The sequence below is a fragment of the Actinomadura sp. 3N508 genome, assembly GCF_044326375.1.
Lineage (GTDB): Bacteria > Actinomycetota > Actinomycetes > Streptosporangiales > Streptosporangiaceae > Spirillospora.
On record NZ_JBIRAX010000015.1, the window covers coordinates 1 to 57,671 of the forward strand.

At 67.3% G+C, this 57,671-nt stretch carries 51 protein-coding genes (1 of these 51 running past the window's edge); 16 read left to right on the top strand and 35 right to left on the bottom strand.

Annotated features, from left to right (window positions below; all coding sequences use genetic code 11):
* On the top strand, positions 1 to 800 hold an 800-nt coding region (locus tag ACH34S_RS37375; protein WP_395957635.1), incomplete at its 5' end, for a hypothetical protein.
* A 257-nt stretch (positions 801 to 1,057) separates the two neighbouring features.
* The gene (locus ACH34S_RS37380; RefSeq protein WP_395957738.1) at positions 1,058 to 1,588 is read left to right on the top strand and encodes a transposase; all 531 of its coding nucleotides are present in this window, start codon (positions 1,058 to 1,060) and stop codon (positions 1,586 to 1,588) included.
* 910 nt (positions 1,589 to 2,498) lie between these two features.
* Here the strand turns inward: ACH34S_RS37380 and ACH34S_RS37385 are convergent.
* The 17 genes from ACH34S_RS37385 to ACH34S_RS37465 form a co-directional block, all read right to left on the bottom strand.
* Positions 2,499 to 3,011: a tyrosine-type recombinase/integrase gene (locus tag ACH34S_RS37385; protein ID WP_395957739.1), complete on the bottom strand. Its 513-nt coding sequence runs from the start codon at positions 3,009 to 3,011 to the stop codon at positions 2,499 to 2,501.
* 951 nt (positions 3,012 to 3,962) lie between these two features.
* The gene (locus tag ACH34S_RS37390; protein WP_395957636.1) at positions 3,963 to 4,343 is read right to left on the bottom strand and encodes a transposase; all 381 of its coding nucleotides are present in this window, start codon (positions 4,341 to 4,343) and stop codon (positions 3,963 to 3,965) included.
* 47 nt (positions 4,344 to 4,390) lie between these two features.
* A complete protein-coding gene (locus tag ACH34S_RS37395) occupies positions 4,391 to 5,848 on the bottom strand; it encodes a peptide MFS transporter (RefSeq protein ID WP_395957637.1) in 1,458 nt (485 codons plus the stop codon).
* Positions 5,845 to 7,101: a cytochrome P450 gene (locus ACH34S_RS37400; protein ID WP_395957638.1), complete on the bottom strand. Its 1,257-nt coding sequence runs from the start codon at positions 7,099 to 7,101 to the stop codon at positions 5,845 to 5,847. The genes ACH34S_RS37395 and ACH34S_RS37400 overlap by 4 nt, the downstream gene beginning before the upstream one ends.
* A gap of 1 nt (position 7,102) precedes the next feature.
* Positions 7,103 to 7,444 carry an antibiotic biosynthesis monooxygenase family protein gene (locus ACH34S_RS37405; RefSeq protein WP_395957639.1) on the bottom strand — a complete coding sequence of 114 codons (342 nt, stop codon included), beginning with the start codon at positions 7,442 to 7,444 and terminating at the stop codon, positions 7,103 to 7,105.
* Positions 7,441 to 7,767, bottom strand: coding sequence for an antibiotic biosynthesis monooxygenase family protein (locus ACH34S_RS37410; protein WP_395957640.1), 327 nt, complete (start codon positions 7,765 to 7,767; stop codon positions 7,441 to 7,443). The genes ACH34S_RS37405 and ACH34S_RS37410 overlap by 4 nt, the downstream gene beginning before the upstream one ends.
* Positions 7,768 to 7,769: 2 nt before the next feature.
* A complete protein-coding gene (locus ACH34S_RS37415) occupies positions 7,770 to 8,519 on the bottom strand; it encodes an SDR family NAD(P)-dependent oxidoreductase (RefSeq protein WP_395957641.1) in 750 nt (249 codons plus the stop codon).
* Positions 8,520 to 8,551: 32 nt separating this feature from the next.
* The gene (locus ACH34S_RS37420) at positions 8,552 to 9,748 is read right to left on the bottom strand and encodes an SDR family oxidoreductase (protein WP_395957642.1); all 1,197 of its coding nucleotides are present in this window, start codon (positions 9,746 to 9,748) and stop codon (positions 8,552 to 8,554) included.
* On the bottom strand, positions 9,748 to 10,011 hold the full coding sequence (locus ACH34S_RS37425; protein ID WP_395957643.1) for an acyl carrier protein: 264 nt from the start codon (positions 10,009 to 10,011) through the stop codon (positions 9,748 to 9,750). The genes ACH34S_RS37420 and ACH34S_RS37425 overlap by 1 nt, the downstream gene beginning before the upstream one ends.
* A 24-nt stretch (positions 10,012 to 10,035) precedes the next feature.
* The gene (locus ACH34S_RS37430; RefSeq protein WP_395957740.1) at positions 10,036 to 11,283 is read right to left on the bottom strand and encodes a ketosynthase chain-length factor; all 1,248 of its coding nucleotides are present in this window, start codon (positions 11,281 to 11,283) and stop codon (positions 10,036 to 10,038) included.
* Between the two features lie 11 nt (positions 11,284 to 11,294).
* The gene (locus ACH34S_RS37435; protein WP_395957644.1) at positions 11,295 to 12,569 is read right to left on the bottom strand and encodes a beta-ketoacyl-[acyl-carrier-protein] synthase family protein; all 1,275 of its coding nucleotides are present in this window, start codon (positions 12,567 to 12,569) and stop codon (positions 11,295 to 11,297) included.
* On the bottom strand, positions 12,566 to 12,994 hold the full coding sequence (locus ACH34S_RS37440) for a cupin domain-containing protein (RefSeq protein WP_395957645.1): 429 nt from the start codon (positions 12,992 to 12,994) through the stop codon (positions 12,566 to 12,568). Before ACH34S_RS37440 ends, ACH34S_RS37435 begins: the two co-directional genes overlap by 4 nt.
* Positions 12,991 to 13,362 (bottom strand): TcmI family type II polyketide cyclase, encoded by a 372-nt coding sequence (locus ACH34S_RS37445; RefSeq protein WP_395957646.1) that lies wholly within the window; start codon positions 13,360 to 13,362, stop codon positions 12,991 to 12,993. Before ACH34S_RS37445 ends, ACH34S_RS37440 begins: the two co-directional genes overlap by 4 nt.
* A gap of 114 nt (positions 13,363 to 13,476) precedes the next feature.
* The gene (locus ACH34S_RS37450; protein WP_395957647.1) at positions 13,477 to 15,426 is read right to left on the bottom strand and encodes a BTAD domain-containing putative transcriptional regulator; all 1,950 of its coding nucleotides are present in this window, start codon (positions 15,424 to 15,426) and stop codon (positions 13,477 to 13,479) included.
* Between the two features lie 332 nt (positions 15,427 to 15,758).
* Positions 15,759 to 17,630 carry an asparagine synthase (glutamine-hydrolyzing) gene (asnB, locus tag ACH34S_RS37455; RefSeq protein ID WP_395957648.1) on the bottom strand — a complete coding sequence of 624 codons (1,872 nt, stop codon included), beginning with the start codon at positions 17,628 to 17,630 and terminating at the stop codon, positions 15,759 to 15,761.
* Complete coding sequence (locus tag ACH34S_RS37460; protein ID WP_395957649.1) at positions 17,627 to 18,154, bottom strand: hypothetical protein; 528 nt, start codon at positions 18,152 to 18,154, stop codon at positions 17,627 to 17,629. Before ACH34S_RS37460 ends, asnB begins: the two co-directional genes overlap by 4 nt.
* Positions 18,154 to 18,600, bottom strand: coding sequence for a DUF1772 domain-containing protein (locus ACH34S_RS37465; RefSeq protein ID WP_395957650.1), 447 nt, complete (start codon positions 18,598 to 18,600; stop codon positions 18,154 to 18,156). The genes ACH34S_RS37460 and ACH34S_RS37465 overlap by 1 nt, the downstream gene beginning before the upstream one ends.
* 213 nt (positions 18,601 to 18,813) lie before the next feature.
* Between ACH34S_RS37465 and ACH34S_RS37470 the strand changes: the two genes are divergently transcribed.
* Positions 18,814 to 20,409 carry an FAD-dependent monooxygenase gene (locus ACH34S_RS37470; RefSeq protein ID WP_395957651.1) on the top strand — a complete coding sequence of 532 codons (1,596 nt, stop codon included), beginning with the start codon at positions 18,814 to 18,816 and terminating at the stop codon, positions 20,407 to 20,409.
* Positions 20,410 to 20,476: 67 nt separating this feature from the next.
* On the opposite strand, the gene ACH34S_RS37475 is transcribed toward ACH34S_RS37470, so the two are convergent.
* From ACH34S_RS37475 to ACH34S_RS37505, 7 genes are all read right to left on the bottom strand, one after another.
* Positions 20,477 to 22,090 carry an FAD-dependent oxidoreductase gene (locus ACH34S_RS37475; protein WP_395957652.1) on the bottom strand — a complete coding sequence of 538 codons (1,614 nt, stop codon included), beginning with the start codon at positions 22,088 to 22,090 and terminating at the stop codon, positions 20,477 to 20,479.
* On the bottom strand, positions 22,087 to 23,121 hold the full coding sequence (locus ACH34S_RS37480; protein WP_395957653.1) for a methyltransferase: 1,035 nt from the start codon (positions 23,119 to 23,121) through the stop codon (positions 22,087 to 22,089). The genes ACH34S_RS37475 and ACH34S_RS37480 overlap by 4 nt, the downstream gene beginning before the upstream one ends.
* Positions 23,122 to 23,215: 94 nt before the next feature.
* Positions 23,216 to 24,808 carry an FAD-dependent monooxygenase gene (locus ACH34S_RS37485; RefSeq protein ID WP_395957654.1) on the bottom strand — a complete coding sequence of 531 codons (1,593 nt, stop codon included), beginning with the start codon at positions 24,806 to 24,808 and terminating at the stop codon, positions 23,216 to 23,218.
* Complete coding sequence (locus tag ACH34S_RS37490) at positions 24,714 to 26,414, bottom strand: FAD-dependent monooxygenase (RefSeq protein WP_395957655.1); 1,701 nt, start codon at positions 26,412 to 26,414, stop codon at positions 24,714 to 24,716. Before ACH34S_RS37490 ends, ACH34S_RS37485 begins: the two co-directional genes overlap by 95 nt.
* Before the next feature lie 12 nt (positions 26,415 to 26,426).
* The gene (locus tag ACH34S_RS37495) at positions 26,427 to 27,386 is read right to left on the bottom strand and encodes a GNAT family N-acetyltransferase (protein ID WP_395957656.1); all 960 of its coding nucleotides are present in this window, start codon (positions 27,384 to 27,386) and stop codon (positions 26,427 to 26,429) included.
* The gene (locus ACH34S_RS37500; protein WP_395957657.1) at positions 27,386 to 28,816 is read right to left on the bottom strand and encodes an FAD-binding oxidoreductase; all 1,431 of its coding nucleotides are present in this window, start codon (positions 28,814 to 28,816) and stop codon (positions 27,386 to 27,388) included. Before ACH34S_RS37500 ends, ACH34S_RS37495 begins: the two co-directional genes overlap by 1 nt.
* Complete coding sequence (locus tag ACH34S_RS37505; RefSeq protein WP_395957658.1) at positions 28,803 to 29,180, bottom strand: hypothetical protein; 378 nt, start codon at positions 29,178 to 29,180, stop codon at positions 28,803 to 28,805. The genes ACH34S_RS37500 and ACH34S_RS37505 overlap by 14 nt, the downstream gene beginning before the upstream one ends.
* A 209-nt stretch (positions 29,181 to 29,389) precedes the next feature.
* Here ACH34S_RS37505 and ACH34S_RS37510 point away from each other — a divergent pair, with 209 nt between their 5' ends.
* On the top strand, positions 29,390 to 29,635 hold the full coding sequence (locus ACH34S_RS37510) for a DUF6059 family protein (RefSeq protein ID WP_395957659.1): 246 nt from the start codon (positions 29,390 to 29,392) through the stop codon (positions 29,633 to 29,635).
* 52 nt (positions 29,636 to 29,687) lie between these two features.
* Here ACH34S_RS37510 and ACH34S_RS37515 read toward each other — a convergent pair whose 3' ends face one another.
* Positions 29,688 to 30,524 (bottom strand): NAD(P)H-binding protein, encoded by an 837-nt coding sequence (locus ACH34S_RS37515; protein ID WP_395957660.1) that lies wholly within the window; start codon positions 30,522 to 30,524, stop codon positions 29,688 to 29,690.
* 45 nt (positions 30,525 to 30,569) lie between these two features.
* Positions 30,570 to 31,538, bottom strand: a complete 969-nt coding sequence (locus tag ACH34S_RS37520; RefSeq protein ID WP_395957661.1) for a zinc-binding alcohol dehydrogenase family protein — start codon at positions 31,536 to 31,538, stop codon at positions 30,570 to 30,572.
* Between the two features lie 212 nt (positions 31,539 to 31,750).
* On the opposite strand from ACH34S_RS37520, the gene ACH34S_RS37525 reads away from it, so the two are divergent.
* The 6 genes from ACH34S_RS37525 to ACH34S_RS37550 all read left to right on the top strand — a co-directional run bounded on the left by ACH34S_RS37525 (position 31,751) and on the right by ACH34S_RS37550 (position 38,748).
* The gene (locus ACH34S_RS37525; RefSeq protein ID WP_395957662.1) at positions 31,751 to 33,274 is read left to right on the top strand and encodes an MFS transporter; all 1,524 of its coding nucleotides are present in this window, start codon (positions 31,751 to 31,753) and stop codon (positions 33,272 to 33,274) included.
* A 168-nt stretch (positions 33,275 to 33,442) separates the two neighbouring features.
* The gene (locus ACH34S_RS37530; protein ID WP_395957663.1) at positions 33,443 to 34,264 is read left to right on the top strand and encodes an SAM-dependent methyltransferase; all 822 of its coding nucleotides are present in this window, start codon (positions 33,443 to 33,445) and stop codon (positions 34,262 to 34,264) included.
* 36 nt (positions 34,265 to 34,300) lie between these two features.
* The gene (locus ACH34S_RS37535; protein ID WP_395957664.1) at positions 34,301 to 35,170 is read left to right on the top strand and encodes an LLM class flavin-dependent oxidoreductase; all 870 of its coding nucleotides are present in this window, start codon (positions 34,301 to 34,303) and stop codon (positions 35,168 to 35,170) included.
* Between the two features lie 2 nt (positions 35,171 to 35,172).
* The gene (locus ACH34S_RS37540; protein ID WP_395957741.1) at positions 35,173 to 36,036 is read left to right on the top strand and encodes an ester cyclase; all 864 of its coding nucleotides are present in this window, start codon (positions 35,173 to 35,175) and stop codon (positions 36,034 to 36,036) included.
* 19 nt (positions 36,037 to 36,055) lie between these two features.
* A complete protein-coding gene (locus ACH34S_RS37545; protein ID WP_395957665.1) occupies positions 36,056 to 37,318 on the top strand; it encodes a cytochrome P450 in 1,263 nt (420 codons plus the stop codon).
* 161 nt (positions 37,319 to 37,479) lie between these two features.
* Positions 37,480 to 38,748, top strand: a complete 1,269-nt coding sequence (locus ACH34S_RS37550; RefSeq protein ID WP_395957666.1) for an MFS transporter — start codon at positions 37,480 to 37,482, stop codon at positions 38,746 to 38,748.
* Here ACH34S_RS37550 and ACH34S_RS37555 read toward each other — a convergent pair.
* Positions 38,727 to 39,437: a TetR/AcrR family transcriptional regulator C-terminal domain-containing protein gene (locus tag ACH34S_RS37555; protein WP_395957742.1), complete on the bottom strand. Its 711-nt coding sequence runs from the start codon at positions 39,435 to 39,437 to the stop codon at positions 38,727 to 38,729. The two genes, ACH34S_RS37550 and ACH34S_RS37555, sit on opposite strands and share 22 nt — an antisense overlap.
* 343 nt (positions 39,438 to 39,780) lie before the next feature.
* Between ACH34S_RS37555 and ACH34S_RS37560 the strand changes: the two genes are divergently transcribed.
* The 3 genes from ACH34S_RS37560 to ACH34S_RS37570 all read left to right on the top strand — a co-directional run bounded on the left by ACH34S_RS37560 (position 39,781) and on the right by ACH34S_RS37570 (position 43,842).
* Positions 39,781 to 41,688, top strand: coding sequence for an ABC transporter ATP-binding protein (locus ACH34S_RS37560; RefSeq protein WP_395957667.1), 1,908 nt, complete (start codon positions 39,781 to 39,783; stop codon positions 41,686 to 41,688).
* Between the two features lie 498 nt (positions 41,689 to 42,186).
* A complete protein-coding gene (locus ACH34S_RS37565) occupies positions 42,187 to 42,738 on the top strand; it encodes a DUF4365 domain-containing protein (protein WP_395957743.1) in 552 nt (183 codons plus the stop codon).
* A gap of 18 nt (positions 42,739 to 42,756) precedes the next feature.
* Positions 42,757 to 43,842 carry a hypothetical protein gene (locus ACH34S_RS37570; protein WP_395957668.1) on the top strand — a complete coding sequence of 362 codons (1,086 nt, stop codon included), beginning with the start codon at positions 42,757 to 42,759 and terminating at the stop codon, positions 43,840 to 43,842.
* Between the two features lie 225 nt (positions 43,843 to 44,067).
* On the opposite strand, the gene ACH34S_RS37575 is transcribed toward ACH34S_RS37570, so the two are convergent.
* A complete protein-coding gene (locus ACH34S_RS37575) occupies positions 44,068 to 44,592 on the bottom strand; it encodes a DUF2637 domain-containing protein (protein WP_395957669.1) in 525 nt (174 codons plus the stop codon).
* A gap of 301 nt (positions 44,593 to 44,893) precedes the next feature.
* On the opposite strand from ACH34S_RS37575, the gene ACH34S_RS37580 reads away from it, so the two are divergent.
* Complete coding sequence (locus tag ACH34S_RS37580; RefSeq protein WP_395957670.1) at positions 44,894 to 45,127, top strand: hypothetical protein; 234 nt, start codon at positions 44,894 to 44,896, stop codon at positions 45,125 to 45,127.
* Positions 45,128 to 45,218: 91 nt separating this feature from the next.
* Here ACH34S_RS37580 and ACH34S_RS37585 read toward each other — a convergent pair whose 3' ends face one another.
* Together ACH34S_RS37585 and ACH34S_RS37590 are read right to left on the bottom strand one after the other, a co-directional pair.
* Positions 45,219 to 46,280, bottom strand: coding sequence for a restriction endonuclease (locus tag ACH34S_RS37585; RefSeq protein ID WP_395957671.1), 1,062 nt, complete (start codon positions 46,278 to 46,280; stop codon positions 45,219 to 45,221).
* 487 nt (positions 46,281 to 46,767) lie between these two features.
* Entirely contained in the window at positions 46,768 to 47,454 is a 687-nt protein-coding gene (locus ACH34S_RS37590; RefSeq protein ID WP_395957672.1) for a TetR/AcrR family transcriptional regulator, read from the bottom strand.
* A gap of 79 nt (positions 47,455 to 47,533) precedes the next feature.
* Here ACH34S_RS37590 and ACH34S_RS37595 point away from each other — a divergent pair, with 79 nt between their 5' ends.
* Together ACH34S_RS37595 and ACH34S_RS37600 are read left to right on the top strand one after the other, a co-directional pair.
* On the top strand, positions 47,534 to 48,493 hold the full coding sequence (locus ACH34S_RS37595; RefSeq protein WP_395957673.1) for an MBL fold metallo-hydrolase: 960 nt from the start codon (positions 47,534 to 47,536) through the stop codon (positions 48,491 to 48,493).
* A gap of 10 nt (positions 48,494 to 48,503) precedes the next feature.
* Positions 48,504 to 49,037: a carboxymuconolactone decarboxylase family protein gene (locus tag ACH34S_RS37600; RefSeq protein ID WP_395957674.1), complete on the top strand. Its 534-nt coding sequence runs from the start codon at positions 48,504 to 48,506 to the stop codon at positions 49,035 to 49,037.
* A gap of 201 nt (positions 49,038 to 49,238) precedes the next feature.
* On the opposite strand, the gene ACH34S_RS37605 is transcribed toward ACH34S_RS37600, so the two are convergent.
* The 5 genes from ACH34S_RS37605 to ACH34S_RS37625 form a co-directional block, all read right to left on the bottom strand.
* The gene (locus ACH34S_RS37605; protein WP_395957675.1) at positions 49,239 to 49,535 is read right to left on the bottom strand and encodes a hypothetical protein; all 297 of its coding nucleotides are present in this window, start codon (positions 49,533 to 49,535) and stop codon (positions 49,239 to 49,241) included.
* 1,504 nt (positions 49,536 to 51,039) lie between these two features.
* Positions 51,040 to 52,902 carry a CocE/NonD family hydrolase gene (locus tag ACH34S_RS37610; protein WP_395957676.1) on the bottom strand — a complete coding sequence of 621 codons (1,863 nt, stop codon included), beginning with the start codon at positions 52,900 to 52,902 and terminating at the stop codon, positions 51,040 to 51,042.
* 199 nt (positions 52,903 to 53,101) lie between these two features.
* The gene (locus ACH34S_RS37615; protein ID WP_395957677.1) at positions 53,102 to 55,111 is read right to left on the bottom strand and encodes a WD40 repeat domain-containing serine/threonine protein kinase; all 2,010 of its coding nucleotides are present in this window, start codon (positions 55,109 to 55,111) and stop codon (positions 53,102 to 53,104) included.
* 701 nt (positions 55,112 to 55,812) lie between these two features.
* Positions 55,813 to 56,490, bottom strand: coding sequence for a response regulator (locus tag ACH34S_RS37620; RefSeq protein WP_395957678.1), 678 nt, complete (start codon positions 56,488 to 56,490; stop codon positions 55,813 to 55,815).
* 58 nt (positions 56,491 to 56,548) lie between these two features.
* Positions 56,549 to 57,671 carry the 3' portion of a sensor histidine kinase gene (locus tag ACH34S_RS37625; RefSeq protein ID WP_395957679.1) on the bottom strand. It continues 38 nt past the right edge of the window, so only the last 1,123 of its 1,161 coding nucleotides appear in the window; its start codon lies beyond the right edge, outside the window; the stop codon is at positions 56,549 to 56,551.

Below are 57,671 nucleotides of genomic sequence, written 5' to 3' on the forward strand. Positions count from 1 at the left end.
CCACCGACGGCCAGATCGTAGTCGACCAGCGCTTCTCGGAGTTCGCGCAGGCGAGTGGCCGCACCCTCACCATCAGCGGATACAAAATCACCATCGACGGCCGTCAGCTCTCACATGATCTGCAGGTATACGGCATGTACGGAAACATGCCGATCATGTCGAACACCACCACCCACGAGCTGACATTGATCCCACAAACCCAAAACGGGTACCTCCTCCAACCGGGCGCCTACATAGCCGACTTCTACTTCGGCCTCACCACCGACGGCCAGATCGTAGTCGACCAGCGCTTCTCGGAGTTCGCGCAGGCGAGTGGCCGCACCCTCACCATCAGCGGATACAAAATCACCATCGACGGCCGTCAGCTCTCACATGATCTGCAGGTATACGGCATGTACGGAAACATGCCGATCATGTCGAACACCACCACCCACGAGCTGACATTGATCCCACAAACCCAAAACGGGTACCTCCTCCAACCGGGCGCCTACATAGCCGACTTCTACTTCGGCCTCACCACCGACGGCCAGATCATAGTCGACCAGCACTTCTCACAATTCGCACAAGCAAACGACCGCACCCTCACCATCAGCGGATACAAAATCACCATCGATGGCCGTGGCCTAGATCGTGATCTCATGCCAACAGCCATGTACAGCGATATGGGGGTGTTGGCCCGGGATCGCCCACACGAAGTGACGCTGATTCCTGCTGCCGGACACACGCTGAAAGAGAATGTGGAGCCTTACACCGAGTTTTACGTCGCCGTTGACATCAAGGGGAACGTGCGCCCTGGGTGAGGGACTTGGTGTGATGATGCGGCAGCTGTATATTGTGATTCTGGGATATCGCCGCTGGTCGGTGGGGCAGCTGGAGTTGATCAAGATCGGGTGGGATTCCGGACATGGGGAGGGCCGTCGTGATCGTTGCTTTGTGTGACGAAAACAGTAACCCAGACGGCCGTCGGGGCACGGTAGCGCGCGAGCGCCTGGCGGGGTTTCTGGATGCGGTGATGGCCCGGCTCTAGGGTTGGTTCCGCAGGTGGGAGCCGCGGCGGCTGGTCCGTGATTTCGTGTTGGGCCTGCTGATGGGGCTGGAAGACGCCAATTGCTGGACCATCGCCGAAGCGCTGGGACATCGCGGTTCGCACCGGCTGCACCATCTGCTGTCTAAGGCCAAGTGGGACGAGCAGCGAGTCCTGGACGAGGCGGCGGTGTGGGCGGTCGACCACCTCGCTGAGGCCTGGCACGAGGCCGGGGACAATGTGCTGATCGTGGACGAGACCGGCGATGCCAAGTCCTCCACCGACCGTGTCGGAGCGGCCCGCCAATACTTCGGGAGCCTGGGCGGGATCGCGTTGCGCCGGGTCATAGTGAGCCTCACCTACGCCACCGCGCGAGGCCACACCATCATCGGCAGCAGGTTGGACCTGCCCAAGGACTGGGCGTCCGATGAGGTACGGCGCGAGCTGGCCAGGGCGCCGGAGGAGATCGAGTTCGCGGCCACCCACAACTGGCCGCCCAAATGCTCGCCCACGCCTGCGGCCGCGGGATCCAGGCCCCGTTCGTGGCCGGTGACAAGGTCCTGATGACCCTCGCACTGGGTCTCGGGGGAGCGATAGCTGCCAGCCAACTGTAACGTGAAGGTCCCAACGACCCTACTGATTCCGGCGCGTAAACACGGTGATATGAATTGCCCCCTCGGGACGCGCCAAATCAATTCTGGCCATATCGACACGAATCGCCGGCGCGGACGTTGGTGCATACAACGAATCGTCACGTCATTCCGCACCAGGGCGATCCACTCCATTATCGGGCTACGGGCGACATTGGCCCATCTTGACATCACTGCAGGGCGAGGTACTGCATTGTCGAGCAGTTCCTGTGGGACGATTTCTTCAATTTAGCCATTCCCTTCCCCGCAGCGTGTCGGGCACAGAACTACTTCTCGACGACAGGGAGCCCGGTCAGGCCTGTTCCCATGTTATGCATGCCCTTCTGAGGGTTCGAACCTACGCGGCGCATCGTGTTCGCTCGTTGTTTGCTCGTATGTCGCGGAACGCTCTGGTACCCAGCGGTACGAAGCGACAGCGCTGGCCGCTGGTGGCTATACAGAACAGGACGGACTGACGGGCTTTAGCACCTGGAATAACGCGTCGACAGGGCTGGTAGCCGACTTCTAATCCGACGGTCGCGGGTTCGAATCCTGCCGGGCGCGCCACCCCTGACCAGCCCAAACACCACACCCCGGACGAGCCAGCCCGGACGCCTGGGGCCGAACTGAGTCCCAGACACTTCCACCCACAATAGACAGACCACGGACTTCGACCACGACAACGGCTGTGCGACCACGGCTGGGCAGAACTCATTGCGCATCGACCCATCACGCGGCCGATACGGACGGTTATCTGGTTAGCCCTTCAGGTCGAAGAACAAGGACGGGGAGCCTGAGGCTCACGATCACCGGACGATGGCGGCACTCCGCCCGCTCGCCCGGTTTCAGCAGCGTTGTGGCCGTCCGAGTTGACGTGCGGGATGCGTCATCGGCCCCTGAGCCGGGGGCACGTCGAACTTGGGGCGTTTCCTGCGGCCGGTGTCTCTTCGGCGGACCCGGCTGGTGCCGGGCACCAGCCGACCCGCCTTCAGTACGTGCCTAGCGGCTTTCTCCGCCGCGCGATGGGCGACCTCGGGCAGCACGGAGGTGTAGGTGTCGGCGGTCAGCGCGATGCTGGAATGGCCCAGCATGTCCTGCACCACCTTCAACTCCACCCCCGCCGCCCGCGCCAGGGTCGCCGCCCCATGCCGGAGGTCATGCAACCGGATCGGCGGCAGCCCGTGCTCGGCGATCAGATCGCGGAACAGGCGAGTCAGCCGGTCGGGGTTCAGTGGATCACCGTTGAGGCCGGTGAACACATAGCCACTGTCACGGTGGCTCGACACTGCCCTTTCACGCTGCTGCCGCTCACGGTGATCACGCAGTGCGGCGGCGGTGGTGCGGTCCAGCGCGATGATGCGGGCGCTGGTGGCGGTCTTGGGCGGACACGCCGTGAGATAGCCCCTGGTGCTGCTGGATCTGCAGGCAGATCACCGCCGCCCGCTGGTCCAGGTCCACGTCGCACCACCGCAGCCCGGCGGCCTCCCCCGCGCCGTAGCCCTCGTAGGGCGATCAGGTGGAACATCGCGTACAACCGATGATCCCGGATCGCATGCAGGAAGTCGGCGGTCTGCGCGGCCGTCCACACCGCGACCGCAGGCCTCTCCCCCGTCCGCTGCCAGAGCTCCGCCCGCGCCTCGGTCCACACCACCGCACGCGGGCGCCGTGCCACCGGCAACTCCACCCGCGACGCCGGATTGTCACCGATCAGCCCCTGACGGATCGCCGCGTTCAACGCCGTGCGCAGCGTCGCCCGGATCCGATTCAACGCCGCCGCCGACAACGGCGCACCCTGCGCATCGTGCCGACGAACGATGCCCGCGAACATCGCCTGCACATGCGCGACCGACAGCTCCGCCAGTACGATCTGCCCCAGGTACGGGACTAGGTAGCGGCGGGCATGGCTAGAGTAGTTCTTGATCGTGGACGCCACCCTGGCACGAGTGGCCAGCCACTCACCCACCGTGAGCAGACCGCCGCCGCCCGCCCCGCACGCCCTGCCGAGCTGCGCCAGCGCCTCCTCAGCCGCCTTCCGCGTGGCGAGACCACCACGCCGGATCCGCCGCCGGCCCCCATCGGACCCGCCCGGCAACTCCAGCCAGACATACCAGCTCCCATGCCGACGCCCGGCCCGCAGCTTCGGACATTGCGCGCCCAACGCTTCCCTGACTGCGGGTCCACACGGCCACAACGGCGGTACACCCCACCAGAACCCTTGATGAACACCATGCCCGCCATCTACACGGCCGATGAGGAGGGCGACCACCGAACCCAGCAGACACAAACCTGCAGGCCAGGGACACATCACTTCAACAAACCCGGTGGACTCCAGCTCGGGCCCGCCCCGCCCGGTGGTGACGCGGATGCCCTGGCGCGGGGCTGGCCGGGATCTTCCGTGCCCGTACCGCCACATTTATGATCGTGGAGAACGAGGCGAACACCGAGGCCACCGTGGATTCGGCCAGCTCGTCGTGGAGTTGCGCGGTCGGCACCTTCACCCCGAACTCGCCCGGCTGATGCCGCCACGCGCACCCACTGGTCAGCACGTACACGATCGCGGTGAACACCGCCCGATCCTCCACCGGCGCGGTCCCGCCACCCTGCCGACGCGGTGTGAACTCGGGGATCAACGGCTCGACGATCGCCCACAACTCATCCGGCACCAGCCGGAGCGCATGATTCGACGACACGATCCTCAATCATGCCGCACCACCACCAAACCCATATGAGACACGCTCTAAGTCAGCAGTCTTTGTAGACGTCCAGAAAAAGCCCCCACCAAGATGCCAACCCCCATTACAAAGGCGCCGAGGAGGAGGAAGTAATGGGACAGCGACATGATTTTGGTCAGCCGGAACAGCTGACCTCCGGCAACGACGCCGACCGCACCGAACAGGCCGTTGACCGCCAGAAAACGACCGACGTAGCCCGCAGGAGCGGCCGCCGCCGCCAGTGCCAACCCCGCCGGCGCGAGCGCGATCTCTCCGCACGAGTACAGCGCGTAGACCGCGACGAGCCAGAGCGGAACGACAGGACCGGTTTCGGCCGAAGAGGCCGCAACGGACATGAGCAGGAAGCCGGTGCTGGCGACGACCAGCGCGCCGGAGAACTTCATTGAGACGTTCACCCGGTCCCCGGAGATCTGCCACAACCGCGCCAGCAGCGGCGCCGCCAGCAGAACAAAGAGCGGATGCAGCGACTGGAACCAGCTCGCCGGGGTCTCGAAGCCGAACACGGCCCGGTCGGTGTGGCGTTCGGCGAAGATTCCCAGCACCGAACCGCTCTGGGAGAAGAGCATCCAGAATACCGAGGACGCGAGCATCAGGACCACGAAGCCCCGCAACCGAAGCTTTCCGCCCGAAGCGCGTCCCAGGCGGCGCAGATAGACGAACGGCAGCGCCAGCGTCGCCAGGCCGAGAACGGCCAGCACGGCCGGGAGACCGACCAGCCCGCTGCTGACGGCTCCGATCAGCACAGCCGCAGGCGTCAGGACCAGAAGACCCGCTCGGCGCGCGACTCGAGCCAGTTCCGGCCGACTGATCGGATGTTGGGGCCGGGCTCCGATTTCTCCGAACTTGCCGAGAGCGAGTGCGAACTGGACGGCCCCCGCCGCCATCCCGAGGGAAGCGCAGACGAACCCCAACGGCCAGGCCACCTTCTCGGCGGCAGCGCCGATGACGGCCGGAGCGATCAGGGCACTGACCTGAATGCAAACGTAGAAGAGTGAGAAGGCAGCTTCGCGCCGCCGCGCTCCCTCTCCCCCGACCTCGGCGACCAGGGCCGCCAACGCGGGCTTGACGAGGCCGGTACCGGCCACCACCAGTGCGAGGCCTCCCAGTAGCGTCCACTCCGACGGAACGGCGACCACGGTGTATCCGGCGATGATCAACGCACCGCCGAGCAGGATGGCTCTGCGCATCCCCAACACCCTGTCGGTCAGCCACCCACCGGGCAGGCCAGCCATGAATGCCAACGACATGTAGGCGGCGAACACGGCCGTAGCCGTCGGCGGCGCCATTCCCAGGCCGCCGTCCTCGCCTCCGGCCGTCAGATAAAGGATGAGGACGGCGGCCATGCCGTAGAACCCGAACCGCTCCCAGAGGTCGACGGCCAGCAACGTCCCGAAGCCATGGCGCCGTGACGATTTGGCCGGTGCCGCTCCGGGAGCAGTCGGGATTCCATGCGTGGCACTCACTGGAGGAACACCGGCAACTCTTCGAGCCCGCGCATCATCAGGCTTTCCCGCCAGCCGAGCTCGGACGGGTCCACTGTCAGCCTCAGGCGCGGATAGCGCGTGAACAGGCGGGAAAGCACCACTGCGCCTTCCAGTCTGGCCAACGGCGCCCCGAGGCAGTGGTGGATGCCATGGCCGAAAGCCAGCGAGGCGCTGCCATCCCTGGTGATGTCCAGCTCGTCGGGATCGTCATAGCGTTCCGGGTCCCTGGCCGCCGCGGCCAGCGAGATCGTCACGAATTCGCCCGAGGGGATGACCACACCCCCTACCTCGACAGGTTCGGTGGTGAAGCGCCAAGTGGTGTGGCTGACCGGTCCGTCGTACCGAAGGAACTCCTGCACCGCCGACGGCCACAGTCCCGGGTCGGCGACCAGCTGTTCGCGGGTCTCCGGCCTCTGGAGCAGGGCCAGCACGCCGTTGCCGATCAGGTTGACGGTGGTCTCATGCCCGGCCACCAGGAGGAGGAAGGCCATGGAGACCAGTTCGTCCGGCGTCAGCCGGTCGCCGGACTCGTCGGAGACCCCGATCAGATCCGAGAGCATGTCGTCTTCGGGCGAGGCTCGTTTGGCCTCGAGCAGGTCGTGCAGATACCCGACCATCTCGGCGCTGGCGTCCAGGACCTCCTGGGTGCCCGCGCCGGAAACCATGAGGTTGGACCATCTGCGGAACTTCGCGCGGTCGTCCGGCGGCACGCCGAGCAACCAGCAGATCACGGTGAACGGCACCGGGAACGCCAGCGCCTCCATGAGATCGGTCTGCTCCTCTCCCTCCAAACGGTCGAGGAGATCGTCGGTGAGGGATTCGACCCTGGGGCGCAGCGATTCCACGCGACGCGCGGTGAAGGCTCCGCCGACCAGACGGCGCAACCGGGTGTGGTCAGGTTGGTCGCTGTCGAGCATGTGGACGCTGAGTACCTGAGGGAACTGGCTCCGTTCACCCGACTCCCGCAGGAACTCCTCCCGCTTGTCCGGGTCGACGAAGTTTCGCGGGATCAGATCCCTGCCGACTCGCATGTCCTTGCTGAGCCGGGCGTCGGAGAGCAGTTCCTTGGCGTCCTCATAGCGGGTGACCAGCCACGTGCGCAGTCCGTTCGGTGTCATCACGGGCACGGCGGGCGAGGAGCGTCGTAGGTCGGCGAGAGTCTCGTAGGGCTGTTGGTAGAAGGCGCGCGTGAACAGGTCGAGCGGCCTGGGCGGCGCGTCGGCGTCGCGCATGTCAGTTTCCCTTCGCGTCGGGCTCGCGCCGTTCCTCGTCGTAACGGGCGAGCTCCGTGAAGATCTCGAACGACCGGTCACGTTCGCCGTCCCGAAACGGGCGTAGCGGCGCGGTCTGGCCCTTGTGCGTCGCCCCGCCCTCCCAGGCGATGAACGACTCCCAGTCGGTCCATCGGCTCACCACGACGTAGCTGCGTGGATCCGCCTTGCTGGTCAGCAGCCGGTTGTCGACCAACCCGGGTGTGCCCCGCATACGGCGGCTCGCCTCGTGGTAGGCGGCGATCACCCTGCCCTCGTCGTCGCTGAGGTGGTACAGCACGACCTCGACGGCGGCGGGCGTCACGGGTGCCCGTTCCCCGCGCCGGCGAGCGCGGCGACCACGTGCATGGTCGTCATCGATCCGCCGGTGCGGTAAGGGTGCAGCTTCTGGCGATGCTCAACGTGGCGCTCGCTGGTCTCGAAGGCACGGAACCTCGGCTCGTTCACCCAGTCGCTGACGATGTAGTAGATGCCTTCCTCCTCGGCGCTGCGTGAGAGCCACTGGCCCAGGTTCGCCGGGTGGCTCGTCACCGAGTCCCCGACCTCCTGCCACACGCGTTCGAAGTCGCGCTCAAGGCCAGGCCGGATCTCCATGCGGAGCATCACGCGGAAGACGGGATCGGACATGCTCAGATCCCCCCATCCACATTGATGGTTTCTCCGGTCAAGTAAGCCGAGTGGTCGCTGAGCAGGAACAGCACGGCTCCGGCCAGTTCCTCCACGGTGCCGAGCCGCCCCAATGCGGTCTTCTTCGAGTACGTGGCGCGCAAACCCTCGGCGCGTTCGGCTGGCATGGTGTCGAACGCCTCGGTCTCAATGACTCCCGGCGCCACGACATTGACACGGATCCCCTGGGGTCCGAGCTCCTTGGCCAGCGAACGTGTCATCCCGATCATCCCGGCCTTGGCCGCGGTGTAGTGCGCTCGCAGGGGGATGCCCGCAGCCGCGCCGCGCGAGCCGATGTTGACGACGGAGGAGGCCCGGCCCATCAGCGGCAAGGCCTGCTGAGTGACCCGGTACGCTGCGGTGAGATTGGTGTCGATCACTCGGGCCCACTCGTCCGGTTCCAGCTCGGCGAACGGGATGTGGCTGATGACCCCGGCGTTGTTGACCACTCCGTCCAGCCGTCCGAAGCGGTCCTTGGCCTCGGCCAGGAGCCGGTCGATCTCATCCGTGTCGCCGACGTCGGCACGGATGACGTGGTGGTCGCCGTCGGTTTCCTTCAGTGCGTGCACCAGACTGTCCACCGCCTCTCCGTCCTGCCGGTGACAGGTCAGCACATCGGCGCCGGCGCGAGCGGCGGCCAGCACGATGCCGTGCCCGATGCCGCGGGTTCCGCCGGTGACGAGAATCTTCTTTCCGTAGAGCAGGAAGTCCACTTCGGCTCAACCTTCCGGGTAGTGGTCGGTGGTCACACGCATCCGTCGACGTGGATGTTCTGGCCGGTGATGTAGGCCGCGTGGTCGCTGATCAGGAAGAGAACGGCATCGGCGATGTCCTCGACGGTGCCGAGTCGGCCCAGAGCCGTGAACGAGGCGAAGGTCTCGCGCTGCTTCTCGGCGATCTCGGCGGGGAGGGAGTCCAGGGCCTCGGTTGCGGTCCGGCCGGGCGACAGAGTGTTGACCCGGATGCCTTGAGGGCCGAGTTCCCTGGCCAGCGAACGGGTCATGCCGACGAGGCCGGCCTTCGAGGCCGTGTAGTGGACGAGGTTGGGCCAGCCGATGAAGGCCGCCGTCGCACCGATGTTGACGACCGAGGAGCCCTCCTTGAGCAGTGGGAGGGCCCGCCTGGTCACCAGATGCGCGGCCGAGAGCCCGGCCTGGAGAGTCGTGGCCCACTCGGCGGCGTCGATCTCCGTGTAAGGCTTCGGCGCGAACCTGGCGGCGTTGTTGACGACCGCGTCGAGACCACCGAAGTTGGCCTCGCAGGCGGACACCAGCTCGTCGACCTCGTTCTCGACAGATGCATCGGCCTGCTTGACCAGGTGACGGCCAGGTGTTTTGGCCAGTTCACTCTCCAGGGCGGCGACCGACTCGCCCGGCGAGCGATAGCAGGTCGCGACGTCGGCGCCGGCACGGGCCAGTGCCAGCACGATGCCCCGCCCGATGCCTCGGGTTCCTCCCGTCACCAGGACACGACGGGAAGCGAACTGGCGATCCGCTCGCGCCGCCGCCTCAACCTTCGCCTTGATGATCCTCATCTGGATGCGGGTGTTACGGTCCAGCCGGGCCTTCATCGTCGCGTCGTCGACCGGCGCTTCGGGCTTCATCTCGAAGTCCTGTCGCCAGCGCATGCGGACGCCCTCCGCTTCCTGGACATAGGTCCAGTGGAGCTTCATGTAGGTGAAGTTGCCCGGCTCCACGCGATGGGCATGAACGGTGTGGCTGGCCTCGTCCATGGTGCGCTGGGAGACCCAGCTCCACACCGTGCCGGTCGCATCAGGGTGCAGCGAGAGCCGGAAAGTGACGGTGTCCCCCTCGGTCTCGAGGATCTCCGTTTCCGCATACTCGGTGAACAGCTGCGGCCAATCGGCCACGTCGTTGGTCATCGACCAGACCAGGTCCATCGGCGCGTCGATGACGATTGAGTTGTCGGTGTGTTCGCCCATCAGAGTTCCGCCTTCGCGAGTCTGTCGTTCACGTAGTCCACGGCTTCGCGCAAGCAGTGGGAGTGCTCGAGGTCACCGTCCGGGATCTGGATGCCGTAGTCCTGCTCGATGCGATTGGTGAACTCCAGCAAGGCCAGCGAGTCGTAGCCGAGGTCGGCGAACGCCTTGTCCTCGACGCCCTCGCCGTTCATGTCGACGTTCTCGTCGACCCCCGCGACCTCGCGCAGCAAGCGCTTCAGGTCCTCTGCCGTGATCTCGGCCATGTCCAGCCGCCTTTCCTGTCGTGGCTATCTCTCTGCGATCGTCCGGTCGCCCGCTCCGAGGACCAGGGCGGAGGTGAATCCGCCATGTCCGGTGGCGAGGATGAGCGCTGTCCGAGGACGGATCTGCCGGGGGCGGTCGAGGACCAGGTCGATCTCGCACCCTGGCGCGGACCGCCCCAGTCCGGCGGTGTGGGGCACGACACCTCCGGCGAACGCCAGCAGAGCCGTGGCGCTGTCGAGCACCGCTCCGCCTGCATACAGCCGGCCCGTAAGGGTCTTCGGAGCGGTCACCGGAACCGCCCCCGGCCGGAAGACCTCGCTGATGGCCCGCGCCTCGGCCAGGTCTCGCTCCGGAACACCGGAGGCGTCGGCAAAGACGACGTCGATCGCGTCAGGTTCCAGGTTCGCGTCGTCCAGCGCCCGGCGGATCACCGACGCCCGCACCGGCGGCCGATCGACCCCAGGTGCCGGTTCGAAGCCTGCGGCGTAGCCAAGCAATTCGCCGTAGTGACCGACATTCCGTTGACGCGCGGACTCCTCGGTCTCCACGACCAGGAATGCACCACCCTCGCCCGGCACATAACCGGACGCCGCTACGTCGAACGGGAGGTAGGCCTCGGCGGGATCGTCCTTCTCGGAGAGCCCACCGGCCGACATCTGCGCCACCAGTCCGTAGGGGCACAGTGAGGCGTCGGTACCGCCCGCGAGGACGATCCTGGAACCGGTCGATAGAAGGCGGCGGGCCTGGCCGAGTGCGTCCAGACCTCCTGCCTGCTCGCAACACAGCACGCCACAAGGGCCGCGCATACCGTGCCGGATGGAAACCTGGCCCGTCGTCGCGGCGTAGAACCAGGCGATGGACTGGTAGGCGCCCACCCACGACGGCCCCTTCTGGTACAGGCGTTCCATCTCATGTTGGCCGAACTCGGTCCCTCCGGACGAGCTGGCGGTCACGACCGCCAGCTCGTACTCGGGCAACGTCCCGGGGTCGGCCTGGGCGTCGTCCAGCGCCTCCTGGGCGGCCGCCAACGCCAGGTGAGTGAATCGATCGGTCTGCGGCACCAACCGCCCGGGGACGTTGTCGCGGGCATCGAAGCCAGGGACCTCCCCCGCCACCCGAACCGGATAGCCGGATGGGTCGAACCGGGTGATCCGGCCGAGTCCGCTCTTGCCCGCGAGCACGGCGTCCCAGTGCCGCTGTACGCCGATGCCTGTCGGCGCGACCGCTCCGATGCCAGTGATCAGGGCTCGGGCACGCCGGCCCGTCCGCAGTCCTGTGGCGCTCACGCCGCCTCCTTCCCGACTTGGAATTCGCCCAGCACCATCGCGCTCTGGAACCCACCGAAGCCGCTGCCGACGCTCAGCACCCGTCCCATCCGGTGCTCCCGTGCCTCGTTTGGCACATAGTCCAGGTCACATGCCGGATCAGGCACCGCCAGGTTGGCGGTCGGTGGCACGACCTGGTGCCGGAGCGCCAGGGCGCAGGCTGCGACCTCCAGTGAGCCGATGGCCCCAAGGGAGTGCCCGATCATCGACTTGATCGAGCTGACGGGCACCTGGTGGGCCCGCGAGCCCAGACTGCGTTTGAAGGCTGCGGTCTCGTGCCGATCGTTCTGTTGCGTGCCGGAGCCGTGCGCGTTGATGTAGTCGATATCAGCTGGGTCCAGGCGCGCCCGGTCCAGCGCGACCCGGATCGCCTCTGCCATCTCGCGCCCGTCCGGTTTGAGGCCGGTCATGTGATGGGCGTTGCTGCGGCCGGCGAAGCCGAGGATCTCGGCATAGACCGACGCGCCTCGTCGCCGTGCCGCCCCGGCCTCCTCAATCACCATGACCGCCGAACCCTCGCCGAGAACGAATCCGTCGCGCCGGGCGTCGAAAGGCCGGGAAGCATGCTCGGCGTCATCGTTGTTGGGGGTCGTGGCCTTGATCGCGTCAAAGCAGGCCGAGGTGATCGGGGACAACGGCGCGTCAGTTGCGCCGACGATGACGATGTCGGCCGTCCCCTCCTCGATGAGCTGCACACCGTGCCCGACCGCGTCGAGGCCCGAGGTGCAGCCGGTGGAGATCAGCGCCACAGGTCCCTCGGCGCCCGCCTCCCAGGCGACCTCGGCGGCCAAGGTGCTGGGAACCATGTAGCCGTACAGATGAGGTACGCCGTAGGTGTGATCGACCAGCCAGTCTCGCCCGTCGTTGGACAGAACGGCGTACTCCTCCTCCAGCCCCATCGTGCAGCCGACCGCACTGCCGAGGCTCACGCCGACTCGGGAGGGGTCGTGAGCGGACAGGTCGAGCCCACTATCGGCGAGGGCCTCACGGGCGGCGACGACGGCGAACTGCGCAGCGCGGTCCATGCGTCGCCTCTCCTGGGCCGTGAGTCCGGCCGAGGCCGGGTCGAAGTCGCATTCGGCCGCCACGCGGGACCGGAAGCCGGACGCGTTGAAAAGGCTGATCTCGCGCGTGGCGGTGCGGCCGGACGAGAGCACGTCCCAGAAGGCGTCCCGCCCGAGACCACCCGGGGCCACCGCGCCGACGCCGGTGATGACCGAACGCCGACTCACCGTTGCCCACCCACGTCTGGGTTGTCCGCCCCGGGGTTCGTCGGCTGCTCGGTGTCGACGTGACCAAGCTCGGGCCGGGGAGCAAGCGGTGAGAGATGGAAGACCGCCTCCGCGGGCTCGTCGCCGACATTGACCAGCCGGTGACGCACACCGATCGGCACCATCAGCGAATCGCCCCGGGTGAGGGTCACGGGCTCTCCGTCCAGCCGCATCTCCAGCCGGCCTGAAACGACGTGCAGGAACTCCTCGGACCACGGGTGGTAGTGCTCGGTGACCGCTTCCCCAGGCGCGAGCCGCAGCACGCCGCCGAACCCCGAGGTCGAGTTCACCGTCCGCGGGCTGAGGGTGACCCGGATGTCACCGCCACGCTTGGTGTTGGGAGTCACCGACTCCACGGCCACCTTCAACACGCCTGTCTTCGTCACTTGGCGCTCCCCATGCTCGGACCGGTCGGCTCGGTGATCACCGGGCCCTCCTCCGGAGACCACGAGTAGAACGGAATGGCCATCGCGTCCCGTGGTTCTTTCCAGTCAGGGTCGAATGGCAGCATGTATTTGGTCAGCCGGGTATTGATGTCCTTGTAGAGAGGATGGGTGCGGGCGCTATAGAGCCTCGAGCCGATGTCCTGCTCGGCCTCCACGAGGTGGAAATAGAGCCCGTGGAAGGCGAACAGAGTTCGCCGTGACACTCCCACCATGTGCGGCAGGTCGGTGCTGTCGGAATCAGCGAAGGTCTGCGCGACATCGACCGCGTCGGCGCGGTCCATTCTGGCTACGATCAGAGTTCTGTGCATTCCGCCTCCCGGGTCGGTGGTTCGTGATTCCACCTTCGGGCAGGAGGCTCCAAATTGTCTCGAATGCGACTTGAGGATCCTCCTGGGGTTCTTCAGAGCCGCATTCGAGACGGTTCACACTCTGGAGACGAGCTCCCGTTCGTCCAGGCGCCGCGATCTGGAGTCATGCGGGAGTTCTGTGGCGGGTTCGGTGTTGCCGAGGAGGCGCTCCAGTTCCAGTCGCACCAGCGGCGGGACTGTACAGAGCGGCTCGACCAGCGCGGCGGGGTTGGATCCAGGGACCGGATGGAACGCCTCGTTCACCAAGTAGGCATCGACCAACTCCTCAAGCAGCCGTTCAGCGGATCCGGACCTGAAGTTCCGGACCACATCACTCGCACGCCAGCAAGTCCGTTCGTCCCGGACCATCCGCTCAAGCAGGACGCGCGAGGTCCCAGACAACTGGTCGTAGTTCACCGCGAGCGTGCCCAGCAGTGATTGCGTGCCCGCGGGCAGGTCAAGAAGCAGGCTCTGGTCATGGCACAACCGGGCGAGCAGCCGCTCCGCCGACCAGTCCGGCCTAGCCGCCAGCCGCCCGGCCACCGCACGGACCGCCAGCGGGAGCCCCTCACACAGGTCCAGCAACTGCCGGACCGTGTCCATCCGGTCGCTGGCCTGTCTCTCTCCCACCACGTGGGCATAGAGCTCCACCATCTGTTCCAGCGAGAGCCGGGACACCATCACCTTCCGTCCGACTGCCAGCCCCCGCCCGCGGAAGCGGTTGGTGGTGATGACCGCGCACCCACTTCCGCTGGGGAGGAGCGCCGAGATCCGGGAGACCGCCGTGACGTCATCTGCGACGATCAACGCGCGCCGATCGGCCGTCCAGCTGCGGAACATCTGGGCTAAGTCGTCCACGCCGGTGGGGATTCTGGCACGTGGCGCCCCCCAGGACTCGAGCGCCGCGGTCAGCACTCCGGCGAGCCGGGCATCGGCCTGGCCACTCTCGGACATGTCCAAGAACAGCTGGCCGTCGGGGAAGTGAGGGCGCAGACGGTAGGCGGCGCGCACCGCGAGCGCGGTCTTGCCCACTCCGGGTGGACCGTGGAGCTCGATGATGCGTAGCCCGTCGCTCCCGCGTCGGCCGGGTTGCAAGTATGAGGTCAGGATCGCCAGCTCTCCCGACCGTCCTACGAGAGCATCGGTGTCGGCAGGCAGATAGACGGCGCCCTGCGACGCGCGAGTCGGCTCCGCGAGCACCGTCACCCGCCCCTCGCCACCGGATGCAAGCGGGACGCTGCCCTGGTCGGCCAGCACGTCCTGATGCAATCGTTGCAGCGCGGCCGAGGGTTCGATCCCGAGTTCGTTGACGAGCCGTTCCCTCAGCACCCGGAAGACCTCCAAGGCCTCCGGGCGACGGCCGGCGAGCTGGAAAGCCCGCATCAGCTGCCCGGCGAACGCCTCGTGCGTCGGGTTGGCGTCCACTGCGGTGGACAGGTCGTCCACGATGGCCCGGTGGTGCCCGAGCTCGAGTTCGATCTCAAAGCGCTGTTCGAGCACGCTCTGATGTTGCTGCTCAAGCCTGATCGACCAGGCCGAGAGCCGTTCACCCCGGGCGACGTCCACCAGGGGGCCTCCGCGCCAGCAGGCGAGTGCCCTGGCGAAAGTGCTGGAAGCAGCCGCGACGTCTCCGGCCCGGTACTCCTCCCTTCCCTGTTGCGCCAGCTGCTCGAACTGGTAGGCGTCGATGGACAGCCTGTCGGGGAGACGCAGCTCGTATCCCCCGGCCTTCGTCAACAGGACGGGGTAGTCGTTGGGCGCGCGGCTCGCGTCGCGAGCCTCACCGCTTCGCCCGGTCAGCAGGCCGAGGCCGCGCCGGAGTTGGTAGATGTAGGTCTGAAGGGTTGTCTGAGCGCTGACCGGGGGGTGTTCGCCCCACAGTTCGCTATAGAGCTGGTCGATACTCACTGGTGTGTTGACGTTCAGCGCCAGAACCGCCAGAACCTGCCGAAGTTTTGGCGCCCCCGGTGTAATATCGAGGCTCTCACTAACTACACGAAACGACCCGAGCAGAGAAATATTCATGCATCCCCCTTCACGCGACCCTCAGCACGATGGCAAGGTGTCGGCTGCCAGTTACTGCAACCGAGCGCTGAATAGCTCTTGAGAAAGCTGTCGTGTGTGCGATATGAAAGAATTTCGCGTCACCCGAGTCGATGACCCCCGTCTCCCCGTTTTCTTAGACGCCCCACGGATGATCCTGACAGGTGTCCATACACCACCTTTTGGTCGCTTTGACTGATCACAAGCTAGGTGGCGATCACCGTTCGGTGCCACGCTCCAACCCCGGGCCGCTTTGTCCTTTTCTGGCCATCGAAAACAATCCTGGCAGTGAGGCCGGGGGCGTATGACCTTGATCACAGCTCAAGTTGGACCTTGTAGTCGCGTAGCCATGCGTCCAGCTGCAGGACCATCTCCAGGTTGGCCCGCTCTAGGAACGCGAAGGCTCCGCTCGGCGCAGTCGCCTCCGCCAAGGCGGCCTTCACCGCTTCGCCATCGAGCAGCGAAAGGACCGGCGCCCCTTGGTCGGTCATCAGGGCGGCGAATCGTTCTCGCACGAGCTCCCCGTAGGCGACATCCTGAGTAGTCGGGTAGTTACTCTTCGGGCGGTAGAGGACCGATTCAGGCAGGAGGTCTGCGACGGCTTCGCGCAGCAGCCCCTTCTCTCGCCCTCCCTGGCTCTTGACGACGGACGGCACGTTGTACACGTACTCGACGAGGGCTCGATCACAGAACGGCGTGCGCACCTCGACGCCGGCGGCCGAGCTCAGCCGGTCGGCCCTTTCCAGGTGAGCGGGCGCCCACCGGGTGAGCGCGAGATAGGTGACCTCCCGCGACCTGCGTTCGGCGGCGCTTTCCCCTTCGACGAGCGGGACCTCGGTCAACGCCTGGGAGTAGTGCTGTTCGGTGTGGGCCGCGAAGTCCAGGCCTTTTCGGAGACCGCGGTCCAGCAGGGCGCAACCGAGCCCGCCGGCGGACGCGTCGTTGCCGCGCGCAAAGGACACCCATGGAAAGGTCGTCGAGTTGCTGTGCGCCGGGTCGCGGGCCCAGGCGTATCCGCCGAAGAGTTCGTCGGCGGTCTCCCCCGAGAGCACGGCGTTCACGCCCGAGCGCCGTACGGCCTCGAAGAACAGAAACAGGGACGCGTCCATGTCACCGAGCGCCGAAGGGGCATCCTGGCCTCGCAACACCGCCTGGTGCGCTCGGGGATCGGCGAGCGTCGTCGAGTTCAGAAGGATCTCGAGGTGCTCGGTGCCGATGTGCCGCGAAGCAATCTCGGCGAATGGGGCGTCGGGAGTCGCCCTCGCGGCCGGATGTGACTCGAAGTTCTCGGTGTACCCCGCGAAGTTGACCGAGAACGTGCGGAGCCGGGCGGTGGAACCGTTCCCAGCGCGCGCTGCCAGTGCGGTCAGCGCGCTGGAGTCGATGCCGCCGGAGAGCATCGCCCCGACGGGCACGTCCGCACGCAGATGGGCCGACACGGCGTCCATCAATAGTTCACGGACAGTCCGAACCGTTTCCTCCGCCGAGTCGGTATGAGGCCTGGCGGACAGCCGCCAGTAGGGTTCCTGCGTCACGCCGCCAGACCGGACGATGAGCATGTGCCCCGGCAGCACCTCTTCGATGCCGCGGAAGGCGGTCATTCCGGGCATGTGCTCCAGCGCGAGCACTTCCCGGAGTCCGTCGGCGTCGACAGCCGCCCGGACATCCGGATGCGCGAGCAGTGCTTTCGGTTCAGAGCCGAACAGCAGACCGCCGCCGGTCCGGTGGTAGCACAACGGCCGCATGCCGAGCCGGTCACGAACGAGCACCAGTTCCCGTCGGCGTACGTCCCAGACCGCCAATGCGAACATGCCCTCGACCCGCGCAGGGAAGTCCCGGCCCCACTGCAGATAGGCGCGGGCGATCACCTCCGCATCGCTGCCGCCCACGAACCGATGCCCTCTCTCAGTGAGTTCCCTTCGCAGGCGCGAACCGTTGACGACCACACCATCGATCATCGCGACCGCTGTGGCATCGCCGCCTGCCGCCTCGACGACCACCGGCTGGGATCCGTTCGCCTCTCCTTCAGGTCCGAGCCTCCGGTGGGCCAACGCGATGTTCTCGCCAGCCCACTCGCCCGCCCCTTCGGGGCCACGATGCGCCAAGGCGGCCGCCATGGCCCGCAGGTCCCGCGTCGGCACGATCGAGTCCGACTCGAAGTCCACTAGTCCGGTGATGCCGCTCATCGGGAAGTCCTTTCGGCCGAAACATGGGATGGGCAGGAATCGGAGGCGCCGTCGCCCTCCGTGTCGAACCGCACCTCGAGCAGAGACAGGCCGCAACGGTCGACGGCGCCGCGGAAGGCGTCGAGATCGGGATCGCCGGTCACGGTGATGCCCAGCCGACGCTCGGCCGCGTCCTCGTACCGGCGATACAGCTCCAGATAGCCACGTGCCGTCCGGTCGGGGTCGGTCACCGCGACCAGCCGGGCCGTCCGTCGCGCGCCGCGCCAGATGATCTCGGTTCCGGCGCCGTCGGCAAAGTTGTGCCGCCAGCCCCCGCTAGTGGCGATGACTGGGATGTCATCTATCGAGTGAACGCCGACGGGCAGTTCGTAGCGCCGACCGGTGCGGCGTCCGGTGAAGCGCAGAACCGCCAGGCGTTCGGCCATCGGCCCGGGCTCGGGGCCGGTGAGCAGGTCGCGCATCCGCTCGTTGGCGGCCGCGCGTTCCTCGGCGGGCGGCAGCGCCCGCTCGATCCGCGCGCCCATCACAGCACCACGCCCGCAGCGGTCAGGGCGATCGCGGCGAACGCGAAGGCAGTGCGAACCAGGTGCCAGTCGCGCCAGCTGAAACGGGGGTCGTCCCAGTCTGGCCCGACTTCCTCCGGCGCAAGCTTCTTGACCTGATTGTTGATCGGCACGTTCCGGGTCTGCGAAACCACGGCGACGCCGACCATGCAGACGGCGGCGACCGCGAAGACCCACCGGACCGCACCGTTCGAGCCCGCCGCGAGCACGACGTCGATCGCACCCGAGCCAAGCACGATGAACGGCATGACCCGGTCGTAGTGGCGCCCGAGGAGCTTGTGGGTGAAGACATATCGGTCCGGGGGCATCGCAATGAGCGCCGGCATCACACTGATAGCGACCGCGAAGAAGACACCTGCGACAACTCCCGTGCCCACCAGCACGAGGATGCTCAGTAGTTCCGTCAAGACATCCGCCTCCCACCTCGTCGACGCGGGACCCTTCCTGGTCCGGCACGTAGGTCCCTCTTGACCCTGATCGTGGCGCCTCGGACCGTCCTCAAGGGCTGCTAGGAGACTGTGCGCCACCACTGCGGCGACCTCAGCTGTTCCGCCAGCCGTGCTCGAGCGTCCGGGGTGAGGCTGCCCGCGTACCATCGACTCTCTTCTGGAGGTGGCCGCATGGCCGACGAGACCGTCGACGTACTGGTCGTGGGCGGCAGCATGGTGGGATTGGCCAGCGCGCTGTTTCTCGCCCGTCAGGGGGTTCGGACCCTGCTCGTCGAAAAGGCGACGAGTATCTCCGAACACCCGCGGGCCCAGGCCACCAGCCCCCGCACGATGGAGCTGATGCGGGCGCTCGGCCTGGAGGACCGCGTGCGCGCCGAAGAGAACCCGCATGCACGGTACGGCGACATCCTCCAGGTCGAGTCCCTCTCCGGCACCGAGCTCGGCCGGTTCGACGGTCCGTTCCGGCAGGAACGGGCCGCGGTCGCCGCGACAGGGTGGACGCTCATCGGGCAGGACCGGTTCGAGCCGATCCTGCTGGATTCGGCCGTAGGCCTCGGGGCGGGCATCCGCTTCGGAACCGAACTCGTGGAGTTCACACAGGACGACGAGAGCGTGACCGCTATGGTCCGCAGCGTCTCCGATGGTGCCCGGCGCACGGTCCGCGCCTCGTACATGGTCGCCGCCGACGGAGTCCGCTCACCGGTACGCGAGAGCCTCGGCATCGGAACGCGTGGTGAGGGAGTCTTCGGCCGCCAGATGAAGGTGATCTTTCATGCGGACCTCTCGCCGTACGTCGCCGGACGCACCTTCTTTCTCTGCTTTGTCAACAACCCGGGGGTCAAGGGGGTGCTCGGCCAACTGGGAGGTGCGAGTTCCGATCGCTGGGTCCTCGCGCCGAGTCTGGACTCCGACGACGACCACGAGGCGTACGACGCGGATGCCTGCGCAGAGCTGATCCGTGCCGCCGTCGGCGTGCCTGATCTCGTCGTCACGATCGAGTCCAAGACGAGCTGGGAGGTCGGGGCGTGGGTGGCGGACAGGTTCCGAACGGGGCGCGTGCTGCTGGCCGGTGACAGCGCGCACGTCATGCCGCCCACCGGAGGATTCGGCGGCAATATGGGGGTCCAGGACGCGCACAACCTCGCGTGGAAGCTCGCGCTGGTGCTGCGGGGCATCGCCGATCCTGGCCTGTTGGAAAGCTACGAGCAGGAGCGGCGGCCCGTCGCCGAACTCACAGTGGAGCAGGGTGTCATCCGCTACCTGCAGCGCAGCGGCCTGTCCGAGGAGGTGGCCGCGCGACACCTTCCCGAGACCACCGTGCTGTTCGGGCACGTCTACCGGTCGACGGCAATCGTGGGCGAGGAGACAGGATCGGACGGCGATCTCGTCGAGGACCCCACCGTCCCCTCGGGCCGGCCCGGGACACGCGCACCGCACCTGGTGCTGCGCCGCGGTGGCTCGGACGTGCCGGTTCACGATCTTTTGGACGGTGGGTTCTGGTTGCTCGCGGGACCTGAGGGAACGGCTTGGGAGTCAGCAGCGGAGCAGCTCCGGACGGACACCGGGCTTGCAATCGGCTTTAACCGGGTCGGAGCTCTGGAGCCTGCTGAAGAAGTCAAGCACTTCCTCGAGGCGTACAAGATCGACGAGGACGGAGCGGCATTGATCAGGCCTGACGGATTCCTGGCCTGGCGGTCCCTGGGAACGCCCGCCTCTCCTCGAGCAGCATTGGCCACCGCGATGGCTCAGGTGCTCGGTCGGAGCTGAGAGCCGGTCCGCACGCGGAAGGTCCCCTCCCCGCCGGCTCGGGGTAGGGGACCTTCGATGTGACGGGTCAGCTGAGATCGAGCACGCTCGTCAGCGCGTTGGTCAGATCTCCGGCGGCATCGTCGACTTCACCGGAGCTGGTCCGCCACGCGATGAAGCCGTCCGGACGGACGAGCACCGCACCACCCGAAGACACCCCGAAGCGCTGTCGGAACAGACCATCCGGATCCTGGAACGCGCTCCCCTCTCCGACGGCGTGCATGGCCAGCCGGAGGCCGCGGGCAGTCGCTTTCTTGATCGCCGCACGCCCCCAGCCCTCGGCCGCCTGGTCGGCCAGCAGCACGAACCCCCCGTCGATGAGGTCTACGGTGGACACCGGCCCCTCCGGACCGCGCAGGAGGACGTGTGGAGCGCGGGACCCCGGCCTTCCGCTGGGCTCATCCGGATTCTCGATCAGAGTGTCCGGCCCCTCCGGGTCGGGCACGAAAGCGCCCGAGGTGTAGCAGTAGCCGAACGTCACGGTGGTCTCGTCCAGCAGTTCGTTCGCCACGTCATCGAGGCCTTTACCCTCTCTGACCGCGAACCTCAGCATGGCCTGGCGCACGGTCTCCTCGGCCACCGGGCGACGTTCGGCGTCATAGCTGTCCAGCAGTCCGCGTCCGGCATTCCCGGCGAGGACCCGCCCGAGCTTCCAAGCCAGGTTGTAGGCGTCCTGGATACCGGTACTCGCCCCGAACGCGCCGGTGGGCGGCATGACGTGAGCAGCGTCACCGGCGATGAAGACCCGCCGGGTGGCGAAGGAATCCGCCACCCGTGCCGAGATGTCCCAGGCCGGCGTGTCCACCGAATCGATCTTCAGGGGCAGGTCTGGAACACCGACTGCGGCGCGGACCAGTTCGACGCACCGATCATGGGTGAAGTCCGCCGCGCTCTGCCCGCGCTCGGGAAAGTACGAGACGTTGATGACCCAGCGCCGGTCGTTATCGAGCGGGATGATGGTCCCGCGCACCTCGGGATTGTTGACGTAGGCCGCGACTATCCGGCGGCCGCGCAGAGCCGTTTCCAGGTCGGCCTCGAAGAAGAAGCTGATCAAGTTCGTCAGCGTCCCACGGCCGTGGGATCCGATCGACAGCATCCGGCGCACCGGACTGCGGCTGCCGTCGGCCGCGATCACGTATTGGGCTCGCAGTTCAGACGGCTCACCGGTGGAGAGATCCATCGCCTGTACCAGGACGCCGTCGTCGTGTTCCGCGACCGCATCGACCCGCGTGTTGAACCGCACGTCGGCGCCGACTTTCACCGCGTGTTCGCGCAGGATCGGTTCCAGCTGGTTCTGGTCGATGAACGTCCACGTCGCCGGGGTGATCCGTGCCAGATCCTCGGGTGAGGCGCTGGGCATCCGCACGCGCTCCTGCCCCGCCAGCGTCTCGACATGGACCAGGTCGGTGTTCTCGGAGATCGGTGAGCGGCCCGCCTGGACCCGTTCCTCGAGGCCGACGGCCCGGTACAGCTCCATGGTTCGGGGGTTGATGGCGCGCGCTTTCGGATGCGTCGAGGTGTCCGGATGCCGCTCCAGCAGCGTCGCCCGCACACCGTGCCGGGCGAGGAAGACCGCGGCTGACAGCCCGGTCAGGCCGCCACCGATGATCACTACTGGGACATCGTTTCCGGTCTTGGTCATGCGACGTTCCTCTCCGGTCCGTCCTGTCGTGGTTCCTTGTGCGCGACGACCAAGGTCTGGGCGCCCATCATCGCTTCGGCCTCCGCCCTGACGAAGCCGGCCTCCGTCAGCCAGGCGCAGCAGTCGACCGCCCGGTACTCCGAGCCCGACGGGCTGACCAGACGCATGTGCAGGCTGCTGAGGAGCCGCCGCGGGTCGCTGCGGTCGTCGTCGAGCATCCGGTCGTAGATCAGCACCGTTCCGCCGGGGCGGACGGATTCGAAGACCCGCTGCAACAGAGCCTTGCGCTGCTCGGTCTCGAAGCCGTGCAGGATACGGCCGAGCACCACCACGTCCGCCTCCGGCAGCGGGTCAGTGAAGAAGTCACCTCCGACGAAGGAGATCCGTTCCTCGAGCCCCAGCCCGGTGACGTGCTCGGTGAACAGCGGCCGGGTGCGTTCGAGGTCGAAGCAGGTCGCCTTGAGATGGGGGTGAGAGCGCACCAGCACAGCCGCCAGGTTGCCCCGCGCACCGCCGAGGTCGACGAACGACTCGTGGCGCGACCAGTCGCCGCGCCGCGCGATCTCGGCCCCCAGCCGCTCGCTGTAGGCGTCCAGACCGGTGAGGAAACGCTTCATCGTCGCCGGGTTCTCGTGCTGCCTTCCGACGAACCCGCCCTTGTCCGGATCGAGTCTCTGCGGTTCGCCGGTCCGCAGCGCGTCGGTCAGCTTCTCCCAGGTCCCGTACAGCGTCTCGTTGGTCAGCTCGATAAAGCCACCGAGGTAGGTGGAGCTGTCCGGCACCAGGTACTCCTGGGCGATGGGCGCGTTGCGATATCGGCCGTCGAGGCGTTCGAGCAGGCCGAGACCTGCCAGAGCATCCAGAAAGTCGGCGGCCATCCGGGGGTGCAGGCCGATGCGCCCCGCAGCCTGCTCCGCGCTGGCCGGGCCTTCGGCGAGTTTGCCGAAAACCCCTAGCGTCACGGCGCTCTGCAGGACCTTGGCCGCGCAGTCACGGGTGGACATGCTGATGAGCGGTTCGGGATCGACCATGGCGCTGATGGTCGTTGGTTCGGTAGTGGTCACCATTGCCTCCGGGCAGGGCTCGTCAGGTCATGAGGGAGGGTCGTCCGGTGCCGGTGCCGGTTCACACCGTGCCGAACCAGCGGGCGAGCGTGGACCGGAGCTCCTCCTCTGTCTCCGTACCGTCCGTGTCGGTGTTCGCGGCCCATGCCACGTATCCGTCGGGGCGGATCAGAAGGCCCGCCAGGCCGGGCTCGTTCGGGCACTTGGCCCTGACGTGACGCACCCGCGAGGTCGGCGACTGGCGGGCAGCGTTCCAGCCGGACAGCGCTCGCTCGATGTCGGCCCCACCGTCGAGTTCGAGGAGGATCCCGATGCCGTCATGTGAGATCTCCGCCAACCGCACGGAGCCCTTGTCCGTCTCCAGTTCCAGGTCCGGCGCGAAGGTCCCGAGCATCGGGTGCTCCGGGCCCGCCAGGTCGTAGCGGACGTTCACCCCGCTGATCATCTCGGCCAGATAGAGGTTGACCTGGTCCCTGGACATGAGTTCGGCGAACATGTCCCGAAGGGGTGTCACATAGGCGTCGGGATTCATCAACGCGATCTGGGCGCGGGTGTTCTCCAGGACCCGACGCGCGGGCGCTTGGCGTTCCTCGTCGTAGGTGTCGAGCAGGCCGTCCGGAGCCCATCCGTGGATCGTGGCCGCGAGCTTCCAACCAAGGTTGAAGGCGTCCTGAAGGCCGAGGTTGAGCCCCTGGCCTCCAACCGGGAAGTGCGTGTGCGCGGCGTCCCCGGCGAGCAGGAACCGCCCCTCCCGATAGGACTCGGCCTGGCAGGCCGAGTCGGTGAACCAGGACAGCCACCGCGGTTCACTCGCCCCCAGGTCGCCTCCCCAGATCTTCCGCAGGCTGGCCGTGAGCTCGGCCATGGTGAGATCCCCGTCGAGGCTCTCGTCCTGGCCGAAGTCGAACGTGGCCACGCGGTGGTAGGTATCGTCCAAGGGCACGCAGAACAGCAGGCCGCGCTCAGTGCGTTCCATGCCCATAGGCGCGTTGGCGCGGTCCGCGAGAACCACGTCTCCGAGCCGGGCCGTGACTCGTCCGCCGGTCCCCGGAAAGCCGATGCCAGCGGCGCGGCGGACAAGGCTGCGCCCTCCGTCGCATCCGATGGCGTACGCGGCGCGCAAGGTGTACTCACCGTCGGGACCGGACACGTCGAGCTCGACTCCGTCCGGGTCCTGCCGGACACCGGTCACCTCATGCCCTCGCCGCAGTTCTGCCCCCATGGCGTCGGCATGCTCCTCCAGGAGCCGTTCCGTTCTCGCTTGCTCCGACAGCAGGGCGTATCCGTGCCTGCTGTCCAGGATCGAGAAATCGACCCAGGCATCCAGGCCGGCGAAGTGGCCGTTGTCCCAGCTACGGGCCCCGTCTTTGAAACGCTCCACCAGTCCTCTCCGGTCCAGCGACTCCAGGGAGCGCGCGTGGAGCCCAAAGGCTTTGGAGTGGGGGGAACGCTCGGGGAGCCGTTCGAGCACGACGGTCCTGATGTGGGCGAGCTCGAGTTCGGCGGCGAGCATCATGCCCACCGGTCCTCCTCCGACAACGGCGACGTCGAAGCTCCGTTCAGTTGTCATGATCCGCCCTTCCTGCTTGCAAGATCTCGGTCTGTTCGTGGCCGTCGTCCTCGGCCGAGCGGGCAAGCACGGTCTCGAGCACATCGATGAGGGTTGCGGTCTCCTCGCCGGCCTGGCCCGCCCCGATCGATCGCCAGGCCACGACACCGTCGGGCCGTACCAGCAGCGCTCCCTGTGGCTCCAGCCCGTACGCTTCATGCCAGCCGCCCGAAGGGTCGGCAAGCGTCTCTTCGCCGGTCGCGTCTCCGGCGGCCTGCGAGGAGTGCGGCATGATCAGCCGCGCCGTCAGCGGGACGTCGAGACGCTCCGCCGCGTCACGCGCGGCCTGCGTCCAGGCACTCGCCTGCTCTCCGGCGAGCAGGACGAACTCCCGCCCGAAGAGATCCAGGGTGCAGATCGGCTCACCGCCGTGCTCCAGCCATACATGCGGTGCCCTGGTGCCGGGCTCGCCGTGCAGCGCACGCGGATCGTACGCCTGGGGAAGCCGATCTGCCTTGCCGTCCGGAACGACCGCAGCCGACCGGTAGGGCAGGCCCATGGTGACTGTGAGCGCGTCCGCCGTCTCTTCCTGCTGCTTTCCCGTCGCCTTGCCCGACCGGCTGGCCAAGGTGAGTGCCCCCTGCCGCGCCGCGAAGCTTCCAACCGGGTGGCGCTCCTCCTCATAGGTGGCCAGCAGCCCGTCCCCTGCGGTGCCTGACAGCACCAAGGCGAGCTTCCATGCGAGGTTGTGGGCGTCAGCGATTCCGGTGTTGGCGCCATAGGCCCCGGTCGGCGGTATGACGTGGGCCGCATCGCCGGCCAACAGCACCCGGCCCACTGCGAAGCGGGTGGCGACCTGCTCCGCCATGTCCCACGGCCAGCGGGATCGTATGGTTACCTGAATGTCGTCCCTGCCGATGGCGGCACGGACGAGTGCGGCACACCGCTCGTCAGTGAAGTCGTCGACGCTCTCGCCGTTCACGGGGTCGTAGCCGACGATCAGCACGCCCCCGGTCAGGGTGTCGTCGTGCACCAGAATTCCCATGACCTCGGCGTTCTTCACGTGCACAACGCTGTAGCGGCGCTCTCCGAGCACCTCATGCAGGTCTGCGTGGAAGGCGATGCTGAGATGGCGGGAGATCACGCCTTGTCCCTCGCACGGCACCCCTACGGTCTTGCGGATCAGGCTACGCGGACCGTCGCATCCGACGAGGTAATCGGCCCGGACGAGCCGGACGCCGTCGTCGTCACGGACCACTGCCGTGACACCGTCATCGTCCTGCGCGAAGGCGAGCAGTTCCGTTCCGAACCGCAGGTCCGCCCCCCGTTCCTCAGCCCTTGCGCGCAACAGTGGTTCGAGCCGGTCCTGGGTGAGCATCAGGAGTCGCGCCGGGGTGAGGTCGCCGAGGTCGGAGTCACCGTCCAACTCCTCCCTGCTGAACAGGGGCTCACCTGCCAGGGACTCCACACCGGCTCGCGTGCGATGCGTCTCGTAGCCCGCTGCCTCCTTCTTCGCCACGTCCTCCAACCCGACCTGGCGCAGCAGTTCGACGGTGCGGGGGTAGTAACCCACGGCCCGGGGATGGATCGAGGTACTGGGATGACGCTCGACCAATGTGCAGCGGATGCCGTGCTGGGCAAGGAAGACGGCCGTGGACAGGCCGACCAGGCTCCCGCCGACGACCAGCACCCTCGTCTCAATGGTGTCCATGGACAGCTCCGTTCAGGTTTCCAGGGAGTAGGTCGTCCAGTGGGAGTCGGTCTTGAAGCCGAGCTTGGCGTTGAGCCCGAGAACCGCCGTGTTGGTGGTGTCGTTGAACACTTGAACGAGCGCGAGACGCTCGTTCTCCTGGGCGGCCGTGAGCAGCAGTTCCGCCTTCAGCCAGAGGCCGATGCCACGGCGCCGCAGGTGAGGGAGAACCACCGTCTCTCCGACGTCGGCCATCGGACTGTCACGTACGAAGAGCGTGCCGTAGGCGACGACCTGGTCGTCCTTGTCACGTAGAACCGCCACGACGTGCTCGCGGTGCCCCGCACGCACAGCCTCGGCCTCTCTCGCCCGCACATCGTCCGGTTGGGGATCGTTCGGCCGGGCACGACCGTTGACGTTCTGGTCGAGCCTCCCCCAAGCGCTCGCGTAGGAGGCGACGAGGTCTTCCGGACAGGCGCCTGTCCAGCGTCGCAGGCGGTAGCCCTGCACGGGACGGGCGAGATCCTTGAGAGCGTCACGGGCGGATTCGTTCAGCATCAGCCGGTTTCGTGCGGTCCGGCTGATCTGTTTTGCCCCCAACGCGCCAGCGAACCGCTCTGCCTCCTCGCCGTGCGGAGCGTCGACCAGCAAGTCGCCGCGACCTCTGCTCCGCAGCTCCGCCCGTGCCGCCTCGGCCAGCGCCCGTCCGGCGCCGCGGCGCCGGAAGCCGGGGAAGACCCACAGTGATCCGTGCCCCGGACCACGCGGGTCGGTCAGGTCGAGGCCGAGCTTGACGACACCGGCCGGCTGGTCGCCGTCATAGGCGGCGAGCACGATCCGGTCGGTGCCGTGGCGGCGTTGGAAGAGACGGGAAAGCAGCGCCGCGGTCACCGGCGGATCCGACGGAAGGGCGAGTTTCATGGTCTCGGCGAACCCCGGGAGCAAAGTGGCGATCGTCTCCGGGGCATCCCCGTCAAGTGTGCGAATCTCCATCAGACGCTCGCTCCCGCCATTGCCGGATCCACACTGATGCTCTGCTGGTGCCGGAAGAAGTCGTCGGGATCGTAGGTCGCCTTGACCTGGGCCAGCCGTGTGTGGTTCTCGCCGTAGTAGTCGGACTCCCATCCCTCACGCACCCGCGAACTGGGGAAGTTGATGTAGGAGCCGCAGGCGAGCGGATCCAGGACGGTGGAAGCACGATCGGCGCGATCTATGAGCTCAGCGTCCTTGTCCACCGAGACCTCGCCACGGCAGGCGAACTGGTAGCCGATCAGGAAGCGCGCTTCCCGGTGAACGTAGGCCGTCTCAGAGCGGCCGACCCGGTTCGCGGCGCCGCCGACGGCGATGCCCAGCAGGTAGCGTTCGTCGTCGCGTTCCGGGTCCCATGCCTCAAGTAGCGCTGCCGATTCGCGTTCGCCGGCCTGCCGGTTCGTCAATCGATAGCTGCGCCGGGTGTGAGGGTGGCGGTGGCCCTCCGCCTCGGGGCCGGTGCCCCTGCGGTGACACTGGGCGACCGACTTCGGGCCGCACAAGGACTCGTGCATGACGTCCGCATATGCGGCGCGCTCCCCTACGGCCTGACTCCTCGGCTTGGCACCGACCTGTTCGATGAGGCCGTCCAAGCACTGCTGTACGTCCTCGACGGGGCCGAGATGAACGCCCCAGACACGCACTACCGGGCGGCCGTCCGGATCGAACATGCCGGGCAGCACGACCAGCGAGGAGCCGAGTTCGTCGGGCCCGTCGGCACACCACGCCTGCCATGCGGTGAGCGCGGAGACTGCCTCGTCGTAGTCCCAGACCGCTTCGTAAGGCGTCAGCAGGGGTGCGTCGATCGGCAGGACCTCCAACTCGGTGATCACTCCGAAATTGCCGCCGCCTCCCCCGCGCAAGGCCCAGAACAGATCCGGGTTTTCGTCAGCCGAGCACCGCGCGAGCCTCCCGTTGGCGAGCACCATGCGTGCCGAGACGATCCGATCGCTTCCCATGCCGAAGGCCCGCGTCTGCCAGCCGAGGCCACCCCCGGAGTAGAAGCCGGCCGCTCCCACCGTCGGGAAGGTTCCCGTGATGACCTGCCGTCCCTGTCGCTTGAGGGCAGCCAGCGTGTCGAGCGACTGGGTGCCCGCGCCCTGGCGAACGGTGTCACGGCCGACACCCACGTGAGCCATTCGGGACAGGTCGATGACGAGGCCCTCGCCGGTCGACCAACCTCCGAAGCTGTGACCACCGCTGCGCAGGTGCACGGGAATCCCGATCTCACGGGCGTACAGCACACAGGCCCGCACGTCCGCCTCGGTTTCGCAGTAGGCGATGGCCTGGGGAGTGACGACGTCGTACTCCGTGCACTGCAGCTGCCGTGCCAGCTCGAAGCCCGCGTCCTCCCTGCGGACGAGGTCGCCGCGTAGGCGTTCAGAGAGCCGCATTCGGAGCTCCTGTCTTGTCCGCCGTCACCTTCGAGCCGTCGTGGCCGCGCAGCTTCTCTCCCTGCGGGCTGAAGAACTGGGCGCCGCCGGTGCCATGCCATGAGAGGTCGGACACGAACGAGCCGTCCACATGCACGCGGGCCTCTCCGACGTGCGTGCCCTCGTCGTTGACGGCGAGGATGCGGAAGTCGTACTCGAAGGAGTCCGGGCCGGTGGAACGCCACGTTCCCAGGCCAATGTTCTTGGTGTTGACCTGGGTCGAGACGACGCCACCATCCTTGGTGAACAGGACCTGGCCAGGTACTTCCTTGCCGTCGTCGTCGAGCCGGGTGATCCAGGTGCCGACAAGCCGGGTGTCGCTCATGAGCGTCTCCTTGGAACGCGGGCAGTCGACGGCCATGCTGCGATCCCGGTCTGGAAGTCCTCTCGAAGCGACCTCGTCGGGCGATCGGCCGGAATCCCGTGTCCATTTCCCGCTCGAGTCCGGCTCCAGTGCGGCACGGTCGCCGGCGTCTACCTTGACGCCGTGTCCATCCTGATCAAGGAACCGGAGCCGGCTCGGGCGGCTCGGGCATGAGCGGGTTCGGCCGAAGATGCGTCCGTGTTCTGCTGGACGGCTGCGCCCAGGTCGGCATGTACGTCTTGGGCGGAACACTGCACGAATTTCCCGAACTCGCTGACGCCACGCCCCCGCGCGACGCTCCGCCCCCCGGCGGTCCGGAACGGCTGGTCCCCGACCAGCCGTTCACCGAGCAGGAGTCGCTCATCGCGCGTGATCTGTCGTCCGGCCGCGGACGCCGACGCCGCTCCGGCAGGTGACCTGCCGGAGCGGCGTCGACTTCAGCCTGTGGTCTCGGTGTTGTCCCGAGGCTCAGCGGAACAGTTCGATGTGCTCGTATGCCCACCGCTCGAAGGTCGCCCCTTGTCTGCCGAGAACCTGTTCCAGTGTCGGACGAACCCGGGACCACGGCATGATCCCTTGAGGGATCACGATGTGCTCTCTGTTGGCGCCGGTCTCCCTCACCGCGGTGGCCGATCCCTCCTCGAAGCGCAGCGGACGTCCAAGAAGCTCACCGATCAGCCCCACCTGTTCGGCGGGGGAGATCAACTGCGGGCCTGTGAGGTCATAGACGCGCCCGCCGTGCCCATCTTCGAGAAGCGCGCGGACTCCCACCTCAGCTACATCTCGAGGATGGATGGCTGCCTCGGGGTGGTTTCCGTACCAGGGTCGAACGACGCCTCCGCTGCGGATCGACTCAGCCCATTGGAATACCGCGTTCGACATGAACGGCCCTGGCCGCAGGAACGTGTGGGCGATTCCCGATGCGCGGATCTCCACCTCACCGGCAACGTGTTCGGCCTTCACGTCCGCCCAGAGCTTCTCGGCGATCGGGTGCATCGGCTCGAGGGAGAGGGATGACAAGTAGACGATCCGCTGGACCCCCGAACGACGAGCGGCCTTGATGAAGCCCTCCACGAACCGCGGCGGCGCGAATACCGGAACGACGAGGAAGACCTTCGTGACACCGTCAAGCGCCTGGGTCACCGACGGCGGATCCGCCATGTCCATGGGAACCACCTGGGCGTTCGGCGGCCAGGCTCGGGCGTCGGGGGATCTGCTGGCGAGCTTCGCCGGCGCCTCCCTCCGGGCGAGTTCCTCCGCGACGTACCGTCCCACGTTGCCGCTGGCTCCGACGACCAGGATCACGAGCGTTCCTTCCTCTGGTTGCTGCTGGGAGCGAACGGTTGACGATCAAGGGACGAGGACGACTCGGCCCGTGTGGCGGCGTTCCTCCATCAGGGTGTGCGCCTGGGCCGCCTCCTCGAGGGCGAAGGTTCGGTTAACCAGCGGCTGAACACTTCCCTTGGAGACCATGGCGAGCAGGTCGTTCCACCCTCGGCCGACGGCCTCGGCGCGGCGGGTCAACATGGCATGGATGCTGAAGCCGGTGACCGTCTTCATCGACCTGAGATCGATGTCCATCGGGGGGATTTCGTCGCCGGAGGCCGATCCATAGACCACCATCCGGCCGAACGGCGCCAGCAGTTCCGCGCTCTGCCGGAGGACCTTCCCCCCGACGACTTCCAGGATGACGTCGACACCGTCGCCGGCCACCGCCTGGACCTGGGAGGTCCAGTCGTCCCGCGTGTAGTCGATTACGTGGTCGGCTCCGAGCGAACGGACCAGCTCGAGCTTGGCCTGGCTGCTCGCGGTCCCGATGACCGTCCCGGCACCCATCTCCTTGGCGAGCTGTACGGCCAGGTGGCCGACCCCGCCGCTCGCGGCGTTCACCAGGACCGTCTCACCGGGCTGCAACCGGCCGCTCGCCGTCAACGCGTGGTAGGCGGTCTGCCCCGGCGTCAGCAGCGCCACTGCCGTGGCGGCATCCAGCCCTTTGGGGATCGGCACCACATGCTCGGCGTCCACCACGACGTACTCGGCATACGCGCCGCCCCCCACCTCCGTGACGATCCGTTCCGGAAAGTTCGTCACGTCCTCACCCGAGGCCACGACATGGCCGGCGACATCCCCTCCCGGAATGGAGGGGAGCTTCACCGGAAAACCGATCGGTACCCCGTGACGACGCTGGACCGCCGCGTAGTCCACGCCAATGGCCTCGCAGCGGACCAACAACTCACCGGGGCCCGGTTCGGGCACGTCGGCCTCACGGTTCTGCAGGACTGACGGTGCTCCGAACTCGTCGTGCTGGATCACGCGCATGGTGATGGCTCCTCCCGGCCTTGGCCGTCTGGGAACGGGGCGAACTCACCGTGCCGGTCTCGCCTCGATCCTCGCTGGATACTCGCTCGACCAGGGCGAGACCACGACGGACGGGGTCGCTTCGACGGCTGACCGTGCGCCGCGGCGTGATGTATAGTCGCCGCGTCTTGGTCACGTTCCCTTGAAGTACGCCACAGTGGGGGAACGGGTCGGTGCTGTCAGAGCGATCGGTCGTCATAGGGGTGGCAGGGAGTTTTCCTGTGCCCGAAAACAGACTGAACGCCGACGCCTCGCCTCCGGGCTCCGGAGGCGTACGGCAAGCCGGCTCTCAGCAGGCCGCTGAGGCGATCACGCAGCCATATCGGTGGCGGTGGCTCGTCCTCGCCGTCATGATCTGCGCAGCCATCATCAACCAGCTCGACGGCACCGTCATCAGCGTCGCGGGCCCGTCCATCCAGAGTGATCTCGGCGGTGGAGAGGCGACGATCCAGTGGCTGTCCGCCGGCTACATCCTGCCGTTCGCGGTCCTGCTGATCATGGGCGGTCGACTGGGTGACATCTACGGGCGGCGTCGCCTGTTCCTTCTCGGTATCCTCGGCTTCACCGTCGCGTCCCTGGCCTGCGCGCTCGCGCCCACGCCGCTGATCTTGATCGGCGCGCGAGTGGCGCAGGGCATCTCCGCCGCCCTGCTGGTCCCGCAGAGCTTCGGAATCGTCCGCTCAGTGTTCCCGCGCCGGGAGCTGGGGGCCGCCTTCGCCACCTTCGCTCCCGCCATCGGACTGGCGACGGTCGGCGGACCTCTACTGGCGGGCACCCTGATCGGAGCCGACTTCCTTGGCTCCGGCTGGCGCATGATCTTCGCGATCAACCTGCCGCTCGGAATCCTCGCGCTGGTCGGCGCGATGCTGTTCGTCCCGCGCGACCAGGACCGGATCATAATCAGGCTCGATCTGCTCGGCGTTGCACTCGTCGCGATCGCTACCACGCTGACGATCTACCCCCTCGTGCAGGGGCGCGAGCAAGGGTGGCCCGCATGGATGTTCGGTCTGCTGGTCGGCGGGCTGTTCTTCTTCGGTGTCTTCGTCCGCTACGAACACCGCACTAAGCGCACGCCCGTCATCGAGTCCAGCCTGCTGTCGAACCGCACGTTCCTGATCGGCATCGGCGTCGTCATGATCTTCTTCTGCGTGCTGGTCGGCTTCCTCTTCGTGTCCAGCCTGTACTTCCAGGTCGGGCTGCACTACTCCGCGCTGCGAACGGCCCTGGTCGGGCTGCCATTGACGTGTGGCATCGTCATCGCCTCCATTGCGACGCGCTCATTGACCGACCGCTTCGGCCGGCGGCTCCTTCTCGCCGGCCTCCTGACCGTCGTGGGCGGCTTCGCCCTGCTGTCCGCAGCCTCGTACCTCGCCGGGACGCTGGACGCTTGGACGTTCACTCCGGGAGCGCTGGTCCTCGGACTTGGTCTCGGGACCGTGTTCGGTCCGCTGTTCGGAGTGATCCTCGGCGCGGTCTCCGACAGCGAAGTCGGTTCGGCGTCCGGCACCCTCTCGGCAGTGCAGCAGCTCGGCGGTGCGCTGGGCATCGCCACCATCACCACGCTGTACTTCGAGCTCGCCGGGCACGACCGTCATGTCTCCGCGCTCACCGAGACGAGCCTGGTCTCCGCGGCCGCGGCGGCGACAGCGTTCGCGCTCGCCTTCGCCCTGCCACGTCGCGCCCGGTCGCAAGGCTGACTACAGGACCAGTCCGGGCCCTGACCGCACGCCCGAACGCGGCCTACGCGGTCAGGGCCCGGCACCCGGCAGACACCGGAAAGCTGACTCAAGTCGCAGTCGAGCTGTAGTCGATCTCGTCCCCGAAGACTGGCCATCGGACCAGCAAACACATCGAAGGAGCAGACCGTGATCCGTCCAGATTGGGCACCGCCGGATATCGATCTCGACACTCCGAGCATTGCCAGGGTCTACGACTACTGGGTCGGCGGGACGCACAACCTTCCCGTCGACCGTGTGATCGCCGAACGCCTGGAGAGCGAGAACCCCGTTCTCCCGATGACGTTGCGCTCCAACCGCGCGTTTCTCAGGCGAGCGGTCCGCGAGCTGAGCTCACTGGGAGTGGACCAGTTTCTGGACATCGGCGCAGGCATTCCCACCGAGGGAAACGTTCACGAAGTCGCCCTCGAGTGCAACCCGTCCAGCCGGGTGGTGTATGTCGACATCGACCCCGTCGCCGTCTCCCATGGCCGGGCGATTCTCGCGGACGAGCCGCGGGCCACGTCGATCCAGGGAGACTTCCTGCGACCGGGCGAGATCCTCACGAATCCCGAGGTGCGGGCGATGCTCGATCCGGACAGGCCGATCGCGCTCGTCCTGGCGGCGATCCTGCACTTCGTCCCGGATCAGGACCACCCTCGCAAGGTCCTGGACCAGTATCTCGCCCACCTGGCCCCGGGCAGTTTCCTCGTGATCTCACACGCCGGGATCATGCACCGGAGCGACGAGACCGGACCACCCGCTCCTGAGGCGACCGAGCAGTACAAGGAGCGGGTCAGCGACGCGATCCGCTGGCGGGACGCCGCAGCCCTTCGTTCGCTCTGCTCCGGGCTGGACATCATCGAGCCGGGTGTCACGCCGGTTCCGCTCTGGCGTCCGTGCGCGGACGACCCACCGGACGAGGTCGGCACCGACGCGGTCGCCCTGGCTCTGGTAGCGCGCAAGCCCTAGCAAGTTCCGAACACTTCCGTGTCCTGGGAGACCCACATGAAGATCGCGCTTGGCCTGCCCATCGCCGCCCCGCCGGAAGAACTGCCCGAGTGGGCAAAGTGGGCCGAATACTACGGATTCTCCACGGTCTGCCTGCTCGACAGGCTTGTCTACGACAACCCCGAACCCTTGATCACACTGTCCGCGCTGGCCGGGGCGACGTCGCGGATCCGGCTGCAGACCAACATCTTGCTCGCCCCCCTTCGCGAAACGGCGTTGCTGACCAAGCAGGCGGCGACGCTCGATCGGCTCACCGGCGGCCGGCTCTCTTTGGGCGTAGGCGTGGGCATCCGAAAGGACGACTACACCGCGGTGGGGCAGGACTTCCACCGCCGCGGCGCCAGACTCGATGAGCAGTTGGCTGCGATGCGCGCCACCTGGTCCGGAGAGCCCTCCCGCAGCGGTGAGCCCTTCGCGGGCCCCGCTCCGATCGGCGGTGGACCCGAGCTGCTCATCGGCGGATTCAAGCCCGCGACCCACCGACGGATCGCGCGCTTCGGCGACGGATACATCAGTTCCGGGCCGACCGCCGCCGTCGCCGAACAGCAGTTCCGCTCCGTCGAGAAGGAGTGGCGAAACGAGGGGCGCGAGGGCAGGCCACGCTTTCTCGCCCAGGTCGACTTCGCCCTCGGGGACGAGGCCGAGCTGGCCACCGGCAGGCAGAACATGCGGGCGTACTACGAGGCGGTCCAGCCTTACACCGATCAGATCGTCAACGGCCTGGTCGTGGACGTCGCCGAACTACGCGAGACCGCCCGTTCCTATGCGGACGTCGGTGTCGACGAACTGGTCCTCTACTCCTGGGGACACAAGCTCAGCGCGATGGACCCGTTGGTGGCTCTGGTCGCCGAATGCCAGGCCTGGTGAGCATGCACGAGAAAAGGAATCTCGACACCGTCAAGCGCCTGGTCGAGGATGTCCACAACCAGGGCCGCACCGAGTTGATCCCCAAGTACTACGCCGACCACCTGAAGGAACACGACCCCAGAGTCGGCGCCGACATCTCCGAGTTCTGGCGAGATTTCCGCAGCGTGTTCTCTGACCTCGAAGTAACGGTCGGACTGTCGTTGGCCGACCAGGACCACGTCATGTCGTTCTTCACCTGGACGGGAGTTCATCGAGAGGACGATTCACGCGAACTGAAGCTGTACACCAGCGAGCTGTTCCGGCTGCGTGACGACAAGGTCGTCGAGCATGGCGCGGTCGTCGACTACTGCGAACTCGGGGAGTTCGGCCTCGCGCCCAGACGGTCCGGGCACCCCTCCAGCGATCTTCTGCGCGGAGAGCATCTGTCGGAGGAGAAAGCGAACGCACGGGTCGTCCTGGCCGCATACAGGGAGGTGATGACTCAGCATCTCCTCCACCGCGCCGACGACTTCTATGAAAAGGACTACGTGCATCACAACTTCCAGATGCCCGCCGTTCCCAGCGGGATCGAAGCGTTCAAGGACTACTTCGCCGGGAACTTCGAGCGGTATCCGGATCTGTCGGTGACCGTCGATCACATCCTGGCCCGCAGCGACCACGTCATGGTCTTCGCGACCTGGCGCGGCACCTTCACCGGCTACACGCAGGGCCGCCACCCAACCGGCAAAAGGCTCAGGATGCGTACCTCGGACCTGTTCCGCCTGGAAAACCTGAAGGTCGTCGAGCACTGGGAAGTTGTCGACTACGCGGGCCTCCAGCGGGTCGGCATCCCCATCCGTCCAGCCCACCATCTCCCCCAGGCGTAACGGAAAGGTGTGCCGCAGAATGACGGGTCTCTCCTCCCCCACATCCCCGCTCGAACTCTTCGATGAGGAGTTCATGCGCGACCCCTACCCTCGGCTGGCCGAGCTCCGGCGTTCGGCGGCGGCCCATTGTGTCGCCCAGCCGAACGGTCTGAAGAAATGGATCGTCACCCGCTACGAGGACGGCCGGGAGCTCCTCGCCGACCCCCGCCTCAGCAAGAACATGCGCATCGGGTACGGGCTGCTGGAGAAGAACTTCACCGACCCCGACAAGCGTGCGGAGTTCCTCCGCGAGAGCGGGTCAAGACGCCAGTTCCCGCGTGAACTCGCCGAGCACATGCTCGACAGTGACCCGCCGGATCACACCCGCCTCCGCCGGCTGGTGGCCAAGGTCTTCACTGCCCGACGGGTACGCGAAATGCGTCCCCAGATCTCGGATCTGGCCGACGAACTCCTCGGCTCCGTCTCTCGCCGAACACAGATCGACCTCATGGGGGAGCTGGCGTTCCCGCTGCCCTTCACCGTCATCTGCTCACTCCTCGGTGTCCCGCTCACCGACCGGGAGTGGTTTCGAAAGCGCTCCAACCTGCTCGTCTCCGGTACCTCTAGCGACAATGTGCGCGACGCCGGATCCGAGGTGGTGGAGTACCTTGGCCGGCTCATAGCCGCCAAGCGCTCCGATCCCGCCGATGACCTGCTCAGCGCACTCATCCACACAAGCGATGACGGCGATCAGCTGAACGGGACGGAGCTGATGTCGATGGCGTACGTCCTGATGGTCGCCGGGCATGAGACGACCGTGAACCTCATCGGGAACGGGGCGCTCGCCCTATTCGAGCATCCCGACCAGCGAGCGCTGTTGGCGTCCGACCCCTCACTGTGGCCTTCGGCCGTCGAGGAGATCCTTCGTTTCGACGGTCCGAACGTGAGCTCGACCTGGAGATTCACGACCGAGCCGATCGTCGTCGGGGACGTGAAGATCCCGCAGGGAGAGTTCGTCACCATCTGCCTTCTCTCCGTGTGCCGAGACCCGGAGCGGTACGAGGATCCGAACCGGTTCGACATCAGGCGGGCGAACTCCAAGAGCCTCGCCTTCGGCCACGGCATCCACCACTGCATCGGGGCTCCGCTGGCCAGGCTGGAAGGAGAGGTCATCCTGAGCAAGCTCTTCGAGAGGTTCCCAGAAATGGGCCTGGCCATCGACGCCGACGAGCTGAAATGGCGGTTCAGCACCATGATGCGGGGCCTGGAGGAACTCCCCGTGCGGCTTTCCGGGAACGTGTAGCCAGGGACCATGATCTTGCTTCGGAGGCCATCATCAACGCCCCCCATGATGCTGTCGGCATGTTTCAGACTCACAATCCCTTCAAGACCTCCATCCAGTCAGCTGAATCTCCACCCCGAGTAGCCGGGAGGAAGCGACAGCTCACCTTGCTTGGCGGCGCCATGCTCGTCGACAGCACCGAGAGCAGTCTTGTCTCCGCGCTCTTTCCGGTCATCCGGCACAGTCTTGGGCTGTCGCTCGAGGCACTCGGTGTGCTGATCGCTGCGAGCAAACTAGTCGGGACGGTCGCCGGTCCGTTCTGGGTATGGGTCGCGAGGCGTTGGTCGCGCAAGGGCGTGCTGGTGCTCGCCACCGGGCTCTGGGGGATCTGGGGTGTCGCCACCGGGTTCGCCCAGAACTTCACCCAGTTGCTCATCCTCTACACCGTTCTGGCCGCAGGTTACGCGGCAGCCTATCCGCTTATCACGGAAGTCATCGGGGACCTGTTCGATGCCTCGGCGAGGGGCCGCGCGGTCGGCTTGGTGCACGGGGCTATCGCGCTCGCCGCCGCCTCCCTCGCTCCGGTCAGTGGTCTGCTCTCCAAGACCGACGACGGGTGGCGGTGGGGGTTGTGGGGCATTGGTGCGTTCAATGTGCTGATTGGCCTGGCCTTGTGGGCGTGGTTCCGTGATCCGGGCACCGGCGCAGCGGAACGGCAGCTAGCTGACCTTGACCGGACGGTGCGCGCCAAGCGTTCCCGGGTCACGTGGTCGCAAGTCCGTGCGCTTTTCCGCATCCCGACCTTCCTAATCCTCCTGAGCTCCCGAATACTGTCCGGCCAGCTACTGATCAGCACCTTCGGCGTAGTGTTCCTGACGGATGTCTACGGCTTCTCCACCGCCACTGCGTCAATAGCGCTCATGCCGCTCGGCATCGGCTACTTTGTCGGGAACCTGCTTGGAGGCGCGTCGGCTGACGGGGCCGTCCGTCTCAGTCCCCGCTACGGCCTGGTCCTGGTTCTGCAGACAGCCCAAGTCGCGTTCGCGGTTGTAGCGTTCTTCGGAACGCAGTTCTCGCACGGCCACACCATTTGGGTGTTCGGGTTCTTCTTTGGCCTGATGGGAGTGATGGTCGGTGTCAATCCAGGCGTCAACCGGCCGATGGTGATGGCGGTTGTACCGCCCGAACTGCGGGGCGCCGCGTTCGCGATCTACCTTTCGATCTTCGAGGCGATTGCGTGGGCCGGCTACAGCTTCGCGGCGGGCTGGGTCGGTGACGTGATCGGTCTCAAGGCGGTCTTCTTCTGGGTCTTCGTCGTGCTAATGCTGGTGAACGCAGCCGTTCTTACTCCGGCCTACTGGACGTACCGCCGTGACGCCGAGCGCATGCAGAACGAGCTAGACACTCGCCGTGCCGCCGCGATTGAACCTCAGTCTTCCTTCCCCGCGTAGGACGCAAAGCTCTGCACCAGCAGGTTGAGACCGAACTCGAACCGTTGGTCACTGTCTTGTCCGAGAAGTTGGTCGACCATGTCCACGATGTGCGGGTAGCGCTGAGGGGGCAGGGCACGAAGGTAGTCAGCGATCCGCGCCGTGTACTCCTGAGCCGACCGCTCGGGATCCTTCCCTGGCTCGACCTGGAAGGCCGGCCCGGTGCTGGCCAGGGTCTCGGCGTTCACATACCGCCCGAGAACGTCCACCGCATACACGGCGACCTTGGGCGGTATCCGGCCGGCCCGCAGGACGCCCAGGAGGGTATCGGCGACGCGCAGTTGATTGGGGCCGACAGGAAACCGCCCGACGAAGGCCCGAGCGATGTCCTTGTGTTCGCCCCACACCTTCCGGATCTCGCGGGCCAGGTCCTTGAGTTGCTCCTGCCACCGATCTGGATCGGGCTCGGGCAGGGTGACCTGCCCGGCGATCTTGTCGAGGAGCAATTCCAAGAGTTCGTCCTTGTCCGACACATGCGCGTAAAGCGAGGCGGGTCCGGTGTCGAACTCCTTCGCCACCTTGCGCATGCTGATCGCGTCCAGGCCCTCGGAGACCAGCAACTGTAGCGCGGTATCTACGATCAGATCGACAGTGAGAGGCCGACCCGGGGGCGCCTTTACGCGACGCTTACGTCCTGGGGGCAGCGGCATGTCCACCTCAGGGTCCACAGAAATCCCTCGGCTATTTTATTCAGTGTCCAGAACACCGTACTTCACTCGAACAATGTTCGTAAACCGACCCCCACCTCGATGGAGCTCCTTCGTGATCCAACGTTCGTTCGCCGCGTCCCGTTTCCTTGCCGGTGAATGGGTTGCTGCGCGTTTGACTTCATCGAGGACACCGAGGATCCTTGAGGTGGCGATAGAGCCGCGCAACGCGCGGTAACTGCTGGTGCAGTGGACGAGTGCCCGAGCTGGAAGGCTTGTTGTGAGCACGTCTGCTGCTGTGCCTGAAAAAGCTGTGCGTTCAACCCACGATCCCTCTCCCCCGCTGGTGGGCGTCGAAGGCATGCGCCAACCGGACTGGGCCAAGGCGAGAGAAAACGCCGCCGCCGCCAGTGGATGGCGAACCCTCCGGGCGATCCCTGGCACGGTCGCCGTCCTGGTGCGGCTCACCTGGCGCGCCTCCCCCGGCTTGTCCTTGCTGGCTGCCTTCCTCTACTGCGCCTCGGGCGTGGTGACATCGTTCGGCCTCCTGGCGACCGGCGACGTGTTCGGCGCCCTGCTACGCGAAGGACCGACACCGGACCGGGTGAAGAACGCCCTGCCGGCTCTGGGACTGGTGATCGCGGCTTACGCGACGCGCGGCGGCCTGACATCGGCCGTTGAGGCGGTGCGCGGGGCGTTGACGCCGCGTGCAGTTCGCGAGGCAGACCTGGAGGTCCACGGCGCAGTGTCGCAGGTGGATCTGATCGCCTTCGAAGACGCGAGCTTCCGTGAACTGGTACGCCAGGGAGGCCGCCGCGGCGTCCAAGCGGTCGAGTCCGGCGTGCGCGGCGTGGGCGACGTACTGGCGGGAAGCGTCGCACTGGCGGCCGCACTCGTGACGGTGGCGGTGCTGAACGTCTGGCTGGTCCCGACCCTGCTGCTGGTAGCCGTGGCTGATGGCTGGGCGGCGATGCGGGTTGCCAAGCTGCGCTATGAAACCTTCCTTGGCAATGCGGTCCACCAGATGCGCATGTTCGTCGTGGGCAGGCTGCTCACCGGCCGGGACGGCGCAGTAGAACGCCACGCCTGCACCCTGCAGGAGTCCCTTCTGGAGGAGTACCGCCGGGTCGCCACCGACCAGATGAAGGTGGCACTGCGCATGGAACGACGCCAGTCAGTGATCCGCCTGATCGGCCGTGTGCTCGTGGGCTTCGGCACTGCGCTGGCCTACGTGGTGTTGGGCGCGTTGCTCTACTCGGGAGCGCTGGCATTGGCACTGGCCGGGAGCGCGCTGATCGCCATGCGAACCGTCTCCAGCTCCCTGTCGGGCTCCGTCCAAGCGATCAACCGCCTGTACGAGGACTCGTTCTATCTCGATTTCCTCCAGCGTCTCGTGGAGGCAGCCGCCGAGCGGGAGCGCGCGGGCGGCGATGAGCGGATCACCCGGGCGCCCGAGACGATCCAGCTGCGAGGCGTCTCGTTCACCTATCCCGGACAAGACACTCCAGCTCTGACCGACATCGAGCTGACACTCAAGGCAGGCGAGGTGACTGCGCTTGTAGGCGAGAACGGCTCGGGCAAGACCACCCTCGGCAAAGTGATCACAGGCCTGTTCCCTGCCACCGAGGGAATCGTCTGCTGGGACGGCGTCGCCCTCGCCCACGCCGCCACGGACTCGGTGCACTCCCGGGTCGCCGTCATCGCCCAACAGCCCGCACAATGGCCCATGACCGCGGAGACCAACGTGCGCGCCGGGCGGCTGGAGGCCACCGACCCCGATCACACGCGCTGGAACAACGCGATCACTCTGTCCAGCGTCGACCAAGTGCTCGACTCCCTGCCGCACGGCCACCAGACGGTGTTGTCCCGGGAGTTCACCGAGGGGCAGGACCTTTCCGGCGGCCAGTGGCAGCGCCTCGGCATCGCCCGGGCCATCTACCGTGACGGCGACGTCCTGGTCGCCGACGAGCCCACCGCCGCCCTGGATGCCTACGCCGAGGCCAAGGTCTTCGACGGACTGACTGCAGCCGCCCGCCACAACGGACGCCACCGCCACACCATCCTGGTCACTCACCGGCTCGCCAACGTCCAGCACGCCGACCGCATCCTCGTTCTCCAAAACGGCCGAATCATCGAGGAAGGCACCCACGCTCAACTCATGAGCTCCGACACCCAATACCGACGAATGTTCCGCACTCAGGCCAAGCTCTACACCGACCAACCCGTTCCCCGGTTGGAGGACCAGGCCAAGTGAAGTCAGATCGACCGTGCGAACCGTGCGAAGCCCGGCGCTTGCCGCTCGGATCAGCGGTCGAAGCCGTCTACGACCTTGACGTAGCCACGTTCAACAAGTTGCGCCGTCCCCACCGATCTGCTGACCACTGCATGCCTCTCTTGCACTCAGTCCCGGCCGGTGTGGTCTCTCACGGGAGGGAATCGGGGGCAAAGGGCTCGATGAGGTTGCCCAGGGGATCGGTGAGCAGGAACTGGCGTCCCCCGGGGCCGACGACGACACCGGGGTAGAAGGTCAGCCCGGAGGTGCGCAGCCCGTGATGCTGCGGTCGTATTCCGGATGGCCTGCTCGCAGTGATGGGTGAGCCCCGCCTCCTCATGATCCAGGTGGCCCAGGACAAACTCGTGGAGAACGGCCTCGGTGGCTGCCTTGCTCTTGAGAGGCGGGCGGGACGATCCGAGCGGGCCCCCTTGCTGATCCGACATCTTCTACAGCACAGTCAACTTGGGTAAACATGTGGTGGAGTGCGCAGCATGTGGTGACGCGTCCCGAAAGGCAGAGCAGCGTGGCGGAGGCGGCGAGCTGGCAGAAAGAGCACCTCAGCAACGCCTAATCCTGGCCATCGCTACCCGCGGCGGGTACACCATAGGACGCTGGAACCAAGACAAGGACGGTGTGGACGTTACGCTCCACTCCGAAGGGCTCATGGTCGACCTCCAGCTGAAATGCACGCAAAGCCCGCGCACTGCCGGCGACGACTTCGTCTACGACCTCGACGTGGCCACGTTCAACAAGTTGCGCGATCCCCACCGATCCGCTCCTGGCTATCTGGCACTCGTCGTTGTCCCCACTGACCTCGGCGACTGGGTTCTCCACGAACCGACTCGCATGCTCATGGCATGTCACGGCTATTGGGCAAAGCTCCAGGACGAACCGGCGCCTGCCGGCAATTCGACGACCGCCGTTCACCTCCCTCGCTCACAGCCGTTGACAAGCGAAACCCTCAAACATATGTTCGGGGAGTCTCTGTGGCGGATACGACAGGGGCACGACGAGGGCGAGGCGGCATGACGCCAGACCTGAACCCCAGTGTGGGACCCTGAGGAGATCACGGCCTACCTCCGCTTCGAAGGGTGGAGGCCTTCCGAGAGCGGACCGCTGGCCCAGCTTTGGAGCCATGACCGCAGGCCGCATGATGGCCTGCTGGTACCGCTGATCACGACAGCCAGCGACTACCCAAGACGAGTCACCATCCTCTTCGAGGATTTGGCCAGGGCTGAGCACCGGGCCGTACACGAAATCGAAGACGACATCTCGCTGGTCTTTCACGACATCACACGAGTCCGCGCCACTCATCCAGACCTGCTCGACGGCACCATCCCCTTCCACACCGGTCTGCGCCTCTTCCAAACAGCACAACGGCTCATCAAGGCGTCCGCTGCCGCCACCATCCGCCGCCAGGGCAGCTTCGGGAGTTCAATGCCGGTCAGGGCCAGGGAACACCTGCTAAACGTGCGGCTAGGGCAGACGCAACGCGGCTCCTACATCCTCCCCATCATCAGCAAGGCCGTGCCGGCACCGCCGGTCAGCGACGATCCTCAAGAGGAACTCGACATCGGGCTGGAGGAGTCTCTGTTCGATCGACGCGGGACCAGCACGATGTCCGACGCCCTCCAAACTTTGCACGAGATAGCAGTAGTCCGCTCAGAGCAGCGCCCCAGCCGACAAGACGTCACCGATGCTGTCCACGACGGTGTATCACGCGAACTCTGCAACGCCATCGACACTGCGCTGACACGGGAAAGCGTCGCCGAACTGGACGTGACCTTCAACTGGTCACGCGCAGCCCAGGCTCCCATGGGAGCGACGGGGCAAGTGTCATTCCCCCGCGCGGCCAAGGAGAACGTCGAGTACATCGCCGACACGCTCAAGAAGCTGCCTAGAACCAGAGAGCACGTTCTCTTGGACGGATCACCTATCTCCACCATGAGGCCGACGACGAAGCGTCAGGTGGAGAAGTCGGCATGGAGACCATCATCGATCGCCGTCGTCGCACCGTCTGGTTTGACCTGGACGAAGCCAACTACCAGCAGGCGGTCCATCACCACGGTGCCAAGCAACGAGTCATGGTCCGCGGGATCCTGGACGCCCATCCAGGCCGCCGAGCCAAGCTGAGCGTCTCCGCCTTCGGCCCCGACGCCTCTCTCGTGCTCCCTCCAGGTTCCTGAACAGCCGCTGGATACACCGGCCGCGCTTCCACGGCCTTGAGCATGATCATCCATCACATGTCTCCCATTCCCCCACGAGAGCGAATTGCCCAGCCTGACCTGCCTGCTTGACCATCCGCCCCACTGCAGCTTGCGGTCGAAGGCCGTGGCGATCCGTTGCCCTGAGGGCGACTCAACCGTCGGGCGACCGATTCTGTATCGCCCATGCCCACGCCTGGCGCTGAAGTCGTTTGCCAGGCTGACTCGGACCAGGATCACCGGCCTCGCTCTCGGCCTGCACCGGTCCGCTTCCCTTCGCCCGGATCGAGTGTGCAGCGCGAAGTTGGCCCTGGAGGAGCTCGTACGCGCCTACAAAGGCGAAGCTGGGCCAGGCGGCGATCACTCGACCGATCAAGGTTGGCTCGGCGACGGCTACGTTGGCGGCGAGACTGGCCAGGCTGCCGACTGCGAGCAGCAGCCATGGAAGCAGGTCGGCTCGGCTGCCGGACCGGCTCGCCAGGAGGATCGACATGGAGCTGGCCACGACCATGCCGTCGACGCTGAGAGGGATGAGGACGGCCGTCCACGAGGACTCCCCGTGTTGGAGGGCCAGTTCGTTCATGTGGCGGTACGAGACGGCCGCGGCGATGCCAGCGAGGAGACCCACTGATGCGGTGGTGGTTCCCCGAACCCATCGGTCTCCGTGAATTGTCGTCACGGCTCGCCTGGCTTTGATCGAGTGCGGCTCGCCTCGATGGCATGAGCGCCGCGGAGGGGTTCGGGAGACTGACGGTCTCTTGACGGACTATCTGACGGGGAATTGCCTGGTCAGGGGGTATCACCCATGCTTTGTCTCCCCTGCCGGAGGCGCCGATCCCGACAGCTCGCGAACCTTCTCGGCGTCTACGTCACGGTGGGCGCCGGGAAGGCGGAATACGGGCTGGACGTGGTGGCGTCCGGTGACGCGGGCTTCGTGGACGCGGGACTGGATGAGCGCTTTGCGGGCTGCGGAGTGCGCCGTGGTCGACTGCCTCTTTGATGCGCTCCCGGACATGTGCGCGGTCGTTTTCGGTCGGTGCCTAGGGGACGTCGGCGAGGGCGTCGTGGAGTTCGATCTTGCGTTCGCGAAGCTGAGCGATGGTGTCGGCGAGTTCGCGGACGCCGTGTCCGCAGGTGTCTTCGGGCAGGGTCTTGGCTTCGAAGGCCCGCAGGTAGCGTTCGATGCTGGCCTTGAGCTGCCCCGGGTTTCGTGACGTCCGTGACGTACCCTGCTCTCGTAGGTTCGCCGATGTACCCCGCGTTTTGTGTCGGGATCCGTTCCCCCTGAAGGACCAAAGCTTCGGTCTAGGAGTCGCTGTCGCTAAGCATCCAGACACGGCGCAGCGGGAGCCTTGCGCGGATGTCTTCGGGGAGCCGGTCGTAGGTGCGCAATACCGCGGTAACGACATCGGCAGCCTGCCACACTCGTACGCGCAGCGCCTGGTTCTTCAAGGTGTCGCGGGCTGGCTTGGTCAGCCCGTCCCAAGCGACCAAGAGGCCCTGTTCGGCACCGTGAGTTGTCATGACGCCGTGCAATTGGGTGACCACTGGTGCCCCTATCTGTCCGCCGGATTTGATCTGTGCCAGCAGCCGGGGGCTATCCAGACCGAGAGGGCCTCGGCCGGCGGTGATATCGACGCCGCCGTCGGGGCCGGGTGGTGACTGGTCGCAGTAGAAGCCCTCCGCGGTCAGCACCGCCGACACCAAAGTCGCCAGCCCGTGACCCGCGAACTCCTCGGCGATGCGTGCGGTGATCTGGTCGAGAGCCGCCTGCTCGATATCAGTTGCCAGTTCTGGCTCGTCGACGTCGGTCCCTTCACCAGGTTCCGTTACCGTGGCGGTCCCGGGTGACGGGCCGATGAGGGCCGCGCTACCGGGATCCGCGCCGGTTGACAGGAGTTGCTCCAGACGCGTCACTGCGTTGTTCTTGCTCGGCGCAAAGATGGTCAGCGAACTCCCCAGGCTAAACAGCAGGTCCTGCTTGACCGCCGTGCGCGGAAGGTCCGTGCGTTTCCAGTCGACCTTGACCACGTGGCGTTTGTCCGGGTCCGGGTCGTCGCCGCGGTAGGTGTAAGCACCGGTCACGCGGCCGAACGCGATCTGTTTGGTTGTTTTGAGTGGCATGACGAGCAGGTCGCCTGCCTGGATACGGTTGCGCAGCGCCCACATCTGTCCGATGAAGTTGTTGAGGCGGCCATCAGACGCGGTGGGGAACGTCGCAGCGACCACCTTCGCCAAGTCCTCGCGAGTGGTGCAGTCGGTCAGATCCGGAACCTCACGCCAGCCACCACCAGACCATCCTTGTTCCAGCGCCCATTGATCCCGCTCGCCGTACCGTCCGGCTCGAACCACCCACGCCTGCGCCACGGAGCCTCCATCATCCAGGACCGGCCGTCGCCCGCTATGAGCAGACATCCCCAATGTGGGGCCAATGTAGGCCAACAATGTTACGGAGTGCCGACACTGCACTTCCGAAGGAAGGTGGTCCGTGAGAGCCATAGTCGAACCTCTGCGGACACAGACCTGCTGCGGGTGGACATGTTCGCTCGTTGTTTGCTCGTATGTTGCGGAACGCGTGGGCAGTAGGCGGCATAGAGCGGCATCGCAGGCTGCTGCTATTTCCTCATCATGGGACGCAACGACAGGTGCTGACACCCGGAATAATTGACCAACAGCTCCAACCTCGGACTTCTAATCCGACGGTCGCGGGTTCGAATCCTGCCGGGCGCGCCCCCGTCTGAGCTGCGGTTTTACCGTTGCCAAGAGCCCGGATTCTGTCCCGGTTCGTCCCCGTGTTCGCTCGATGTTCGACGGTTGGTTCGGAGGGGTCGGCCGTGGCTGGTCTGCGGTGGCGTCAGCTTGTCGCCTGGCCTGAGCGTTGTCCCCTGGCCTGGCGCTCGGTGTGGGCGGAGCGCGCTGCGGGCCAACCCGGCGACGGTGTGGTCTCCTGCGCCAAGCCGGTGAGCACGGCCTGGACGAGGCGTTCGGTGTGCAGGTCGGCGGCCCCGGGGCCGTCGAGGGTGATGAGTCCGTCGGCGAGCAGGGTGGCGAGGCCGTGGACGGCGGCCCAGACGGCGAACTCGGCGCCGGGGCGGGCTTGGACGCTCAGGTCGCCGATCTCGACGAGCCGGTCCAGTTCGGTGTCGAGCACGTCGTGCGGGTGCGGCGAGATCGCGGCGTCGCCGTCGCGGGGGCCGGAGCCGAAGGTCAGGCGGGCGACCGCGGGATCCTCCAGCGTCCAGCGAACGTAGGCGCGCCCTGCAGCCACGAGTCCCTGCCGGACATCGGCGCCCGGTGCGGCGGCTTGGGCGGCGGCGTCGGCCATCTGCTCCCCGAGCCGGGACAGGACGCGCACGGACAGGGCACGGACCAGCGCGTCGCGGGAGGAGAAGTGGTGGTAGGCGGCGCTCGGGCTGACTCCGACCCGGGCCGAGGCCTCACGCAGCGACCAGTTCGTGTCGCCGTGCTCGTGGACGAGTTCCTCGGCGGCGTCCAGCAGCGCGCCGCGCAGGTCCCCGTGGTGATAGCGACTCCTGCCCATAGCATCGATCTTAACAGTGCTCAGATTGGTGGTACGGTCGGAGACTGAATCTAAACACTGCTCAGATTGGAGGGCGATCATGTGCCCCACCGACCCCTCATCGAACGTCGTGCCCGAACAAACCGCCGGCCCGGACGTCGGCGGCGTGCCGGATGTCAGCGGCGCGCCAGCGCCGGTCGTGAGCGGTGAGCCGGTCCAGGTTTCCGACGGCGTCTACGTGATCCCGGACCGGCGGGTGGAGCTCGTCCCCAACGTCGGCATCGTCGTCGGCGAGAGGGCCGCGCTGGTCGTCGACACCGGCATGGGGCCGCGCAACGGCGCGCACGTCCTGCGGCAGGCGCGCCGCCTCGCCGGCGAGCGGCGCCTGTTCCTGACCGTCACGCACTTCCACCCCGAGCACGGCTTCGGCGCACAGGCCTTCAAGGGCGCCGCGACCATCGTCTACAACCGGGGACAACGCGACGAGCTGCATCGCAAGGGCGCCGCATACCTTGACATGTTCCGGGGCCTGGGCCCGGCCATCGCGGCCGAGCTCGAAGGCGTCGAGTTCGTCGATCCCGACCTGGTCTACGACGGTCAGGCCGAGATCGACCTCGGCGGTCACACGGCCGTGCTGCGACCCGTCGGCCCCGCCCACACCGCCGCCGACCAGGTCGTGCTCGTCGACGACCGGGTGCTGTTCGGCGGTGACCTGCTCGAGACCCGCATCTTCCCGATCACGCCGTACTTCCCGCCGCACGACACCGACGTCGACCCGCATCGCTGGATCGGTGTGCTCGACCAGCTCGGCGCCCTGGCCCCCGAGGTCGTCGTCCCCGGGCACGGCGAGGTGACCGACGCCTCGCTGATCGGCGACGTCCGCGACTACCTGACCTACGTCCGCGACGAAATTGGGCGCCTGCGGGCTACCGGAGTCTCCGCCGACGATGCGGCCACGGCCATCGACACCGATGCCCGCGCCCGCTGGAGCACCTGGGAACGGCCCGAATGGATCAGTTCCGCCGCTCGGGCCTTCTACGCCGCCGCCCCCTCCGACTGAGTGCCACATCATGAACACGCGAAGAGATGGCGCTCGCCCGGCAACCCCCGAATCCGATGGCCGGCGAGAGCGCGGCATCTCCGTCTACGCCGAGATCCTCAACGTGCCCGAGCCAGACGTGCTCGCCGCCTTCTCCGCGCGGGTCGGGCTGCCGTTCGCCGAGGAGCAACTGCAGGCGGCCGGCGGAGCCGCCTGGGCACACCCCGCCCTCACCGGACGCGACCGCGACATCGCAGTCATCACGGCCCTGACCGCCCAGGGCGTATCCGGCGACCGCCTGGCCACCCACCTGCGACAGGCCCGCCAGCACGGGCTCGGCGAGGACGCGCTCACCGCCCTGATGACGCTCCTTGCCGGCTACCTCGGATACCCCCGCGCCTCCCTCGCGATGGAAGCCGTCCACGATCTGTTCGACGCGGACCCGCCGGGTGCCACAGCGCACCCGCCGCCACCTGCTCCCCCAACCCCAAAGGACAACAGCAAAGAGAATTACGGCACCACTCAGCCCGCTCGACTCGCCACACAGGGTGAAAAAGGTCAATAACGTGAGCCGGATGGCCAGGGCGCCCGGTTGGCCCAGTCCTTTAGCTGGCGGGCCGGGCCCGTCACGCGCGTTCTTGTGAAGGTGCCGGGGTGATGTTCAAATTCTGCCGGGCGCGGCACCCCTGACCAGCCCAAACACCTAACCGCCCCTCTGCTTGTAGCCCTCGTAGCGCGATCAGGTGGAACGCCGCACAGCCGGTGCTCATGGATCGCGTGCAGGAACTCGGCGGTCTGCGCGGCCGTCCACACCGCCACCGGAGGCCGCTCCCCCGTCCACTGCCAATGCTCCGACCCGTGCCGCAGTCCACACCACCGCACGCGGACGCCGCGCCACCGGCAACTCCACCCGCGACGCCGGATCATCACCGATCAGCCCGTGCCGGATCGCAGCGTTCAACGCGGTGCGCAGCATCGCCCAGATCCGGTTCAAGGTCGCCGCCGACAACGGCGCACCCCGCGCCTCCTGCCGACAGGTAATCGCCGCGAACATCGCCTGCACGTGCGCGACGACAACTCCGCCAGCACGATCCGGCCCAAGTACAGGGCGAAATAGCGGCGGACATGGCACGCGTAGTTGTTGATCGTGGACGCCGACCTGGCACGAGTGGCCAGCCACTGCGCGAGCCACTCCTCCACCGTGAGCAACCCACCACCCGCACCGGACGGCTTACCCAATTGCGCCAGGGCCTCCTCGACCGCCTTCCGCGTACCGAAGCCACCATGCCGGATCCGCCGGCGGCGCCCATCGGACCCGACCGGCAACTCAAGCCGGACATACCAGCACCCATGCCGACGACCAGTCCCCAGCTTCGGACACCGCGTACCCGTCCCAGCCGAGCGGGACGGCCGCGCCCGGCAGCCTCGGCCCGAAGCCCTACCTGGACGAGTTGGTCGTCAACGTCGTCAACGACGACTCGGCCCGGATGGACGCCTCGTGTCCGGCCAGGTCGACGCCATCAACCAGGTGCAGTACGCGCAGACGGCCTGCTCGCGTTCCCGTAGTTGGCGAACCGCTCGCACACCCACTGCCGGTTCGGGGTGAGGCTCTGAGCGGGCCCGGATCTCTTGTTCCAGGAGGATGCTCTCTTGTTCGAGTGCGGCATTGAGTTTGAGGACGGTGCCGAGTTGGCGTTCGAGCGCTTCGGCTTGGGATGTTGGGCAAGAGTCTTGAGGGCGGGGTTATCCCCACCATCGACGCCCCCCGGCTCAAGCTGATGGAGTCCCGGACCGGGGCGTGGAGCGGGATCTACATGAACATGCATTAGTCCCCCCTCGACGACCCGCGGGGGCGGCGGGCGCTGCGGTTGGCGATCGACCGGGAGCAGGCGCTCACGGCGTGCACGTCCGGGCACGGCGTGGTGGCGAACGACCTGCCCGAGCCGTCCGCCCGGCTATCCCAAGTCGCTGGTGCGCAGGCGGGACGTCGCCCGAGCGCGCCAGTTGCTCAAGGAGGCAGGTAAGGAGGGCGTCACGGTCGAGCTGGTCACCGGCCCGGTCTCGCCCGAGGCCGTGCCCATGTGTGCGGTGCTGGCGAAGAACGCCGCCGAGATCGGGATGACCACCAAGGTCCGGCAGGTCGGACACCGCCACGCTGTTCGGGCCCAACTTCCACGACTGGGAGTTCTCGGTCGACAAGTGGCCGCCGCAGGGCGACTATCTGACCCTGATGACGCTGACCGACCTCAGCGACACGACCACGCTGATCCGCCCGCCCGAGGCCGACCTCCGCGAGCTGCGGTCGATCTCCGAGAAGGCGCAGGCCACCCGGCGACCAGGCCGAGCGGCTGCGGCTCACCGAGCGGATGTACCGGATCCAGTTCGACCGTGGCGGCTGGACCATCCCGTTCTTCGCCGACGTCGAGAACGCCCACAAGGTCCAGACCGGCGGCTGGCCCAAGAACGACTTCTCCGGACGGACGTTCGGTAACGCCCACTTCGAGCAGGTCTACCTGGCCTCCGGCTGGCCCGCGGCCGGGGGGCGCGGGCCAGCCGTTACGCCGGGGTCAGCGGACGGGCGCCGGCATGATCGGCAGCGTGATCGACGACGGGTGCTCCGGGTCGTGCAGGACGGTCTGCGACGCGGGCTGCGTGGTCGTGTCGGCGCCGAACTTCCCGCCCGTGTTCGGGTTCCGGTCGTACATCGGGAAGTTGCTGCTGGAGATTTCCAGCCGGATGCGGTGGCCCGCCTTGAACAGGTTGCTGGTCGGCCACAGCTTGATCGTGTACTTGTAGACCTCCCCGGGGGTGATCAGCTCCGGCTTCTCCAGCGAGACCCGGTACCGGGCGCGCTGGATGCCGTCCCGGACCAGCATCGAGGTGCCGTCCGGGTGGACGTCGGTGAGCTTCGCCGTCCAGTCGGTGTCCTTCGCCGAGGACCTGGCGTACAGCGTGACCGAGATCGGGCCGGTGACCTCGGTGTCCTTCTGCAGCGGCGGGGTGCTGTAGACCAGCACGTCCGGCCGCTGCTCGACGGGCCGCTGGTCCTGCGGGCCGCCGGGCACCGAGCTCTGGAATCGGCCGCCGACGCTCGGTACCGGGTTCGCCGGGTCGTACTGGTACTGGTCGGCCTTCTCGTCCGTCGCGGGCGCGGTGGTATCGAGCGTGCCGCCGCCGTTCGCCGTGTTCGCGTCGCCCTTGCTGTGCAGGTAGTACGTGGTGTTGGCGGTGCCGGGGATCGGCCAGGAGTCAGCCGTGCGCCACTTGTTGGCGCCCATAACGAAGACCTTCACCGGCGGATCCTCGTCCACGCCGTTGTCGATCCCTTTCAGCCAGTGGTCGAACCAGCGGAGGTGCAGATCGCCCACCGCGACGACCGCCTCCGGACCGAAGTCGACGGCGCCCACCCTGCGGCCCGAGCCGCCGTGCGTCCACGGCCCGACGAGGAGTTGCGTGCCCTGCCGGGCGACCTCGGACCCGCCCTGGGCGCGCATCCCGGCGAAGTTCTCCACCGTCCCGTTGAGGAAGATGTCGGACCAGCCGCCGAAATTCAGCGACGGCACCTTGACCTGCGGGTACTTCGTGCGGATGCTCCAGCGCTTCCAGTAGTCGTCGTCGCTCGGGTGGTCGATCCAGTCGAAGTAGTACGGCGCGATGCGGTCGTCCTCCGGGTACAGCGGCGGGAAGTTGTTCAGCGGCTGGTGCTTGTACCACTTGGCGTGCAGGTCCCGCGACGCCTGGGTCATCTCCGCCCGCAGCTTCGCGCCGTCCGGGAGCTTGCTGATGACGCCCCCGTTGAGGAAGCTCAGCAGCCAGTCCTGGATGAACGCCTGGTACAGCGCGCCGCCCTCGTAGGTCCATCCGTCGTAGATGTCGGAGGACGTGAACGCCGGGGCGATCGTGACCAGGTGCGGGGGCGTGAGGGTGGCGGGCAGCCACTGCGTGAGCCCCGGATAGGAGAACCCGTACATGCCGACCTTGCCGTTGGAGTGCGGCAGAGCGGCGGACCACTCGATGGTGTCGTAGCCGTCCTCGGCCTCGCTCCGGTACGGGTAGAAGGTGCCGTCCGACTTGTACTCGCCGCGGACGTCCTGCACCACGACGAGGTAGCAGGCCTTGGCGTAACGGTCGGGGGCGCCATAGACGAAGCTCAGGGCGCCCTCCTTGTTGTAGGGCAGCCGCATCAGGATGACGGGGAACTCGCCGTCCCCCTTCGGCGTGAACACGTTGCTGCGCAACACCGTCCCGTCCCGCATGGTGGCGGGGACATCCTTCTGGACGGTGAACTCGCATTCCTCCGCCTTCGGTGCCGCCTCGACTGGGGGCGCGGCGGCGACGCCACCCAGCAGCACCACGGCCGCCGCTACAAGGGACAGCCGCCAGCTGCGACTTCTTCTGTTCGCCCAGGTCGTCCGCCGTCTCGCGCGCATCGCCGCAACTCCTTCCCGGCCGGGGCGGCGGGGCCGCCCGGCGACTGTTCGACGTCGTCGGGCGGAGCATCGCATGATCACGACGGCCGGTCAGGAGGGCGGTCAGAAACTGTCGGGCGAACGGTCGATCGGTGCGATGAGCGGTCTATTTGTGGCGAATTGCCGGAATCCATCGGACGCGCGAATCCGCTCCCTCGCGTCAGCGCAGGTTCCAGATCGTGATGGTGTCGCCGACGGCGCTGCCTCCGGCCAGCTTCGAGCCGTCAGGGCTGAACGCCAGCGAGCCGGCCTGACTGTGGAAATCAGCGGTGACGCGGCCGGTGGAGACGTCCCACAGACGGACACTGTTCTGCTTCTCGTCGATCCCGGCGATGACCTTCCCGTCCGGGCCGAAAGCGATGTCGCTGTCGTAGTGGACGCCGGTAACGATCCGGAAGCGGCGCCGGTCCTTCCAGCTCCAGAGTTCGATGGTGCCGCCGAAGGTGGCAGCGGCCAGCGTCGTGCCGTCCCGGCTGAAGGCCAGCGACCGTACCTGGCGGTCGGCCAGCGACCGTACCTGGCGGTCGCGGGTGCGGAGGACACCGGCCGACCGGCCCGTGGCGGCGTCCCACAACCGGGTACGGGGCGTCATGCGGCCGTATGGATCCCAACCCGGGTCCTCCCCGGTGATGAGGGTCTTCCCGTCCGGGCTGAACGCCACGGCCGGGATACCGACGCGGACAGGATCGAGGTCGGGTCCCGAGTCCAGGGAGGAGGGGACAGCGGTCGCGGTGATGCCCGTGACCGTGCGGCCGGTGGCCACGTCCCAGATCCGGATGTTCCCGTCGTGGTCACTTCCGGCCAGGCGGTCCCCGTCCCGGTTGAAGTCGATGTCGGCGACCTGGTCGCGGAGGCCGGTGAAGGCGCGGACGAGGCGGCCGGTGGAGACCTCCCACAGGCGGACGTCGTCACCCGCCCGCGCCGCCACGGTCCCGCCGTCCGGACTGAACTCGAGCGGTCCGGTGTCACCCTGGGCGTCCAGGGTGCGGATGGCGCGGCCGGTGGCCGGATCCCACAGGCGGACGGTTCTCTTACCGGCACTTGCCAGCGTCCTGCCGTCCGGGCTGTACCTCAGCGCCTCGAATGTCAGGTAGTCCGGGCCTCCGATCCCGCTGGCCGTGGGGGACGGCGCTGGGCCCGCGGTGCCTCTCCTGGGTTCCGGCCATAACGTGCCCGCGACGATCACGACGGCGCAGGCGACAACGAACAGCACTCCCAACGCGATGGCCTGTTTCCGGGAGGCGGGCGCATCCATGACAGTGCCTGCGGTCGGTGCGGCCGCGGTTGGATCCAATGCGACGGCGGATGCCGGTTTCGGGGCCGGTTCCACGATCGGTACCGCGTCGCGGGCGAGGAAGGCGAGCCGGTCGCGGACGCGTTCGACGGGCCACCGGTCGTCCGGGTCCTTGCGGAGGAGGCCGTCCAGCACCTCGGAGAGCGGCCCGGCGTGGACGACCGGAGCGGGCTCCTCGGTAGTGATCGCAATGTAGACGGAGCCGTGGGTCGGGCCGGTGAACGGCGGGCGTCCTTCGGCGGCGGCGTACAGGGTGGCGCCCAGCGACCACAGATCCGACCGGGGCGTGACAGGCAGGCCGCGCACCTGTTCGGGCGACATGAACGCCGGGGTGCCCAGGACCGTCCCGGACCTGGTGAGCGTGGTGTCCCCATCCAGGGCGGCGATACCGAAGTCGGTCAGGACGACCCGGTCATCACCCTCCAGCAGGACGTTCGCGGGCTTGACGTCACGGTGCACCACGCCCAGGACGTGTGCGGCGGCCAGAGCTTCCACCATGTGCAGGCCGATGCGCGCCACCCGGGCGGCCGGCAACCGTCCTCGCTCGTCCTCCCGGAGCAACTCGGCCAGGGACCCGCCGTGGACGAGTTCCATCACGATCCAGGGACGGCCGTCGTCCCCGATCACCCGGTCGTACACCGTGACGATGCCGGGGTGACGGAGGCGGGCGGCGGCCCTGGCCTCACGGTCCATCCGGGCGTACCGGACCCGGCGCTCCTCCTCGTCGAGGACGTCGGGGAGCCGTAATTCCTTGACGGCGACGTCGCGGTCGAGTTCGGTGTCGCGGGCACGCCAGAGCGTTCCCATCCCGCCCTGCCCGATCCGGTCGAGGATCCGGTACCGGCCCGCCAGTATCAACTCAGGATCCCCAGCCATGCCGGAAAGATGATCCGACTGGCACGCCCCCGGCCACGCCTTGTCGCCGAACGGCCAGGACCCCCCGCCCTCAACGGCGCATCAGCGCGAAACTCCCCAGCCGAGGTACTCGCGCCCGTACCACGCGTGGTGGACGGGGGCAGCGTCCAGCTCGGCCCGCACCTCGGCGGCCGGCCGGAACGGAGACTGTGCTTGGCGGGAAATCGGCACGCGCCAACGTCCACGCTTTAATCACGCTGTCCCTGGCCGCAAATGGGTCCGCCCCACCTCTTCGCAGCACCCACGCGGCTGACCCCTGTCAGTCGACGCCCCGCCGAGGGCTCGCGCACCATTCCCCATGCGTGCTCCCGTCGCCCCCGCCCCGAAAACCGAAGTGACGGGAGCACGCATGGTTCTCCAACAGTCCCGAACAAACGTCAACGAGCGTCAACACGACCACCGCTGACCCGCACCATCTCAAAAACCGCAGGTCCGCGATGATCGCGGACTACCTTGACACTGTAGGGACCGCTCTGTCGCTCTGCCGCTCTGCCGCGTCTGCGCAGCCCGCTTACGCGCGCACCCCCTGCGCCAGCTGCGGCAAGGCCCGGTCGGGCGCCTACCGCTATGTGCCAGCAGGGCCTCTTCGAGCTCGTACGCCGAAATATCGACGACCATCCAAGATGGAACGGTCTCGGCTGTGGTGCTCGGGAAGTTGTTGTTCAGTGGCCGATGTCGTGGTCGCCGACCTCGATCAGGCCGCTCTCGTACGCGAAGATCACGATCTGGGTGCGATCGCGCAGGCCGAGCTTGGCGAGGATGCCCGAGACGTGCGACTTGACGGTCGCGGCGCCGATGTGGAGCTCCTTGGCGATCTCGGGGTTGCTGGATCCGCGCGCGATGGCGGCCATCACCTCGCGCTCCCGGTCGGTGAGGCGCTCCAGCCGGCGCGCGGTGGCGGCGTTGACGGTGCGGTGCTCGGCGAACCGGGTGACGAGGCGGCGGGTGATCACCGGCGCCAGCAGCGCGCCGCCGTCGGCCACGGTGCGGACGGCGCCGGCGAGCTGGTCGGCGGGGATGTCCTTGAGCACGAAGCCGCTGGCACCGGCGCGAAGGGCCCGGTAGACGTACTCGTCAGGGTCGAAGGTGGTCAGGATCAGGACCCGGACGTCCCAGTCGGACTCGGTCAGGATGCGGGACGTCGCCTCCAGGCCGTCCATGTCGGGCATCCGGATGTCCATGAGGATCACGTCCGGACGGTGCCGCCGCGCCGCCTCGATCGCCTCCAGCCCGGTACCGGCCTCGGCGAGGACCTCGATGTCGTCGTGCACCCGCAGGATCATGGCGAAGCCCCCGCGGACCAGTGCCTGATCGTCGACCACGAGGACGCGGATGCTCACGCGGCTCCTTCCACGCCCGGCGGTTCTCGCCCGCGAGAGGCTGCGGCCCGTCGTCCGCTCACGCCGGCCGGCCCTCGGTGGGCAGATGCGCGACGACGCGGAACCCGCCGCCGGGGCGGGGCCGGGCGTCGACGGTCCCGCCCAACAGTAGCGCCCGCTCCCGCATCCCCACGAGGCCGTGACCTCCCGTACCGGCTCGCACGGCGCCCGGTCCGGCCATGACGGCGGTGCCGTGGCCGTCGTTCAGCACCTCGATGACGATCTCGCTCTCGCCGGCGCCGAGCCGCACCTCGGTGCGGGCGCCGGGGCCGGCGTGCTTCAGCACGTTGGTGAGCGCCTCCTGGACGATGCGGTAGGCGAACAGGTCCACGCGGGCGGGCAGTCCGTCCGGCGCCACGTCCGCCACCAGCGCGACCTCCACGCCGGCCGCGCGGATCTGCGCGAGGAGCCGGGGGAGGTCCGCGAGGCCCGGCTGGGGGCCGAGGCCGTCGAGGTCGGTTTCGGGGCGGAGGACGCCGAGCAGGTGGCGCAGCTCGTCCAGCGCCTGACGCCCGGCCTGCTCCACCGCTCCCATCGCCTGCAGGGCGCCGTCGAGATCCTGCGCGGCCACGGCCTTGGCCGCGCCCGCCTGGATCGTCATGAGGCTCACCCGATGGGCGACCACGTCGTGCAGTTCGCGGGCGATGCGGGTGCGCTCCTCGGCCAGGATCCGGCGGGACTCGGCGGTCTGCTCGCGCAGCAGCTGGGCCGCGCGCTCCCCGCGCAGCCGGAGGCGGCGCCCGACGTACCACGACCCGAACATGAAGAGGATGCCGACGATGACCACCTCCAACCAGGGGGCCGCATCGTCGCGGCCGTCGATGCCGAGCAGGATGATGGCCACGGTGATGCCCACCGGGACGTACCGGTTCACGGCGCCATGACGGCCCACGCTGTAGAGGGCGATGAGCACCGTGAGTCCGCCCTGCTCCCCGCCGCCGGCGATCGTCACGGCCCAGACGGCCAGCGCGACGCCGAGCACGATCAAGGGCCCCCGCCTGCGCCAGTAGAGCGCCGCGGCGCCCGCGGCCGACACCGGCAGGACGAGGAGTGAGACCTCGCCGGGGGGACGGATGAGCAGCGAGTCGCCGGGGCCGTCCTCAAGGAACACCGTGAGGAGGAAGGCGGCGAACGCCAGGACG

Bases quoted from the DNA above. Each gene is read 5' to 3' on its own strand.
- ACH34S_RS37470 (WP_395957651.1), top strand. From the start codon at position 18,814: ATGGCCGACGAGACCGTCGACGTACTGGTCGTGGGCGGCAGCATGGTG.
- ACH34S_RS37505 (WP_395957658.1), bottom strand. From the start codon at position 29,180: ATGAGCGACACCCGGCTTGTCGGCACCTGGATCACCCGGCTCGACGAC.
- ACH34S_RS37450 (WP_395957647.1), bottom strand. From the start codon at position 15,426: ATGAATATTTCTCTGCTCGGGTCGTTTCGTGTAGTTAGTGAGAGCCTC.
- asnB (WP_395957648.1), bottom strand. From the start codon at position 17,630: ATGAGCGGCATCACCGGACTAGTGGACTTCGAGTCGGACTCGATCGTG.
- ACH34S_RS37600 (WP_395957674.1), top strand. From the start codon at position 48,504: ATGAACACGCGAAGAGATGGCGCTCGCCCGGCAACCCCCGAATCCGAT.
- ACH34S_RS37480 (WP_395957653.1), bottom strand. From the start codon at position 23,121: ATGGTCGATCCCGAACCGCTCATCAGCATGTCCACCCGTGACTGCGCG.
- ACH34S_RS37595 (WP_395957673.1), top strand. From the start codon at position 47,534: ATGTGCCCCACCGACCCCTCATCGAACGTCGTGCCCGAACAAACCGCC.
- ACH34S_RS37510 (WP_395957659.1), top strand. From the start codon at position 29,390: ATGAGCGGGTTCGGCCGAAGATGCGTCCGTGTTCTGCTGGACGGCTGC.
- ACH34S_RS37425 (WP_395957643.1), bottom strand. From the start codon at position 10,011: ATGGCCGAGATCACGGCAGAGGACCTGAAGCGCTTGCTGCGCGAGGTC.
- ACH34S_RS37610 (WP_395957676.1), bottom strand. From the start codon at position 52,902: ATGCGCGCGAGACGGCGGACGACCTGGGCGAACAGAAGAAGTCGCAGC.
- ACH34S_RS37490 (WP_395957655.1), bottom strand. From the start codon at position 26,414: ATGGACACCATTGAGACGAGGGTGCTGGTCGTCGGCGGGAGCCTGGTC.
- ACH34S_RS37410 (WP_395957640.1), bottom strand. From the start codon at position 7,767: ATGTCCGATCCCGTCTTCCGCGTGATGCTCCGCATGGAGATCCGGCCT.
- ACH34S_RS37420 (WP_395957642.1), bottom strand. From the start codon at position 9,748: ATGGGCGAACACACCGACAACTCAATCGTCATCGACGCGCCGATGGAC.
- ACH34S_RS37475 (WP_395957652.1), bottom strand. From the start codon at position 22,090: ATGACCAAGACCGGAAACGATGTCCCAGTAGTGATCATCGGTGGCGGC.
- ACH34S_RS37555 (WP_395957742.1), bottom strand. From the start codon at position 39,437: ATGCCGCTGCCCCCAGGACGTAAGCGTCGCGTAAAGGCGCCCCCGGGT.
- ACH34S_RS37495 (WP_395957656.1), bottom strand. From the start codon at position 27,386: ATGGAGATTCGCACACTTGACGGGGATGCCCCGGAGACGATCGCCACT.
- ACH34S_RS37485 (WP_395957654.1), bottom strand. From the start codon at position 24,808: ATGTGCTCGAGACCGTGCTTGCCCGCTCGGCCGAGGACGACGGCCACG.
- ACH34S_RS37500 (WP_395957657.1), bottom strand. From the start codon at position 28,816: ATGCGGCTCTCTGAACGCCTACGCGGCGACCTCGTCCGCAGGGAGGAC.
- ACH34S_RS37540 (WP_395957741.1), top strand. From the start codon at position 35,173: ATGCACGAGAAAAGGAATCTCGACACCGTCAAGCGCCTGGTCGAGGAT.
- ACH34S_RS37615 (WP_395957677.1), bottom strand. From the start codon at position 55,111: ATGGCTGGGGATCCTGAGTTGATACTGGCGGGCCGGTACCGGATCCTC.
- ACH34S_RS37460 (WP_395957649.1), bottom strand. From the start codon at position 18,154: ATGGGCGCGCGGATCGAGCGGGCGCTGCCGCCCGCCGAGGAACGCGCG.
- ACH34S_RS37400 (WP_395957638.1), bottom strand. From the start codon at position 7,101: ATGCGCGACGCCGACGCGCCGCCCAGGCCGCTCGACCTGTTCACGCGC.
- ACH34S_RS37520 (WP_395957661.1), bottom strand. From the start codon at position 31,538: ATGCGCGTGATCCAGCACGACGAGTTCGGAGCACCGTCAGTCCTGCAG.
- ACH34S_RS37590 (WP_395957672.1), bottom strand. From the start codon at position 47,454: ATGGGCAGGAGTCGCTATCACCACGGGGACCTGCGCGGCGCGCTGCTG.
- ACH34S_RS37545 (WP_395957665.1), top strand. From the start codon at position 36,056: ATGACGGGTCTCTCCTCCCCCACATCCCCGCTCGAACTCTTCGATGAG.
- ACH34S_RS37550 (WP_395957666.1), top strand. From the start codon at position 37,480: ATGCTCGTCGACAGCACCGAGAGCAGTCTTGTCTCCGCGCTCTTTCCG.
- ACH34S_RS37535 (WP_395957664.1), top strand. From the start codon at position 34,301: ATGAAGATCGCGCTTGGCCTGCCCATCGCCGCCCCGCCGGAAGAACTG.
- ACH34S_RS37445 (WP_395957646.1), bottom strand. From the start codon at position 13,362: ATGCACAGAACTCTGATCGTAGCCAGAATGGACCGCGCCGACGCGGTC.